Source organism: Streptomyces sp. NBC_00237 (assembly GCF_026342435.1).
In the GTDB taxonomy this organism is placed as follows: Bacteria; Actinomycetota; Actinomycetes; order Streptomycetales; family Streptomycetaceae; genus Streptomyces.
Genome location: NZ_JAPEMT010000001.1, coordinates 1 through 57671, shown reverse-complemented (window position 1 = coordinate 57671; position 57671 = coordinate 1). Strand labels below are relative to the sequence as shown.

The following is a 57671-nucleotide window of genomic DNA, read 5'->3' as shown; positions in this document are numbered from 1 at the left end:
GCCGACGGGCACCGGACCCACGTCCCGTTCACCGTCCGCGACGACCGCCCCGCCGACTTCCTGCTGCTCCTGCCCGACGTCACCTGGCAGGCGTACAACCTCTTCCCGGAGGACGGCCGCACCGGTGCCAGCCTCTATCACGCGTGGGACGAGCGCGGGCGGCTCCTCGGCGAGGAGGACGCCGCCACCACCGTCTCCTTCGACCGCCCGTACGCGGGCCAGGGCCTGCCGCTGCACGTCGGGCACGCGTACGACTTCATCCGCTGGGCCGAGCGGTACGGCTACGACCTCGCGTACGCCGACGCCCGCGACCTCCACGCGGGCCGCGTCGACACCTCCCGCTACCGGGGGCTGGTCTTCCCCGGGCACGACGAGTACTGGTCCGTCCCCATGCGCCGCGCCGCCGAGCACGCCCGCGACCAGGGGACCTCGCTGGTCTTCCTCTCCGCCAACACCATGTACTGGCAGGTCGAGTTGGGCCCCGCGCCCTCCGGCGTCCCCGACCGGCTCCTGTCCTGCCGCAAGCGCCGCGGCCCCGGAAGGGCCGCCCTCTGGCGGGAAGTCGACAAACCGGAGCAGCAGCTGATGGGGATCCAGTACGCGGGAAGAGTCCCCGAGCCGAGCCCCCTGGTCGTGCGCAACGCCGAGCACTGGCTCTGGGAGGGCACCGGCGCGGGGGAGGGCGACGAGATCCCGGGACTGGTCGCGGGCGAGGCCGACCGCTACTTCCCGCGCACCGCCCTGCCCGAGCACCGGGGCCGCATCCTGCTCGCCCACTCCCCCTACCGCGACGGCGAAGGCGCCCTGCGGCATCAGGAGACGTCCCTGTACCGCGCGCCGAGCGGCGCCCTCGTCTTCGCCTCCGGCACCTTCGCCTGGTCCCCGGCCCTGGACCGCCCGGGACACGTCGACCCCCGCATCCAGAAGGCCACCGCCAACCTCCTGGACCGCATCGCCAAGGGCACCTGACCAGCATCCGCGCCCCACCGCCCGCACCCTCCCCCCGCATCCGTAGGGACCCGTTCCGCGCGCTCCGGCCACCCTGACCGGGGGCTTCCCCCGCGCATACGGGAGAATCGAGACCGATTGGCCATAACCACGGGGAGGAACCGTGTCCGGATTCGTAGTAAAGCCCGAGCCCCAGCAGGTGCCGGGCCTGGTACATCTGCACACCGGCAAGGTGCGCGACCTGTACCAGAACGAGGCGGGCGACCTCGTGATGGTCGCCAGCGACCGCACCAGCGCCTTCGACTGGGTGCTGCCCACCGACGTCCCCGACAAGGGCCGCATCCTCACCCAGCTCTCGCTGTGGTGGTTCGACCAGCTCGCGGACCTGATCCCCAACCACGTCCTCTCCACGGACGTGCCCGACGGCGCTCCCGCCGACTGGGCCGGGCGCACGCTCGTCTGCAAGTCCCTGCGCATGGTGCCCGTCGAGTGCGTGGCCCGCGGCTACCTGACCGGCTCCGGACTCGTCGAGTACAAGGAGTCCCGCACGGTCTGCGGCCTCGCCCTCCCCGAGGGCCTGGAGAACGGCTCGGAGCTGCCCGGCCCGATCTTCACACCCGCCACCAAGGCCGCCGTCGGCGACCACGACGAGAACGTGAGCTACGAGGAGGTCGCCCGCCAGGTCGGTGCGGAGACCGCAGCCCAGCTCCGCCAGGCCACCCTCGCGGTGTACGGCCGGGCCCGCGACATCGCCCGCGACCGGGGCATCATCCTCGCGGACACCAAGTTCGAGTTCGGCTACGAGCCCGACGCGTCCGGCGACGGCGAGCAGCTCGTCATCGCCGACGAGGTCCTCACCCCGGACTCCTCGCGCTTCTGGCCCGCCGACGACTGGCAGCCGGGCCGCGCGCAGAAGTCCTTCGACAAGCAGTTCATCCGCGACTGGCTGAGCTCGCAGGCGTCCGGCTGGGACCCGAAGTCCTCGAGCCCGCCGCCCGCCCTCCCGCAGGAGATCATCGACGCGTCCCGCGCCAAGTACGTCGAGGCGTACGAGCGCCTGACCGGCCAGAGCTGGTCGTAGTACGGCCGTCCGGCACCGGAACCCCCGGTGCCGGACAGCACGAAGAAGGCCCCGGTCGCGATGACCGGGGCCTTCTTCCCATCTGGAGCGGACGACCAGGTTCGAACTGGCGACCTCAACCTTGGCAAGGTTGCGCTCTACCAACTGAGCTACGTCCGCGTTGCGCCGTGGCGCGAGGCCAACTATACCCAACCTCGCTCGCGGGCGAGACGCACCGCCGCATGACGGTTCTCCGCCCCCAGTTTCGACGCCGCCGACGACAGGTAGTTCCGTACGGTCCCCTGGCTGAGCGCGGCCCGCTCGGCGATCTCCGCGACCGGGGCCCCGTGCGCCGCCAGCTCCAGCACCTCGGCCTCCCGCGCGGTCAGCGGCGAGTCCCCGGCCGCGATCGCGTCCGCCGCCAACTCCGGGTCCACATAACGGTTTCCGGCCTGTACGGTACGGATGATCTCGGCCAGCCGCTGCGCGCTCACGGTCTTCGGCACGAACCCCCGCACCCCCGCCGCGAGCGCCCGCTTCAGGTGCCCCGGCAGCCCGTGACTGGTCACGATCATGGTCTTGCAGTCGGGCAGCGCGGTCCGCAGCGATGTGGCCACCGCCACACCGTCCATCCCCGGCATCTGAAGGTCCAGCACCGCCACGTCCGGCCGGTGCTGGAGCGCCATGGCCAGCGCCTCGGGCCCGGTCGCCGCCTCCGCGACCACCTCCAGGTCGTCCTCCAGCGCGAGCAGCGCGGCCAGCGCCCCCCGGATGAGGTGCTCGTCGTCGGCGAGCAGTACCCGTACGACAGCACTCATGCGGCACCCGCCTTCGCGCCGGAGCGGCCGAACCGCCCGAAGAGCCTCGCCGTGCCGCCCGGGGCGGGTGCGCTCGATTCCGGTGCCATTCCCTCGACCTTCTCTTCCGTACGCGGACGAACACGTGACGCGGGATCGTCCGGAGCCGTCAGCGGGACCTCCGCCCGGACCCGGAACAGGCCGTCCTCCGCCGCCCCCGCGACGAGCGACCCGCCCACCGCGGCCAGCCGCTCCCGCAGCCCCGCCAGGCCCGAGCCGGACAGCCCGGACGGTCCGACGGGGGTGCCGGAGCCCGCCCCGTCGTTCTCGACGACCAGGACCGCGCGGACCCCGTCGGAGGTGAGGCGCAGGGTGCAGCTCTTGGGGTTGCCGTGCCGCAGCACGTTGGTGGTCGTCTCGCGGACGACCCAGCCGAGCGCCGACTGCACGCCGTCCGGCAGGTCGGCGGCGAGGCCGTCCTCGACGACGCAGGTGATTCCGGCGGCGGCGAGCACCCCGCGCGCCCCCTCGATCTCGTTGCGCAGGTCGGCCTCCCGGTACCCGCGCACGACCGCCCGCACCTCGCGCTGCGACTCCTGCGCGATCCGCTGCACCTCGGCCATCTGCGCGACCGCCTCGGGCCTGCCGCGCTCGGCGAGCTGCACCGCGAGCTCGCTCTTGAGCGCGATGACGGCGAGGTTGCGGCCCATCACGTCGTGCAGGTCCCGCCCGAACCGCAGCCGCTCCTCGGCGACCGCGAGGCGGGCCTCGGTGTCCCGGGCCCGGTCGAGCTCCCAGATCATCGCCATGAACCAGAGCGAAGGGCGGTAGACCCCGAGGACGGTCAGGGCCGCGACCGGGAACATCAGCGCGACAGGCAGGGCGAGGTGCTGGCTTCCCGTCGCGGCGTACACGCCGACGGCCGTCAGGACCGCGGCCACGGCCGTGCCCAGCAGCAACCGGGGCACCGTCGACAGGCCGAAGACGCACAGCCCGGCGGGGAGCAGCCCGTAGAAGATGAACATGACCATGTCCGCGCCGACGGGGTCGATGTCTCCGAGCCCGCCCACGGTCTGGAGGGCCACCGCCAGCACCACGACCAGCGCACCGAGCAGCAGGGCCACCACGGCGGTCCGCCACGGGGGCGGCGCTCCGTGCAGTCGGTGGGCGAACCCGTGCGTCATGGCATACATCGAGAGCGCGCACAGCACCAGCACCACGGCGATCAGGCCCTGGAGCAGCGCGGTGGAATCCGGGTCCCGCATCAACTGCGCGGGCACGGGGGCCAGCAGCCCCAGCGGAATCGCCCACGGGAGCATGTACAGCGTGCCCCGCATGTACAGATCCAGCTTCGCCGCCTTGCTGCGCCCCCGCCAGAAGCCCTTCATCCCCGCCACCACTCCCTCGACGAACCGGCCCCCCGCCCCGGGCCGGGACGGAGGCCGGAGCCCGGCTGCTACCGCCGCGGCTCCCAGTGGAACCGCCTCTTGGCCGTGTACACCGACAGTACGGTCCAGGCCGCCACGATGGCCACGTCCCCGAGCGCTCCGGTCCAGCTCAGCCCGCCCGACCAGCCGCCCCGCATCAGCTCCACCACCGGGGAGAACGGCAGCAGTTCGCAGATCCTCGCGGCGGTGTCCGGGAGCGCCTCCAGCGGGAAGAACAGCCCGGAGCCGAACATCGACAGGAACATCACCGGCGCGATGGTGAGCTGCGCCCCCTCCGCGCTCTTCGTGAACGCCGTGGTCGCCACCGCGAGGAGCACCGCGAGACCGATCCCCAGCACGATGCCCACCACCACGAACAGCACGTTGGACGGCATCTGAGCGTCCAGCAGCACGACCCCGGCCACCAGCAGCAGCACGGCCTGCACCAGGCCCGCCACGAGCGCGGCGATCGAGGTGCCCGCCAGGATCTCGATGTCGCCCTGCTCGCCGGTCCGCAGCCGCTTGAGCACCAGCTCCTCGCGGCGGGTGACGTACGTGCCGACCAGCGTGGTGTAGACGCTGCCGATCATCACGTACGTCATCGCCGTCGGGATCAGCATCGTGCCGAGCGACAGACCGTACTTCTCCAGGTCCATCCCCTTGGTGACCGAGAGGGAGGAGAAGGTCAGGACGACCGGCATCACCAGGATCATCACCAGACTGGCCTTGTTGCGGCCCAGCAGGGTGAGTTCGGCCCGCGCCATCGCCTTCATCCGGCCTGCGGTCGTGGTGCGTGCGCCGTCCGACGCCGCCTGGCGCGTGTCCTGCGTCAGCGTCACGCTCATCGCGCCGCCACCTCTTCCTTGTCCTTGCGAGCCGCGTTCGCGGTCGTGTTCGCCGTCGTGTCCGCCGTCGTCTTCGCGTCCCGCGCGATGTGCAGGAACGCCTCCTCCAGCGAGGCCGACCGCACGTCGAGTCCGCGCAGCTCCACCCCTGCCGACTCCGCCCAGACCAACAGCCCGGTGGCCGCGCGCTGGAGGGCCGGAGTCGTCAACTGGACCGTCCTGCCGTTCAGTCGGTGCTCCGTTACGCCGAGCTGTCCGAGCGGCGGCAGGTCCCCCAGGTGGTATCCCTGCGGCAGCTCGAAGCTGATCCGCGACGGGTGCGCGGCGACCACCTCGTCCACCCGCCCCTCGGCGGCGATCCGGCCCTCGTGCATGATCGCCAGCCGGTCGGCCAGCTCCTCGGCCTCTTCGAGGTAGTGCGTCGTCAGCAGTACGGTCGTGCCCTGATCGCGCAGCTCCCGCACCAACTCCCAGGTCTCGCGCCGCCCTTCGGCGTCCAGGCCGGTCGTCGGCTCGTCCAGGAAGAGCACCTCGGGCCGCCCGAGCACCGCCATCGCCAGGTCGAGCCGCCGCCGTTCACCGCCGGACAGCTGGATGACCCGTACGGATCGACGCTTCGCCAGCCCCACCAGCTCCAGCGCCTCCTCGACGGGACGTGCGCCGCTCGTGCAGCCCGCCCACATCCGGGCGGTCTCCAGCACCGTCAACTGCGAGGGGAATCCGCCCTCCTGGAGCATCACGCCCACATGGGGACGTACCTGCGCCCGCTCGGTGAACGGGTCGTGCCCCAGGATCCGGACCCGGCCGCCGGTCGGTGCGGCGAGACCTTCGAGCAGCTCCAGGGTGGAGGTCTTGCCCGCGCCGTTGGTGCCGAGCAGCGCGAAGAGTTCACCGCGAGCCACGGAGAAGGAGACGGATCGGACGGCCTCGAACCCCCCGGCGTACGTCCGCCGGAGCCCTTCGACGTCGATGACAAGCTCTGCGTTGGTGGTCATGTCCCCAGACTCCCGTCGGCCGGGAGGCGGTGGCAGTGCGCGCTGTCACGATTCCCGATGACAAATGTCATGAGGGGCGTCGGCGTCGGAGTAACGCGAAAGGCCCCGGTCGCAATGACCGGGGCCTTTCACATGGAGCGGACGACCAGGTTCGAACTGGCGACCTCAACCTTGGCAAGGTTGCGCTCTACCAACTGAGCTACGTCCGCAAGGGGTACTGCTTGGTGGTGCTGCTTCACCTTACCCGATGCTCCGGGGCTGCCGGAAACCGGTTGAGGCGATGCAGAGCGGGTGACAGGAATTGCACACTGCGCCTTCCCCCTGGAAGGAGGATGTTCTGCTACTGAACTACACCCGCACGCTGCGTGAGGCGGGGCCTTGCGGCCTTGCCCTTCGGCGTGCTCCAGACTTTAGCCCAGGTACCCGGGTGTGATGCAAATCGGTTCCGGCCGACCTCGCGGGCCGGACCGGACATCTGTCGCTCCGTCAGGAGGCGTCCCGACAGGAGGCTTCCCGTCACAAGGCGTCCCGTCAGAAGGCTTCCGGTCAGGAGGCTTCGGCGAACGCCTCGTAGACCTTCTTCGGGATGCGGCCCCTGGCCGGTACCTCCATCCGGTGCGACCGCGCCCAGGCGCGCACCGCCGCCGGGTCGGGGGCGACCGAGGTGTGCCGGTACACATTGCCCGACTTCGAGTGCTTTCGCGCTGCCGTCACGTACGGCATCAGAGCCGTGCGCAGTTTCTTTGCATTGGCGGGATTGAGGTCGATCTCGTACGACTTCCCGTCGAGGCCGAAGGTCACCGTTTCCGCCGCTTCTCCTCCGTCGATGTCGTCGGAGAGCGTGACCACTACGCGTTGAGCCACGGATATCGGTCCTTCCTAGCGGACGAGTACCGGCGGCAGTCCCGAGGTCACCGCGCTGACGTGCGGCGATGTCGGCCTTCCGACGGTTTTGAAGCAACTCAAGTGCAATGTTGCTTTCCCTTGTATTCCTTTGTACAGGGGGAGGCATTGCATTGTGAAGCCCAGTCAATTCCGTCCGCGTGTCCGAGGCAATGAGGGGCGCCGCATTTTTCCTTGATTTTTCCTCGGGTTGCCGGTGCCGATACCGGAACGTGATCGTTCGAGACGATATCTACCCGCGTAGAATTTTTGGGCGGGTACGCTGGTGAAACCGCCTTAAGCACCACACCACACCGGGAGTGCCAGTGGCACGCGTCGTAGTCGACGTCATGCTCAAGCCCGAGATTCTCGACCCGCAGGGACAGGCGGTGCAGCGTGCACTGCCCCGTCTCGGCTTCAAGGGAATCGCGGACGTCCGCCAGGGGAAGCGTTTCGAGCTGGAGGTGGAGGGGCCGGTCGACGAGGCCGCCCTCGCCCGCATCCACGAGATGGCCGAAACGTTCCTCGCCAACACCGTCATCGAGGACTTCACCGTGAAGGTGGAGGAAGAGAAGTGACTGCTCGCATCGGAGTCGTCACCTTCCCCGGCACGCTCGACGACCAGGACGCGCTGCGCGCCGTCCGCCTCGCCGGTGCCGAGCCGGTGTCCCTCTGGCACCGCGACAAGGACCTCCACCAGGTCGACGCCGTGGTCCTCGCCGGGGGCTTCTCGTACGGCGACTACCTCCGGGCCGGAGCCATCTCGCGCTTCTCCCCGGTGATGGACACGGTCATCGAGCAGGCGAAGGCCGGAATGCCGGTCCTCGGCATCTGCAACGGCTTCCAGATCCTCACCGAGGCACACCTGCTGCCCGGCGCGATGCTCCGGAACAACCACCTCCACTTCATCTGCCGCGACCAGAAGCTGCGGGTGGAGAACACGGAGACCGCCTGGACCCTCGATTACGAGCAGGGCCAGGAGATCTCGGTACCGCTGAAGAACATGGACGGCCGGTACGTCGCCGACGAGCGCACGCTCGACGAGCTGGAGGCGGAGGGCCGGGTGGCGTTCCGCTACCTCGACACCAACCCGAACGGCTCGCTCCGGGACATCGCCGGGATCACGAACGCGGCGGGCAACGTCGTCGGTCTGATGCCGCACCCCGAGCACGCCGTCGAGCCGCTGATCGGTACGGGCCGTACCGACGGGCTCGGGTTCTTCACCTCGATCCTGAAGAAGCTGGTCAACGCCTGATGACGACTGAGCGCAGCGAAGGCGCAATCAAGCACAGCCTGGACACCGTCAAGCACGCTGCGGGAACCCCCGAGGTCGAGCAGCCCTGGAAGGAACTCGGCCTCAAGGAGGACGAGTACGCCAAGATCCGCGAGATCCTCGGCCGCCGTCCCACCGGCGCCGAGCTCGCCATGTACTCCGTGATGTGGTCCGAGCACTGCTCGTACAAGAGCAGCAAGGTCCACCTCAAGCAGTTCGGCGAGAAGGTCCCGGCCAACGACGCCATGCTCGTCGGGATCGGCGAGAACGCCGGTGTCGTCGACGTCGGCCAGGGCTACGCGGTCACCTTCAAGGTCGAGTCGCACAACCACCCCTCGTACATCGAGCCCTACCAGGGCGCGGCCACCGGCGTCGGCGGCATCGTCCGCGACATCCTCGCCATGGGTGCGCGTCCGGTCGCGGTCGTGGACCCGCTGCGCTTCGGCGCCGCCGACCACCCCGACACGAAGCGGGTACTGCCCGGTGTCGTCGCGGGCATCGGCGGTTACGGAAACTGCCTCGGGCTGCCGAACATCGGCGGCGAGGTCGTCTTCGACGCCTGCTACCAGGGCAACCCGCTGGTCAACGCCGGTTGCATCGGCGTCATGAGGCACGAGGACATCCACCTCGCGCAGGCGTCCGGGCCCGGCAACAAGGTCATCCTGTACGGGGCTCGCACCGGCGGCGACGGCATCGGCGGTGTCTCGGTGCTCGCGTCGGAGACCTTCGACGATGCGAAGCCCACCAAGCGTCCCGCCGTCCAGGTCGGCGACCCCTTCCAGGAGAAGCTCCTCATCGAGTGCACCCTGGAGATCTTCCAGGAGAAGCTGGTCGCGGGCATCCAGGACCTCGGCGGTGCCGGGCTGTCCTGTGCCACCTCGGAGCTGGCGTCCGCCGGTTCCGGCGGCATGCGCGTCGAGCTGGACACCGTGCCGCTGCGTGACTCCTCGCTCTCGCCCGAGGAAATCCTCATGAGCGAGTCGCAGGAGCGCATGTGCGCGATCGTCGAGCCGCAGCACGTCGAGCGCTTCCTGGAGATCTGCGAGAAGTGGGACGTCATCGCCACCGTCATCGGTGAGGTGACCGAGGGCTCGCAGCTGGAGATCTTCTGGCACGGCGAGCAGATCGTGGACGTACCGCCGAGGTCCGTGGCCCACGAGGGCCCCACCTACCACCGGCCGTACGCCCGTCCCTCCTGGCAGGACGCCCTCCAGGCCGACGACGCGAACAAGCTGGCCCGCCCGGCGAACGGCGCGGAGCTGCGCGAGCAGGTCCTGAAGCTGGTCGCCTCGCCCAACCAGGCGTCCAAGGCGTGGATCACGGACCAGTACGACCGCTTCGTGCAGGGCAACACGGTGCTGGCCATGCCCGAGGACGCGGGCATGGTGCGCATCGACGCCGAGACCGGTCTCGGCGTCACGATGTCGACGGACGGCAACGGGCGCTACGCCAAGCTCGACCCGTACACGGGTGCGCAGCTGGCGCTCGCCGAGTCGTACCGGAACGTCGCGACGACCGGTGCGAAGCCCCTCGCCATCTCGGACTGCCTCAACTTCGGTTCCCCCGAGGACCCGGACGTGATGTGGCAGTTCGCGGAGGCCACCCGTGGTCTCGCGGACGGATGTCTGGAACTGGGAACTCCGGTGACCGGTGGCAACGTTTCTCTGTACAACCAGACCGGTGAGACCGCGATCCATCCGACGCCCGTCGTCGCGGTCCTCGGTGTGATCGACGACGTCGCGCGCCGCACGCCGATGGCGTTCGCGAAGGAGGGGCAGCTGCTCTACCTCCTCGGCGACACGCACGAGGAGCTCGGCGGCTCCGCGTGGTCGGAGGTCGTGCACGGCCACCTCGGCGGCATGCCGCCGAAGGTCGACTTGGCGCGCGAGAAGCTGCTCGGCGAGATCCTGATCTCGGCGTCGCGGGACGGCATGATCGACGCCGCCCACGACCTGAGCGACGGCGGCCTCGTCCAGGCCGTCACCGAGTCCTGCCTCCGTGGCGGGAAGGGTGCGCGGCTGGTGGTGCCGGACGGTCTCGACCCGTTCGTGTTCCTGTTCTCGGAGTCGGCGGGCCGTGCGGTCGTGTCGATCCCGCGCAGCGAGGAGCTCCGCTTCAACGACATGTGCGGGGCCCGTGGGCTGCCCGTCACGCGCATCGGTGTCGTGGACGGCGACGAGATCGAGATCCAGGGCGAGTTCAGCATCCCGCTGAGCGAGCTGAAGGCGGCGCACGAGGCGACGATTCCCGGCCTGCTGGCCTGAGTCGTCCTGTTCGTCCGTTACGTGGATGAGTGCGGCCCCGCCCCGGGGTGACCGGGGCGGGGCCGCTTCCGGTGGGGTGCGGGGGACCTGGTCGGGGCCGCGCGCAGGGTCCGTACACAGAACACAGAGAACGACGGGGTGGAAAGAGCCATGGAGAACACCGAGCACTCGAAGGCCCCCGCGCCGAGGTCCACCGCCGATCCGCGGCAGTGGTCGACCACCGCGATCGGCCGGGCGGTGGGCGCGTTCTCCCTCTTCCTGGCGGCCACGGTGATCGTCGTGATCCCGGCCGGCGAGATGACCTGGTCGGTGTGGGTGGCGGTGATCTCCCTGCCGTTCTGGGTGTCCGCCGCCGCGACGGGGCTCAACTGGCGGGTGACGGCCGACCGCTCCGGGGTCTGGGTGGCGGGACCCTGGCGGGTGAAGCTGGTGCGCTGGGCGGATATCAAGAAGATCGAGAGCGACAGCGACAGCTTCGTCGTACGCGGGGCCAAGGGCTCGGCGGCGGCCCTGCGGCCGACCGGCTGGACGAAACTGGAGCAGCGGAACGCGGCCGGGCACACGGCGGGGCAGGCCGCCGAAGCGATCCGCGCGATGCTCGCCGACCCGGAGCTGCGTCCCGTGCGCGACAGTGCGCCGGCGGAGCAGGGGATGCCGTTGGGGCCGGTGCTGGTGGTGGTGCTGCTGGTGTGGACGGCGTGCGTGTACTGGCTGTTCTGAGGGGGGACCGGCGACGTCCGGGGGCGGGGCGACGGCCCTGACAGAAGCGGGCGTTCCGCCGATACTGCGCCCATGAGCGATTTCGCCGCGTTGCCTCCGCGCACCCCGCTTCCGGCGGGTGCGCATCCGCCCGAGGCCGAGCCCTGGAGCCCGGAGGCCGCCGAGGCGTGGCGGGCCGCCGCGCTGCCCGGGTGGCTGCGGCCGTGGGCCGTGGGGTGGGGGCTGGCGGTGGTGCTGCTGGCGGGCCTGATGCTGCTGGGGTCCGCCGATACCGGGCCGCCGTGCACGGAGGACGACACGTGCGGCACCCAGTGGGGCGGCTACCTGCTGATGCTCTTCGTGGGGCTGCTGCCGTACTGGTGCGTGCGGATGCCCCGGGTCGCGCTGTTCACGCTGCCGCTGGCGGTACTGGACGGGGTGGTGCTGGCGGTCCAGGGCGGGGCCGGGTACGTCGCGACCGACTGGGCGGGACTGGCCCTGTTCACCGCGGGACCCGCGCTCGCTCTCCTCCTCGTCGTACTGAGACTGCGGGCGCGGCGGCGGCAGAGCGCGGTGGCGCTCGACGCGAGCAAGGGGCGCACGGCGCCGCTGCCCAAGGGGTTCGGGCCCGACGCGAGGGTGCGGCGGAGGCTGGGCGTGGGGGTGCCGCTGGTGCTGGTGGGATGTGCGTTCCTGGTGTGGGGCGTGGTGGCAACGGCGGTGCACGACGCCCGGGACGCGCGAGCCACGCGCGGCACGGGGGCGGTGCTCTCCCGGACGGTGGTCGACGACGGCGCGGCCGAACCGTACGACGCGATCGGCCAGCAGCTGGCCGCCCTTCCCTTCCTGCTGCCGGGGATCGCGCTGGTGGTGCGCGGGTTCCAACTGCGATCCGTACGTCGGGCGTTGAGCACCGGGGAGCAGCCGGTGGTGCGGATGCTCGTTTCGGGCCGGCCGACGCGGCAGCGGCTGACCGCCGTCATGGACCCCCGGTCGGCAGGGGCGGCGATCGGCTGTCGGGCGGTGGCGTACGAGGAGTCGTTGTTGGTGGTCGGAGGGGAGGGGGTGCAGGACGCGGGTCCGGTCCGGGCCGGGGACGCTGTTGTCTACGGAGCTCTCCACGAGGGCGCGGGGGTCGCGGTGCTGTACTCGCCGTGGGCTCCGGGGAAGGACGGCAGGGAACACGTCCGGCTGGCCGGGGTCGACGTGGTCGGGCCGGTGGAGCCGTCGTGACCGGCGTTGTCAGACCCGGCCTCTAGTCTCGGAGACATGGCACAGAACACTCGCTCCGCGAAGGGCTCCGCGACCGGCCGGAAGAAGCCCCGTGCGTACGACCCGGTGAAGACCCGGGCCGCCGTGCTCGCCCAGTTCGGGCTGGTCCGGGAGGTCGTCGAGGGGCTTTCCGAGGAGCAGCTGGCAGGGCCGAGCGGGCTCGGGGAGTGGTCGGTGCGGGAGCTGGCCGCGCACCTGTCGATGGCGGTGAGTTCTGTCGTACGGGGTCTGGGTGAGCCCGCACCGGAGTCCGCCGAAGTGGGCCTGCTGGACTGGCCGTTCACGACGGAGAAGTACGCCGGGCAGGTCGCGGACGACACACGGGCCGTCGCGGCGGGCGCGCCCGTCGCCGAGCTGTACGGGCGGGTCGCGGCCGACATCGCCGAGGTGCTGCCGGGCGCGGCCGACGACCGGGTCGTGCGGACCCGGGTCGGGGCGATGCGCTTCGCGGACTTCCTCGTGACCCGTACGGTCGAGCTGGTCGTGCACAGCGACGACCTGGCCCGGGCCACCGGCGTCGAGGTCCCGTTCGACCGGCAGGCCCTGGCCGCCTGCACGCGGGTACTGGCGGACGCGCTCGCCGTGAAGGCCCCCGGAGCCTCCACGGAGGTACGGATTCCGCCCTTCGCGGTGGTGCAGTGCATCGAGGGCCCCAGGCACACCCGGGGCACCCCGCCGAACGTCGTGGAGACCGACCCGCTGACCTGGATCCGGCTTGCCACAGGACGTACACAATGGGCCGACGCGATTGAGAAAGCGCAGGTCAGGGCCAGTGGGGAGCGTGCGGATCTGGTGGGGGTGCTGCCGATTCTGGGATGAAAGGGAAGCCCTGTGCCGGGGGAAGTGGAACCGGTGCCGCCACCAGTTCCGTCACAGCGGCATGCAGAAGACGCCGAAGCTCAAGACGCCGAAGCTCACGCCGCGAATGAGCACGCCGCGGATGCGCACGCCGCTGAAAGTGCTGGGGGTGCCCGTCACCGTCGTGGCGCTCCTCGCGCTGAGTGCCTGCGGTACGGAGACGACCCCGGGTTCCCAGGCGGGCGGCGACAGAAAGGGCAACGAGCAGGGCACCGTGCAGACGGACCTCGCGCTGACCGGCGTCAAGTGGACGGTGGAGAGCGCCACGGTCGGCGGCCGGAAGGCCACCGCGCCCAAGAACACCTTCGTGCAGATCGACGACAAGGGTGCGGTCAAGGGCAACTACGGCTGCAACTCCTTCACCGGCAGGGCCTCCGTCAAGGGCGACGCCGTCGATCTCGACAAGCTGATGTCCACTCAAATGGCCTGTGACGTACAGGACTTCGAGCTGTCGATGCGCAAGGCGTTCAAGGAGCAGCTGAAGGCGAAGGTGGAGGGCGACCGGCTCACCCTGACCACGGCCAAGGGGGACACCGTCGCGCTGACGTCGAACCCCAAGGCGGAGGCGGCGGCCCCGCTCGCCGGGACCAAGTGGACCGTCACGTCGTTCGCGGACCGCAAGACCGTGGGCGGCGGCGACAGCACCGCCGCCACCCTGCCGCAGGACCTCGCCGGGAAGGCGTACCTGACCTTCGGCAAGGACGGTTCGGTACGCGGTCGCACCGGTTGCAACTCGCTCAACGGGAAGGCCGAGGCCAAGGACGGAACCCTCGCATTCGGCCGCATCGCCACCACGCGGATGATGTGCCAGGGCGCGGCGGGCGAGGTCGAGAAGAAGCTCCTGAAGGTGCTGACCGGCGAGGCGACGTACACCGTGGACGGCCGCAGCCTCTCCCTCACCGGTCCTGCCGGTGTGGGACTGGAGGCCACGGCCACCCCGTAGGCGTCACCGGAAGAGGCCCCTCCGCCCCGTCCCGAAAGGCCCTGACCTGGGCAGCAGCAGGACCGTTTCGTCCCGGGTCAGGGCCGGTTCGTATCCCCAATTCGGACCAGTGGTCGATCTCGCCTACACTCGGTGCCGTGCCTCGTGGTGATGGACGACTCAACCACGACCTGCTCCCCGGTGAGAAAGGCCCCCAGGACGCTTGCGGCGTCTTCGGTGTCTGGGCTCCCGGCGAAGAGGTCGCCAAGCTCACCTATTTCGGACTGTATGCACTGCAACACCGTGGACAAGAGTCCGCCGGTATCGCAGTAAGCAACGGGTCCCAGATCCTCGTCTTCAAGGACATGGGACTGGTCTCGCAAGTCTTCGACGAAACCTCTCTCGGCTCCCTCCAGGGCCATATCGCGGTCGGTCACGCCCGCTACTCCACCACCGGAGCCTCGGTGTGGGAGAACGCGCAGCCGACATTCCGTGCCACCGCGCACGGTTCGATCGCGCTCGGCCACAACGGAAACCTGGTCAATACGGCGCAGCTCGCCGAACTGGTCGCCGAGCTCCCCAAGGAGAACGGCCGTGCCACCCAGGTGGCGGCCACCAACGACACCGACCTGGTCACAGCCCTCCTCGCGGGCCAGACCGACGACGACGGCAAGCCCCTGAAGCTGGAGGAGGCCGCCGCAAAGGTGCTCCCCAAGGTGAAGGGCGCCTTCTCCCTCGTCTTCATGGACGAGGGAACGCTGTACGCGGCCCGCGACCCGCAGGGCATCCGCCCGCTGGTGCTGGGCCGTCTGGAGCGCGGCTGGGTGGTGGCCTCCGAGTCCGCCGCCCTCGACATCTGCGGCGCTTCGTACGTCCGCGAGGTCGAGCCGGGCGAGATGATCGCGATCGACGAGAACGGTCTCCGCACCTCCCGATTCGCAGAAGCGAAGCCCAAGGGCTGTGTCTTCGAGTACGTCTACCTCGCGCGCCCCGACACCGACATCGCGGGCCGCAACGTCTATCTCAGCCGGGTCGAGATGGGACGCAAACTGGCCAAGGAAGCCCCTGCCGAGGCCGATCTCGTCATAGCGACACCCGAATCGGGCACCCCCGCCGCGATCGGTTACGCCGAAGCCAGCGGGATTCCGTACGGCTCAGGTCTCGTCAAGAACGCCTACGTCGGCCGGACCTTCATCCAGCCGTCCCAGACGATCCGCCAGCTCGGCATCCGTCTGAAGCTCAACCCGCTCAAGGAAGTCATCAAGGGCAAGCGCCTGGTCGTGGTCGACGACTCGATCGTCCGAGGCAACACCCAGCGCGCCTTGGTGAAAATGCTCCGCGAGGCGGGCGCGGCGGAGATCCACATCCGCATCTCCTCGCCGCCCGTGAAGTGGCCGTGCTTCTTCGGCATCGACTTCGCGACCCGCGCCGAGCTGATCGCCAACGGCATGACCATCGAGGAGATCGGCACCTCGCTGGGCGCCGACTCCCTCTCGTACATCTCCATCGACGGCATGATCGAGTCCACGACGATCGACAAGCCGAACCTCTGCCGTGCCTGCTTCGACGGCGAGTACCCCATGGAACTCCCCGACCCGGAGCTCCTCGGCAAGCAGCTACTGGAGACCGAACTCGCGGCGGGACCGGCCAACACGGCCGCCGCCGACGCGCTCCGTCGCCCGTAGCTCGCCCGTCTGACCCTGCTGTACGACACGAAAGTTCTCACCCTCATGCCTACTGAGTCTTCTGGGTCTGCTCCGCAGACGGGCACCGGTGCCAGCTACGCGGCCGCGGGCGTCGACATCGAAGCCGGCGACCGTGCCGTAGAGCTGATGAAGGAGTGGGTGAAGAAGACGAAGCGCCCCGAGACCCTCGGTGGCCTCGGCGGTTTCGCCGGTCTCTTCGACGCCTCCGCCCTCAAGCGCTACGAGCGTCCGCTGCTCGCCTCCGCGACCGACGGCGTCGGCACGAAGGTCGACCTCGCCCGGCAGATGGGCGTGTACGACACCATCGGCCACGACCTCGTCGGCATGGTCGTCGACGACCTCGTCGTCTGCGGTGCCGAACCGTTGTTCATGACCGACTACATCTGCGTCGGCAAGGTGCATCCCGAGCGTGTCGCCGCCATCGTGAAGGGCATCGCCGAAGGCTGCGTCCTCGCGGGCTGCGCCCTGGTCGGCGGCGAGACGGCCGAGCACCCGGGCCTGCTCGGCCCGGACGACTTCGACGTGGCGGGCGCGGGCACCGGCGTCGTGGAGTACGACCAGTTGCTCGGTGCGGACCGGATCCGGGAGGGCGACGCGGTGATCGCGATGGCCTCCTCCGGTCTTCACTCCAACGGGTACTCGCTCGTGCGTCACGTCGTCTTCGACCGCGCCGGCTGGTCCCTCGACCGCGAGGTGGCCGAATTCGGCCGCACCCTCGGCGAGGAACTCCTGGAGCCGACCAAGATCTACTCACTGGACTGCCTGGCCCTCACCCGCACCGCCGAGGTCCACGCGTTCAGCCACGTCACGGGCGGCGGCCTGGCCAACAACCTGGCCCGGGTCATCCCGGACCACCTGCACGCCACGGTCGACCGCTCCACCTGGACCCCCGGCGCCGTCTTCGACGTCGTCGGCCAGGCGGGCAAGGTCGAGCGCCTGGAGCTGGAGAAGACCCTCAACATGGGCGTCGGCATGATCGCCGTCGTTCCCCAGGAGTCGGTCGAGGTCGCTCTGGCCACGCTGGGGGACCGGGGCGTCGAGTCGTGGGTCGCGGGCGAGATCCTGGTCCGTGGCGAGCACCGCGACGGCGCCGAGCTCACCGGCGACTACGCGAAGTAGGACACGGAAGCCCGGCCATGTCCCACCTGGCCGGGCACCGCACCCCACCGCGCACGCCCCGGGACGCACAGAACCCGGCCCGGGGCGAAAGCCCAGGACCGGGTCCGGTGGAACTGCTCAGACCTTATGAAAATGTTCGAGGTGTACGAACGCCAGAACTGCCAGAACCCAACTGAACCGAACTGAACGCACCAGAACCGAAGCGTCAAGCGCCCCGGCGCTGCGACGAAGGACCCGACTCATCGTCGTCGTCATCGTCGTTGTACTGCGACGCGTACTGTGCGTACGGGTCGTCTTCCTCGTCATCGTCCTCGAACGGCTCGCCATTCGGCGGCTGTTGCGAAGTCGAAGCGCCCAGCTCATTGGCCAGACGCGAGAGGTCAGTCCCGCCGCTGCTGTACTTCAGCTGGCGGGCGACCTTCGTCTGCTTGGCCTTTGCCCGGCCGCGCCCCATGGCTCGACCCCCTCGGTGACGGGGCTCGACGGCCCCAGAGTCTTGACACGCGTTCATGGTTGGGAACGGGCTCTCCGTGAAGAGACCGGTCCGCAGGACTTCAACGGTACCTGCTTCTTTGGCCATACGGTACGCCGCCCGCAGGAGACACCTCGAAGCACCGCCGGCGAGGAGCCCCGTCCCCGCTGGTCAACCGCGATTTTAGCCCCTTCCTGACGCCCGACCCGCCGAGGGGGGTGAGCGATGTCTCCCCCCGCCCCCTCCCGACGGCGAGCCGGGCCCGCGAGTCAGCGTCGGGCGCGCGCCTCGGCCATCCGTGCCTCGGCGATCCGGTCGGCCGCCGCGGCCGGAGGAACACCCTCTTCCTTTGCTCGTGCGAAGATTTGCAGCGTGGTGTCGAAGATCTTCGCGGCCTTCTTCTTGCACCGGTCGAAGTCGAAGCCGTGCAGCTCGTCGGCGACCTGGATGACCCCGCCCGCGTTCACCACGTAGTCGGGCGCGTACAGGATCCCCCGGTCCTGGAGGTCCTTCTCGACCCCCGGGTGCGCGAGCTGGTTGTTGGCCGCGCCGCACACGACCGACGCGGTCAGCACCGGCACGCTCGCGTCGTTCAGCGCACCGCCCAGCGCGCAGGGCGCGTAGATGTCGAGGCCCTCGACCCGGATCAGCGCCTCGGTGTCGGCGACCACGCTCACCTCGGGGTGCTTGTCGGTCACCCGCCGCAGGGACTCCTCCCGTACGTCGGTGATCACGACCTGGGCGCCGTCCTCCAGCAGGTGCTCCACCAGGTAGTGCCCCACCTTGCCGACCCCGGCGACGCCGACCTTGCGGCCGCGCAGCGTGGGGTCGCCCCACAGGTGCTGGGCCGAGGCGCGCATGCCCTGGAAGACGCCGTACGCGGTGAGCACGGAGGAGTCGCCCGCGCCGCCGTTCTCCGGCGAGCGCCCGGTCGTCCAGCGGCACTCGCGCGCCACGACGTCCATGTCGGCGACGTACGTGCCGACGTCGCACGCCGTCACGTAACGGCCACCCAGCGAAGCCACGAACCGGCCGTACGCGAGGAGCAGCTCCTCCGTCTTGATCTGCTCCGGGTCACCGATGATCACGGCCTTGCCGCCGCCGTGGTCGAGTCCGGCGAGGGCGTTCTTGTACGACATACCGCGCGAGAGGTTGAGTGCGTCCGCGACGGCCGCCTCCTCGCTCTCGTACGGATAGAAGCGCGTGCCGCCGAGGCCAGGACCGAGGTCCGTGTTGTGCAGGGCGATGACGGCCTTGAGGCCGGAGGCGCGGTCCTGGCACAGCACGACGTGCTCGTGGCCTCCCTGCTCCGAACGGAACAGGGTGTGCAGGACGCCGTCGGAAGATGCGGTCACTGTGGTGACTCCCAAGTACGAGGCGGTGAAGCCCTCTTGCGGGTGGAGAGGGCCGATGGGCACGAGAGTAGGGCCTGAAGCCCCTGTCGCAGGGGCCAGTGCCCGAGATCACCCCCTTTCCGACTACCCCCGTGGGACGATTTGCTTCCGGTCCGCAGTCGTGCCGTCACGGCGGCCGTAGGTGAGGAGCAGGCGTGCCCCTGGCGTCTTCGGTGATCGTCCCGTACGTGTCGTCCTTGCGGGTGTACGAACCGCTGGCGGCCTTCCCCGAACCGGAGCGCACCCACTGGGCCCGCTACGCGCGTCGCCCCGCCCTGCCCACCGGGCAGGACGAACTCCGCTCCGCGCTCGCCGACTTGCTGCCCACCCCGCCCGTCGCCGTGCCGGTCCACGAGAGCGGCGACGCGTACGTGGCCGAGACCGACGGGGTCGTGGTGGTCTGCCCGTGGCGGACCCGGCTGCGCGGCTGGCAGGCCCTGGAGGAGCTGCCCGAGCACTACCCGGCCGCGCTCCTGGACGCCGTACTGCCTCCTCTCGTACGACGGCAGGCGAGCGCGGACTACGCGCGCTGGCGGGAGCGGAATCCGGACGCCCGCCCGTGGATCAGGACCTCGGTGTGGCACGTGCCGGTGCGGTGGTTCGTGCTCTTCGGGGACGAGGAGCGGGAGTTCACGAAGGCGGACGGCGGGGAGGCGGCGCTGCTGCGCTACCGGACGCCGATGGTGCAGGCCCGGCGCCGGGTGGCGCGCGGCCTGCGGACGCTGCGGCAGCACGAGGGGGCGGGGCAGGGCGGGCGCGGCGGCGAGGAGGGTCCGCTCGTGACCGGTCTGGTGGACGTGGGGCGGTGGCTGGAGGAGTTCCATCCGCGTTCCCTCGTCGAACTGGACTACGGGGGTCTCACCCACGTCCTCGACGAGGCGCACCTCGCGGAGGACCGGTCGGCGGCGGACGTGGCCGAGGGGATCGGCGCGCTGCGGGCGGGTGACGCGGACGGCGCGGCGGCGGCGTACGAGCGGCTCGCGGAGCGCTGGAGGGCGGTCCGGTACCGGCAGTTCGCCAACTGAATGCTGAATACCGCACACGATTTGAGCAAAACCTGAGCTTTATCTGAACCACACCGTGATGTGGTGCGTGAGACATGTGAGGGCAGAGGGGTGGTTGGGTCGGGACCTACGTCCTGATCCGGGCTTTTGTGTCAAGCGTGACGGACGGCACTTATCTGCCCCTTGCGCCCATCCCCCGCCCTCGTGTCAAAATAGGACAAGGAGTCCGGGGAGGGCTCCTTCCGTCCAACTAAGGGCGGAATGCTCGGTATTGCTCGCTATGGGGGGTCTGACGACTCCCGATTGCTCTGTGACTGATCGTCACTGTGACGTAACTGTCCGCTATGGCATGGTCCATCGGCTTCCGTCGCTGATGAACACCTCAGAGGGCAATTCCGTCGGTTTGGCCCACACGGCTGGACGGATGGTGTAGTTGTAGTGCCGAGGACAAGCCGTTCGTCCTATAACCGACTCGGCCCGCGTCCGCCATTTCGGGCAACGCGGGTCAAGGTGCAGAATTTAGAGGAAAGAACCGTGAAGGTTCGGTTCTCCCGAGGAGGCCGCTCATGACCGCTCGCACCCCTGACGCCGAGCCGCTGCTGACCCCGGCTGAGGTCGCCACGATGTTCCGCGTGGACCCGAAGACGGTGACCCGCTGGGCCAAGGCAGGCAAGCTCACGTCCATCCGCACGCTGGGTGGGCACAGGCGCTACCGCGAGGCCGAGGTCCGCGCACTGCTTGCGGGCATTCCGCAGCAGCGCAGCGAGGCCTGACGCTTCGTATTACCTCGCATTACCGCTTCACCTGCGTTATCGAGTCACAGTGTCGATTCACAGCTTTACCCGCAGTAACGGCAATACAGGGCAACACCCCGCAATATCAGGGTAATTCGGACCCGGGTCCCCCAACTCGGGCCGTCCGCCCGCCCATGTACCGCTCGGCATGCGCCCGCCCCAACGGGTGCCGTGCCATTGATCGCGTCGGACTCCGCCGAGTCCGGCGCGATTTTTTTGTGCCCCGGCCGTCGTGTGCGGCCCGTGTCCCCGGCGTCGTGCGCGGCTGCGGCCCGGGGCCCCTCGCGATCGGTGCTCGCAGGGGCGTCAGGCGGCCCCTCGGGGGCCTGTGTGCCCCCTGTGGCCGACGGGGCGGGTTACCGGCGGTCCGGGGGCTCCGTCCGCGCTGTGGCGGCGTGCCTCGCTCCGGAGGTCCGGCGGCCTCGTCGCGGCCGTGACCTGGGGAGGGCTCGGAGGTGGTCCGCGGAGGAGGCCGGAAGGGCTCCTGAGGGTTGGTGCAATTGCACATATTAAATTGGCACGTTGTAGGGAGGGGATAAGCGCACCCGTTCCACAAACCCTTCGCGTGACACCCGTCACATGTCATCACGCTTCTCACAACTGAGCTTGCCACCGGAACGGATGCCGGATCGCGAGGCGATGGTCACGGGATCGGGGGACTTTCGTCCCGAGCCTTCTCCTTCTTCTTCTCCCCCGCCTCCTCTTCCGCCTCCTCGTCGAACTGCTCGACGATCTGCTCCGCGATGGCCAGTCGCAGCAGCCGCAGGCAGATGGGGCAGTTCCCGGTGCGGTGCCGATATCTCGTGGCGGCGGCCAGGTGGGCGCGCAGCAGCGCCCGCGTCTCGTGCTTCTCCTTGGACGCAGCCACGCGCCACCTCCACCCGCCCGGGGTCCCGGGGCCGATGAACCCTTTGACTCCGGAGTACCGCTGGCAGATGCCGCCGTCAAGACACGCAAAAGGCCCGATCCAGAGGATCGGGCCTTTCACTTACTGCGGTCCTGACGGGATTTGAACCCGCGGCCTCCACCTTGACAGGGTGGCGAGCACTCCAAGCTGCTCCACAGGACCTTGCTTCGCAGCCGCTCCGCAGGTGTCTGCGTGTTGCTGCGAGTCAGACTGTACAGCAGGTCAGAGGGTGCAGTCGAACCCGTTCGGCCTGACCGCTCCCGCTACGGTGCCGCCGCGTCGATCGCCTTCACGATCCGCTTGTCGGAGACCGGGTACGCGGTGCCCAGGGCGTGCGCGAAGTAGCTGACCCGCAGCTCCTCGATCATCCAGCGGATCTCCCGCACCTCCTGCGGCACCGGCCTGCCCTGCGGCAGTTGCTCCAGCAGCCAGGCGTACTCGTCCTGCATCTCGTGGACCTTCTCCATGCGCGCGGTGTCGCGCTGGGCCCCGGTCGGCATCTGCTGGAGACGGCGGTCGGCGGCCACCAGGTACCGCATGAGGTGCGGCAGCCGCTTCAGCCCGGTCCTGGTCACGAACCCGGCGGGCATCAGGGCGTCGACCTGATTGCGTACGTCCGCGAGGTTGGCCAGCAGCACCGGGCTGCTGGTCGACTTCAGCCGCCGCTCGCACGCCTGCCAGGCGGCCAGCACCTGCTGGACCTGGCCCACGGTGCGTACGGTCGCGTCGACGAGGTCGGCGCGCACCTTGTCGTACAGCGTGCGGAAGGACTCCTGGTCCCAGGCCGGGCCGCCGTGGTCGGCGATCAGCTTGTCCGTGGCGGCCATCGCGCAGTCGTCGAACAAAGCCTGGATGGACCCGTGCGGATTGCTCGACAGCGCCAGCTTCTGCTGGTTGGTGAGCTTGTCGGAGGCGAACTTCGCCGGGTTCACCGGGATGTTGAGCAGGATCAGCCGCCGCGTCCCCGCCCACATCGCCTGCCGCTGCTCGGCCTCGCTGTCGAAGAGCCGTACGGAGACGCTCGTGCCCGCGTCGACCAGCGCCGGATACGCCTTGACCGGCTGCCCGGCGCGCTTGGTCTCGAAGACCTTCGTCAGCGTCCCGATCGTCCAGTCGGTGAGGCCGGTGCGCTCGATGGTCTCGCCGCCGGAACGCTCCGCCGTGGCGGCCGCCGCCTGGGAGAGCGCCTGGCGCGCCTTGGGCCGCAGCTTCAGTCGCAGCGCCTCCAGATCCTTGTCCTCGGCGAGCTTCTTGCGCCGCTCGTCGACGATCCGGAACGTGATCCGCAGGTGGTCGGGGATGCGCGAGAGGTCGAAGTCGGCGGCGGAGACCGGCACCCCCACCATCTTCTGGAGCTCCCGGGCGAGCGTGAAGTGGACCGGCTCCTGCAACGGAACCGCCCGGTCCAGGAACTTCTGCGCGTAGTTCGGGGCAGGCACGTAGTGACGGCGGATCGCCTTCGGCAGCGACCGGATCAGTTCCGTCACGACCTCCTCCCGCAGCCCGGGGATCTGCCAGTCGAAGCCCTCGTCGGTGACCTGGTTGAGCACCTGGAGCGGAATGTGGACGGTCACACCGTCCGCGTCCGCGCCCGGCTCGAACTGGTAGGTGACGCGGAACTTCAGCTGCCCCTGCCGCCACGAATCCGGATAGTCGTCCTTCGTGACCCCGGCGGCCTTCTCGTTGATGAGCATCTCGCGCTCGAAGTCGAGGAGTTCGGGCTCCTCGCGCTTCTTGTGCTTCCACCACGAGTCGAAGTGCGCGCCGGACACCACGTGTTCGGGGATCCGCTGGTCGTAGAAGTCGAACAGCGTCTCGTCGTCGACGAGGATGTCGCGACGCCGCGCCCGGTGCTCCAACTCCTCGACCTCGGTGAGGAGCCGGCGGTTGTCGGCGAAGAACTTGTGGTGCGTGCGCCAGTCGCCCTCGACGAGCGCGTTGCGGATGAAGAGGTCCCGGGAGACCTCCGCGTCGATCCGCCCGTAGTTCACCTTCCGCTGCGCGACGATCGGCACGCCGTACAGCGTGACCCTCTCGTACGCCATGACGGCCGCCTGGTCCTTCTCCCAGTGCGGCTCGCTGTACGTGCGCTTGAGCAGGTGCTGGGCGAGCGGCTCGATCCACTCCGGCTCGACCTTGGCGTTGACGCGCGCCCACAGCCGGGACGTCTCCACCAGCTCGGCCGACATCACGAACCGGGGCTGCTTCTTGAAGAGCGCGGAGCCGGGGAAGATCGCGAACTTGGCGCTTCGCGCACCCAGGTACTCGTTCTTCTCCGTGTCCTTGAGCCCGATGTGCGAGAGCAGCCCGGCGAGGAGCGAGGTGTGCACCGAGACCTCCGGCGCGTCCTCCTCGTTCGGATGGATCCCCATCTGCTTCGCCACGGACCGCAACTGGGCGTAGATGTCCTGCCACTCCCTGATCCTCAGGAAGTTCAGGTACTCCTGCTTGCACATGCGCCGGAACGAGGAGGACCCCCGCTCCTTCTGCTGCTCGCGGACGTACCGCCACAGGTTCAGGTACGAGAGGAAGTCGCTCGTCTCGTCCTTGAACCGGGCGTGGTTCTGGTCCGCCTGCTGCTGCTTCTCCACGGGCCGCTCGCGCGGATCCTGGATCGACAGCGCGGAGGCGATGACCATGACCTCCCGCACGCACCCGTTCTTGTCGGCCTCCAGGACCATGCGGGCGAGCCGGGGGTCGACGGGCAGTTGCGAGAGCTTGCGCCCCTGCTGCGTCAGCCGCTTCTTCGGGTCCTTCTCGTCCGGGTCGAGCGCCCCGAGCTCCTGCAACAGCTGCACGCCGTCGCGGATGTTGCGGTGGTCCGGCGGGTCGATGAACGGGAACTTCTCGATCTCGCCGAGCCCGGCGGCGGTCATCTGGAGGATGACGGAGGCGAGGTTGGTGCGCAGGATCTCCGCGTCCGTGAACTCCGGCCGGGTGACGAAGTCGTCCTCGGAGTAGAGCCGGATGCAGATGCCGTCCGACGTACGCCCGCAGCGCCCCTTGCGCTGGTTGGCACTGGCCTGGCTGATCCGCTCGATCGGGAGCCGCTGCACCTTGGTCCGGTGGCTGTAGCGGGAGATGCGGGCGGTGCCGGGGTCGATGACGTACTTGATGCCGGGGACGGTCAGCGACGTCTCCGCGACGTTCGTCGCGAGCACGATCCGCCGTCCGGTGTGCCGCTGGAAGACCCGGTTCTGCTCGGCGTGGCTGAGGCGCGCGTAGAGCGGGAGCACCTCGGTGAGGTGCAGCTTCCGCTTGTTCAGCGCGTCGGCGGTGTCACGGATCTCCCGCTCCCCCGAGAGGAAGACGAGGATGTCGCCGGGCCCCTCGGCCTGGAGTTCGTCGACGGCGTCCGCGATCGCGGTGATCTGGTCCCGGTCGGAGTCGTCCCCCTCCTCTTCGAGGAGGGGACGGTAGCGGACCTCCACCGGGTACGTCCGCCCGCTGACCTCGACGATCGGCGCGTCGCCGAAGTGGCGGGAGAAGCGCTGGGGGTCGATGGTCGCAGAGGTGATGACGACCTTGAGGTCGGGCCGCCTGGGCAGCAGCTGCGCGAGGTACCCGAGCAGGAAGTCGATGTTCAGGCTTCGCTCGTGGGCCTCGTCGATGATGATCGTGTCGTACGCGCGCAGCTCGCGGTCCGTCTGGATCTCGGCGAGCAGGATGCCGTCCGTCATGAGCTTCACGAAGGTGGATTCCTGGTTCACCTGATCGGTGAACCGGACCTTCCAGCCGACGGCCTCGCCCAGCGGGGTCTTCAGCTCGTCCGCGATGCGTTCCGCCACGGTGCGGGCGGCGATGCGGCGGGGCTGGGTGTGCCCGATCATCCCCTTCACCCCGCGCCCCAGCTCCATGCAGATCTTCGGGATCTGGGTCGTCTTGCCGGAGCCGGTCTCGCCCGCGACGATCACGACCTGGTGGTCGCGTATCGCGTCGGCGATCTCGTCCTTCTTCTGGCTGACGGGGAGGGCTTCGGGATACGTGATCGGGGGCACGCGTCCGGCCCGGGCGGCCACCTTGCGGGCGGACTTCTCCGCCTCGACGGCGATCTCGTCCAGGACGGCCTGCCGGGCCTCCGGTTTACGGATACGACGGGCGCCTTCGAGGCGGCGGCCGAGGCGGTGTGCGTCACGGAGCGAGCTCTGGGCGAGGGTGGCCTGGAGGTCGGCGAGGGAAGTAGACATACCGGTGCCAGGATCTCACTTGGCGTCTGTTCATGGCGAACTCATTTCCGGGGCGGTCGGAGGGGCTTTCCCGAGGGGCGGGTGCGGCTCCGCCGCGCGGGGAGTCCGTGGCCACGTACCCTCGGGGGCAGTCCGTACCCGTTTCCGAGAGGCACCCGTGTTCGTCGCGCCCACCCCCTGGAGCCGGTTCGCCGCCGTGCTCGGTGTGCTCGCGACGGCTCTCGGCCTCCTCTGCGGCCCGGCCGCCGCCGCGCCGAAGGCAGCGGAGCCGCAGGTGGCCGTGACGGTCTTCGTCACCCCCGACGACACCCCGGGCTGCGAGCAGGCCCCCTCCGACGGCACCGGGCGCCCCGCCGCCCCACCCCGCTCCCTCACCTCGTACGAGCTGATGCCCGCCCTCTTCGAGGCACGCGGCGCGGTCGGCGGCTGGGGGCTGGACCGGCTCGTGGTGTGCCGGACGGCCGGCCGCGCGCCGCCCCCGACGGGCCCGCCGACCCCGGTCGACCTCTCCGTACTCCTGCGCGTCTAGGGAGCGTGACGGGCACACCCCTGCCCGTTTCCGGCCCCGAGCCCCGCCCTTTTCCCGTCAGGAGACCAGCACCCGCATGCCCAGCAACAACAGCAGCAACAGCAGCAGTAACAACAACAAGAAGCGCAACGTCCTCATCGGCGCAGGCGTCGCCCTCGCAGCCGCCGCCCTCGGCCTCGCCTCGTACTCCGCGACCAAGCCCGCCGACACCACGATCCGGCCGACGGAGGCCAAGGAGACGGCGAAGGGCCCCGCCGCCGAGGTCGAGACCGACCCGCAGTCCGGGGTCTACCCGGAGCTGGAGAAGCTGGCCCGCCGCGAGGCAGGGGACAAGCTGGCCCAGGGCCGCCCCGACGCGCCCGTCGTGATGGTCGAGTACGCCGACTTCAAGTGCGGCTTCTGCGGAAAGTTCGCCCGCGACACCGAGCCCGAACTCGTCAAGAAGTACGTCGACAACGGCACCCTGCGCATCGAGTGGCGCAACTTCCCGATCTTCGGCGAGGAGTCCGCAGCCGTCGCCCGCGCCTCCTGGGCCGCCGGACAGCAGGGCCGCTTCTGGCAGTTCCACAGCGCCGCCTACGCCAAGGGGGCCAAGGAGAAGGGCTTCGCCGCCGACCGGCTGGCGGAACTGGCGAAGGAGGCCGGAGTCCCCGACCTCGCGAAGTTCACCGCCGACGCGAACGGGGAGGCGGCCAAGGCATCCGTCCAGAAGGACCAGACGGAGGGCTACTCGCTGAACATCAACGCCACCCCGGCCTTCCTGATCAACGGCCGCCCGATCGCCGGGGCCATGCCGGACGACGTGTTCGTCGACGCCATCGAGAAGGCCGCGAAGACCGCCAAGTCCCGGCCCGCCGGGGGCACCGGAGCGAAGAACCAGGGCGGGGACAAGTAACCGTGAGCCCCGACATCGGCTACTTCGCCGCCTTCCTCGGCGGCCTCCTCGCCCTCGTCAGCCCGTGCAGCGCCCTGCTCCTGCCCGCCTTCTTCGCGTACTCGATCGACTCCACCTCCCGCCTCGTCGCCCGCACCGCCCTCTTCTACGCGGGCCTGGCCACCACGCTCGTACCGCTGGGGGCGGCAGGCTCGTACGCCGGACGGTTCTTCTACGGAAACCGGGACCTGCTGGTCACCCTCGCGGGCTGGCTGATCATCGCGCTCGGCGTCGCGCAGATCCTCGGCATGGGCTTCGCCTCGAAGAAGATGGCCGAGCTGTCCGGCCGCATCCGCCCCACCACCGGCTTCTCCGTCTACGCGCTCGGCGCGGTCTACGGCCTCGCGGGATTCTGCGCGGGCCCCATCCTCGGCAGCGTCCTCACGGTCGCCGCCGTCAGCGGCAGCCCCGTCTACGGCGGCCTGCTCCTCGCCGTCTACGCCCTCGGCATGGCCGTCCCGCTCTTCGTCCTGGCGCTCCTCTGGGAACGCTTCGACCTGGGCCGCCGCCGCTGGCTCCGCGGCCGGACCTTCTCCCTCGGCCGCTTCTCCCTCCACACCACCTCCCTCCTCTCCGGCCTCTTCTTCATCGCCCTGGGAGTCCTCTTCCTCGTCTTCGACGGAGCGACGGCCCTCCCCGGCCTCCTCGACGTCGACGACTCCTTCGCCGTCGAACAGTGGGCGTCCCGCCTGGGCGACGCGGTCCCGGACTGGGCGCTGCTGGTGGGTGTGGTGGCGCTGGTGGGAGCGGTCCTGGCAGTACGTGCCGCACGCGGCCGGAACAGCGACTGCCGCTGATTCCCGCACGCCCCCTTCCTCCGCGGCTTCGGCCGTCGGGGGAGTCGGGGGAGGGACCGCGGGCAACCGCACGGGCACGGATACGGTCACGGTCACGAATACGGACACGGACACGGGAACGCCGAAGGCCCCGATCCTGGTGGGGATCGGGGCCTTCGGAAGATGGTGGCTGGGGCCGGGATCGAACCGGCGACCTATCGCTTTTCAGGCGATCGCTCGTACCAACTGAGCTACCCAGCCACTGCGACCGGAATCGCAAGCGGTCCTGACGGGATTTGAACCCGCGGCCTCCACCTTGACAGGGTGGCGAGCACTCCAAGCTGCTCCACAGGACCAAGCTTGTGCGAAACGCGCTGACGCACGTCTCACACAGGTTAATGCGTACCCCCAACGGGATTCGAACCCGTGCTACCGCCTTGAAAGGGCGGCGTCCTGGGCCACTAGACGATGAGGGCTAATTGGCCCGCCTTCGTGCTTCGCAGCGCGTCGGGGACGTCAGAAGCATATGGGATGCCGAGGGGTATCGCCAAAACGGTTTACGGCGACGGTCGCGGAGGGGCCGGGGAGGCGGGTGGGGCGGGCTTGGCTCCGGGCCTGTTGGACTCCGGCAGATGGCGGCTGACCTCGGCCGTGGTCAGGCCCAGGCCGCCCAGCGTGATCTCGTCCCAGGCTTGCAGTCGGCGGGTGTCGCGGTCCAGGTAGAGCAGCGAGGCGCGGATCTTCTCCGGCTCCCCCTCGCCCTCGACGGCGCGCAGGCCGCCGCCGCCCGTCGACCCCTCCACCATCAGCCGGGTGCCCCGGGGGAGGACCTCCGTCTTCCGCGAATGGGTGTGGCCCGCCAGGGCGAGCGGGACCTCGCCGTCGGTCTGGGAGGCGGCGACCGGGTTGTGGGCGACGGCGATGTCGACGGGGGTGCGGGCGGCCTTCTGGGCGCGGAGGGAGGCGGCGAGCCGTCCGCCCGCGAGGCGTTCGTCGGCGTCGCCCTGGGGCTTGACGGAGCGGTCCGGGGTGAACTGGGGGTCGCCGGTCCCCGCCACCCGCAGGCCGCCCGCGACGGTGACGGCGCGGCCGTCGTCGAGGACGTGGACGTTCTTGAGGCGGGACATGTACGCCTGGGTGGCGGCGGAGTCGTGGTTGCCGCGCACCCAGAGGTAGGGCGCGCCCAGGTCCGGGATCGGGTCGAGGAAGACGTTCTCGGCGCTGCTCCCGTGGTCCATGGTGTCGCCCGAGTCGACGATCGCGTCGATGTCGTACTGCTCGACGAGCGAGCTGATGATGCGCCAGGACGCCGGGTTGAGGTGGATGTCCGAGACGTGCAGGACGCGGTAGGTGGAGGGGGAGGGCTGGTAGGCGGGGAGGGTGGAGGCGGCGTCGTACAGCTTCGTCACATTGGTGACCAGGCGGGCGAGTTCCTTCTGGTAGACGTCGAACTCGGTGACGATGCTGCGCGCGTCGCCGACGACGGAGGGGGCCGAGGAGAGCAGTCCGGAGAACTTCGGCTCCAGGACGGACTTCGGGTTCCAGGTGGCGTACGAGGTGATGCCGGACGCGGTGAGGAGCGCGAGGGCGAGCCCGCCTGCGGCCAGGGCGCGGCGGGGGCGGCGGTAGACGGCGAGGCCGAGGGCGGTGGCGCCCGCTAGGACGGCGACGGAGGAGCGCAGGGCGAGGTCGAGGGTCCCGGCCTCGACGTCCCTGGTGATCTCCTCCTGGAGGCCGGATATCCGCTCCGGGTGGTTGACGAGGGCGGCGGACCGTTCCGGGTCGAGGCGGTCGATGTCGACGTCGAGGCGGATGGGGGCGGTGTGCGAGTCGAGCTCCAGGGCACCGAGGGGGGCCACGTTGATCTTGGTGCCGCCGGTGAGGGAGGGGCGCAGGGTCATGGTGGTGTCGACGGGGCCGACGGGGGTGCGGACGTCGCCGACGGCGAGCAGCCCGAGCCAGGTACCGAGGAGGACCACGACGAGGAGCCCGAGGGGGCGGGACCAGGGGTGGGGGGCGGGGTGGAGGGAGCCGGTGGGGGTGGTGGGGGCGGGGCGGAGTCGGAGCCGGGCTCGGGGCATTGGGGGCGTATGCCCGTGGGGGTGCGGGGGTATGCGGGGCGCCCCCTTGAGGGGCGCGGGGCTGTGTCACTGTGCGGCTCGGCCGCGCGTGCGCTCCCGGCTCCGCTGAGCCTTAGGGGCGCGGGGAACTGCGCGCCCAGCCACGACGCGCCCGCACGTCTGAACCCCCAAGCCTCGCGAGTTTAGGTGAAGGGGTGGGTCTGGGGCGGCCCGCCGCAGGCGCACCGGGGTGCGGCGCACCTATGGGGCGAGGTAAGGGCGGGCGGCTCCGGGGTGGGCCCGGAGCGAGGGGGGCCGCCCCCTTGCCCGCCCGTTCCGCCCCCGGGGGGCGGCCCCGCCGCCCAAGGAGGCGAGGCGGAAGCGGAGGGGGCTGGCCCCGGCGCCCAAGGGGGGGCGAGGCGGAATCGGAGGCCGAGGGGGTTGGGTGGAGGCTGAGGGGGTGAGGCGGGGTGGAGTTCAAGGGGGTGGGTGGTCCCGCAGTCGAGGGGGTTGGGCGGAAGTGGAGCCCGAGGGGCGGGGTGGGTGAGGTGGAGCAGTGGGCAGGTCGTCGCGGGCGCGGGGGACGCAGAATGGGGGAGTGCTGGAGATGACGCGTGAGGAGTTCGAAGAGCTGGTCGCCGAGGCGCTGGACCGGATACCGCCGGAATTGACGCGGTTGATGGACAACGTCGCGGTGTTCGTCGAGGACGAGCCCGCCCCGGACGATCCGGACCTGCTGGGGCTGTACGAGGGGACGCCCCTGACCGACCGCGGGGAGTGGTACGCGGGCGTGCTGCCCGACCGGATCACCATCTACCGGGGCCCCACCCTGCGGATGTGCGAGGACCGCGACGACGTCGTCGCCGAGACCGAAATCACCGTGGTGCATGAGATCGCCCACCACTTCGGCATCGACGACGAGCGGCTGCACGCCCTGGGGTACGGGTGACGGACAGGGGCGACAAGGGCGACAAGGGCGACAGGGGTGCCTGGCCCGTGCTCGCAGCGATCTCCGCCGGAGGTGCCCTCGGCGCGACCGCGCGCTACGCGGCCCTGCTGGCCTGGCCCGCGTCCGCCGGGGGCTTCCCCTGGGCGGTGTTCGGCATCAACGTCGTCGGGTCCGGGCTCATCGGCGTCCTGATGGTGCTGGTCGCCGAGGACGGGCGGAGCGCGCATCGGCTGGTGCGCCCGTTCCTCGGGGTGGGCGTGCTGGGGGGCTTCACGTCGTTCTCCACGTACGCGATGGACGTGAGCGGTCTGCTGGAGCGGGGCGAGCCGCTCACCACGCTCGGCTACCTGTTCGGGACGCTCGCCGGGGCGCTGGGCGCGGTGTGGGCGGCGGCCGTCGTGACGCGCAGGGCCGTGCGCGGGGCGGAGCAGCGGGCCGTGCGGGAGCGTGCCGCGTGAACTGGTTGCTCGTGGCCGTCGGCGGCGCTTTCGGCGCGCCCCTGCGCTACCTGACGGACCGTGCGGTGCAGGCACGGCACACCTCCGGCTTCCCCTGGGGGACGCTCGCCGTGAACGCCGTCGGGAGCGTGCTGCTGGGCGCGGTGACCGGGGCGGTGGCGGTCGGCGCGGCGTCCGGTTCCGTACAGCTGCTGGTCGGTACGGGGCTGTGCGGGGCCCTCACGACGTATTCGACGTTCAGCTACGAGACGTTGCGGCTGGCCGAGACCGGGCAGCGCCTCGTCGCCGGGGCGAACGCGGCGGTCTCCGTGCTGGTCGCGCTGGGCGGGGTCACCCTGGGGGCGGCACTCGGCCGGGCGTTGGGCGGCTGAGGCGGGGCGCGCGGGGGCCCGTACGAGCTGTGGTGGTGGGACGGCACGCGTGGGGCGGCACCGTGGCGGTCGCGTGCCCGAGCGGGTCAGAGCGGGGCAAAGCGTGCCCGAGCGGGTCAGAGCGTGCCCGAGCGGGCCCGCGCGTGTCCCCGGCGGGGCAATGGGAGTTGAGAGGGCAGACCCCAACTCGCCCGACCCCAACGGCTGTGGGAGTGCCGCCGACCCGTGCGGGCGCATCCCGGGGCCGTCTCCCCGGAGGTGCGCCCGTGCGCCAGTCGCCCGTCCCTGTCCGACTCGTTCGCCACGTCCGGCTCGCTGCCGCGATGCTCGCGGTGGCGGCCTCCGCGGGCTGCATGAGCGTGGGTGACGACGAGGGGGAAAAGCTGCCCGCGCGCCCCGCCGCCAAGCAGGAGCAGGCCGGGCCCGACGGGGGCGCCGCAGTCGGCGGCGAGGGGCAGGGGCGCAGCGACGGCAAGCCCGTCGTACGGGGCGAGGGGGCGGCGGGCGAGGCGGCGGACGACGGCGCGCCGGGCGGTCCCAGCGCGTCGCCGGGGCCGGCGGCCACGCCGTCCGCGCAGGCCGGACCCCCGCCCGGCGTCACACCCTCCCCGGGGGCCCCTGGCGGCCGTGCCACGCCGTCCCCGGGGGCGCCGACGCCGTCCGCGACCCGGCCCGCCGAGGAGCCGACGCCGACCCGGCCCGAGCCGACCCGGCCTCCGGAGCCCACGCCGACGCCCACCGAGCCCCCGCCGCAGCCGACGCCTTCGGAGACCCCCGCGGCGGAGAACCGGGCGGTCGACTCGCCGTCGCCGGTGGAGTACCGCAGGACGAGTTCGCCGACTGGCGTGAAGCCGGGTGCCGTGAAGCCGAGCGCCGTGAGGTCGGGTGCCGTGAGGTCGAGCGCCGAAAAACCGCAGGTCGCAGCCGTGTAGCGGAGTCGATTTGCCAGGTGTGGGGGAGGGTGCGTATGGTTATAGATCGTTTGATCCCATTGCCCGGCGCCGACACAGAAGAGCGCCGTGTGGCGCGTACTCTCCCTTGCCGTGGCTGACCGCATAGAGGCGGTTTCACTTGCGATTCACGGAGTTTGGGCGCGTGCCGAGACTCCGAGAGGTTTCGCATCCGCATGTCTGTTTCCAGTTCTGACCGCACCGCCATGCCCGCTGACGACGCGATCGTCGTCACCGAGGCTGTCGAGACGGTCGACACCCCCACCACCGAGACGGTCGAGACGGCGGTCCAGTCCGTCGAGGACGCCGTGACCGACGCGGTCGTGGAGACCGTCGAGGTCCCCTCGGTGGACACCATCGAGGCCGCCGAGGTCGTCGAGGCCGCCACCGAGATCGTCGAGGCCGCTGAGGCCGAGGCCGTCATCGAGGCCGACGAGGCCCCCGCCGCCGAGGCCGACCAGGTCGAGGACGACGCGTCCGCCGACGAGGACGACGCCGAGCCCGGCATCTCCTTCGCCGACCTGGGCCTGCCCGAGGGCATCGTCCGCAAGCTCGCCCAGAACGGCGTCACCGCGCCCTTCCCGATCCAGGCCGCGACCATCCCGGACGCCCTGGCCGGCAAGGACATCCTCGGCCGTGGCCGTACCGGCTCCGGCAAGACCCTCTCCTTCGGTCTGCCGACCCTGGCCCAGCTGGCCGGCGGCAGCACCGAGAAGAAGAAGCCCCGCGCGATCATCCTGACTCCGACGCGTGAGCTCGCGATGCAGGTCGCGGACGCCCTCCAGCCGTACGGCGACGTGCTCGGCCTGAAGATGAAGGTCGTCTGCGGCGGTACGTCGATGGGCAACCAGATCTACGCCCTGGAGCGCGGCGTCGACGTCCTCGTCGCCACCCCGGGCCGTCTGCGCGACATCATCAACCGAGGCGCCTGCTCGCTGGAGAACGTGCAGATCGCCGTTCTCGACGAGGCCGACCAGATGTCGGACCTGGGCTTCCTGCCCGAGGTCACCGAGCTGCTCGACCAGATCCCCGGCGGCGGCCAGCGCATGCTCTTCTCCGCCACCATGGAGAACGAGATCGGCACGCTGGTCAAGCGCTACCTGTCCAACCCCGTCACGCACGAGGTCGACAGCGCGCAGGGCAACGTCTCGACCATGACGCACCACGTCCTCGTCGTGAAGCCGAAGGACAAGGCGCCGGTCACGGCCGCCATCGCCGCCCGCAAGGGCCGCACGATCATCTTCGTCCGTACGCAGCTGGGCGCCGACCGTATCGCCGAGCAGCTCCAGGACTCGGGCGTCAAGGCCGACGCCCTGCACGGCGGCATGACCCAGGGCGCCCGTACGCGCGTCCTGGAGGACTTCAAGAAGGGCTACGTCAACGCCCTGGTCGCCACCGACGTCGCCGCGCGCGGCATCCACGTCGACGGCATCGACCTGGTCCTGAACGTGGACCCGGCCGGTGACCACAAGGACTACCTGCACCGTTCCGGCCGTACGGCCCGCGCGGGCAAGTCCGGCGTCGTCGTCTCGCTCTCGCTGCCGCACCAGCGCCGCCAGATCTTCCGGCTGATGGAGGACGCGGGCGTCGACGCCTCGCGCCACATCGTCGGCGGTTCGGGCGCGTTCGACCCGGAGGTCGCCGAGATCACCGGCGCCCGTTCGCTGACCGAGGTCCAGGCGGACTCCGCCACGAACTCCGCCAAGCAGGCGGAGCGCGAGGCCAAGGAGCTCACCAAGGAGCTGGAGCGCGTGCAGCGCCGGGCGACCGAGCTGCGCGAGGAGGCCGACCGTCTGGTCGCCCGTGCCGCCCGTGAGCGTGGCGAGGACCCGGAGACCGCTGTCGCCGAGGCCGCCGCCGCCGCTGAGGCCGAGGCCCAGGAAGAGGCTCAGGCCGAGGCCGCCGCTGCCGCGAAGGCGGCGGAGGAGGCGCGTCAGCGCCGCGACGACCGTGGCAACTTCGAGCGTCGTGACAACGACCGTGGTGGCTACCGGGGCAACAACGACCGTGGCGGCGACCGCGGCGGGTTCCGTGGCAACGACCGTGGCGGCGACCGTCGTGACGACCGGGGTGGCGACCGTGGCGGCTTCCGTCGCGACGACCGTCCGTCCGGTGGCTTCCGTGGCAACGACCGTGGTGACCGCCCCGCGTCCGGCGGCTTCCGTCGCGACGACCGTGGCGACCGTCCCACCGGTGGTGGCTTCCGTGGCGGCGACCGTCGTGACGACCGGGGTGGCGACCGTGGCGGCTTCCGTCGCGACGACCGTCCGTCCGGTGGTTTCCGCGGCGGCGAGCGCAGCGGCAGCGACCGCCCGGCGGCCACCGGCTACCGGGGAAACGACCGTCGTGACGACCGGGGTGGCGACCGTGGCGGCTTCCGTCGCGACGACCGTCCCACCGGTGGCGGCTTCCGCCGCGACGACCGTGGTGACCGCCCGTCGACCGGTGGCGGCTTCCGCTCCGGCGGCAGCGACCGTCCGTTCAACCGCGACCGTCGTGACGAGCGCCCCTCGGGCGGCTTCCGTGGCGGCGACCGTCCGTCCTCCGGCGGCGGCTTCCGTGGCGGCGACCACCGTGGCAGCAGCTCCACCGGCACCGGCACCGGCTCCTTCGGCCGCCGCGACGAGAAGCCGCGCTGGAAGCGCAACGGCTGAGTCGGCCTGAACGCGCAGTAACCCCCTGAAAAGGGCCCGCTCTTCCCGAGCGGGCCCTTTTCTTCTGCACCGGCGACTTGGGTGGGGAACATCAGTGCGTGGTGACCGGTGGCACCGGCACCGCCGGTGCCCGCGAGGCTTTCGAGACGGGCCGGCAGGGCCGTACGCCGGTCTTTCTGGCCCGGTCGCTCCCGGCCATCAGGGACAAGGCCGTGAGGACGGCGGCACCGTGCGGTTATGCTGGGGCGCGCGGGCCGCTAGCTCAATTGGTCAGAGCAGCAGACTTTTAATCTGTTGGTTGTGGGTTCGAGTCCCACGCGGCCTACCGGAAGCCCCCTTTCCCGTCCCGGGAGAGGGGGCATCGCTGTGTCCCGGGCGGCAAGGTGGTCGCGAGGGGTCCTTCGGATGGCGTAGGGTTGTGTTTACCGACGCGGGGTGGAGCAGCTCGGTAGCTCGCTGGGCTCATAACCCAGAGGTCGCAGGTTCAAATCCTGTCCCCGCTACTGGATAGCACCGAAGGCCCGGAACTCCTTGAGTTCCGGGCCTTCGGCGTTCCCGTGCGTACGTGCTCCGTCCCCCACATGGCGGACGTCGATTCGCCGTACGGCGCGGCTCCGGCCAGCCTGGGTGGGGAGCGGTACCGTCCGCACCCGGTGCGGACCTGGGCAGGAGAGCTGACGGTGGCGGGGTACGGGCGCGACGGACATGGGGGCGACGCGAGCGGCGGGCCCGGGGACGGCAGGAGCGGGGTTCCGCAGGAGAGCGGGCGCAAGACGCGGCGGTTCGTACGGGCGCTGCCCGCGCTGATGATCGTCGGCGGCATCTTCTTCGACGCGCTGACGCCGGACGACTTCACCTCCTCCCCGCTCTTCGCGGCGGCCCCGTTGGTCGCTGCCCCGTTCTTCTCGCTGGCCAACACCGGGCTGACCGCCGTCGCCTCGATCCTGGCGGTCCTCGGGCTGCGGGTCGCCGACGACGAGATGACGACCGTGGTGGCCGTGACCGAGCTGGTCACCGTGCTGACCGTGTCCGTGCTCGCGATCCTGATCAACCGGGTCGTCCGGCGCAGTGGCCGCCAGCTCGCCTCGGTGCGGGTCATCGCGGAGGCGGCGCAGCGGGCCGTGGTGCCGACGCCGTCGGACCGGATCGGCGGCCTGGAGATCGCCGCGCGGTACGAGGCCGCCGAGGCCGACGCGTTCATCGGGGGCGACCTCTTCGCGGTGCAGGACACGCCGTACGGGGTCCGGCTGGTGGTCGGGGACGTACGGGGCAAGGGGCTTGAGGCCGTCGAGGCGGTGGCGGTGGTGGTCGGTGCGTTCCGGGAGGCGGCCGAGACGGAGGGCAGCCTGGAGGGCGTCGCGCAGCGGCTGGAGCGGGCGCTGGAGCGGGAGGGCACCCGGCGGGACGGGCTGGACGCGCTGGAGGGGTTCACGACGGCGGTGCTCGCGGAGATCCCGCGCGGCGAGGGCGTCGTACGGCTGGTGAACCGGGGGCATCCGGAGCCGCTGCTGTTGTACGCGGACGGCGAGCTGGACGTACTGGAGCCGGAGGAGTTCGCGCTGCCGCTGGGGATGGGGGACCTGGGGGACTGGCCGGACCGGGCGCGGGAGTTCACGTATCCGCCGGGGTCGACGCTGGTGTTCTACACCGACGGCCTCTCCGAGGCGCGGGACCAGGCGGGCGTCTTCTACGACCCGGCGGTGCGGCTGCGGCGCTCGCTCTTTCCCGGGCCCGAGGCCGTACTGGACGCGCTGACCAGTGATGTGCGCGTGCACACGGGCGGCAAGCAGACCGACGACATGGCGCTGCTCGCGGTGGGGCGGCCGGGGGTGGGGCAGCCGGGGCGGCGGCGGACGGTGGAGATCGTCAAGCGGCCGTAGGAGGAGGGCGGCGCGGCGGGGGATCACACCGGTGTGCACGGTCCGTCACGGGGTGTGCGCGACAGGGATCTCTTCACATAACAATTGACGATCTATCAGTTGTGGAGGGTTTGCGAGGGTGGGAAGGGTGGGGCGGAAGGGGTGGTTGGAGAGCCGTGCTTCCGCCCTGATTCGTTGTCATATCGCCCTGAATGTCATGGCCATGGGTGCGTGCGCAGCGTTAACGATCAAGAGGGACAGCTTGGAATTCCACTTGTGTGTCTATTAACGTTCGATAACGCAGTGCGGTCGTCCCAGCCGTCGTCAGAGGCGGCGCCGCGCGCGTGCGCCGAATTCCGTGAGGAAACCGGGGAACCACCATTTGGGGTGAATCGGGCTGAATTTGGCCCGTAGGAGACCTTCCTGCTCCGAACCCGTCAGCTAACCCGGTAGGCGAGAAGGAAGGAAAGGAGCGCGCCCCCGTGGCGTCCAACAGGTCTGCCTCCGCAGCCCCCGCTTTCTCGGCCCCTGGGTTCTCCTACCAGGCGTACGGCGTTCCGAACGACGACCACGAGGCGGGACCCGGCATCGGGGACACCGCCGTCCTGGCGCCGCAGGTCACGCATGCACCGCAGGATCCGCACTCACCCCAGGCGTCCCAGATCCCGCAGCAGCCTCGCGGAGGCTTCGAGGGCTTCGTGGAATTCGACGCTCCGGACGGCTCCGCGGCTCCCGCGGCCTCCGCCGAGGAGTGGAACCCCACCGCCGACACCCTCGCCCCCGTACGCGGCAAGCACCGGGTCGCCAAGCAGCGCGGCTCCCTCGCCCGCAGCTCCACGGTCCTGGGCGTCGGCGTCATCGCCGCCGTCGGTGCGGGCGGCATCGCCACGGCGCAGGACAAGCCCGCCGTGTCGATATCGCTGCCGGACCAGATCACCGAGTCCCTCGACTCGCTCGCCGACTCGCTGCCGGACGCCACGTCCCTGCCGGGCGTGGGCGCGCTGGTCGGGGATGCGGACACGGACGCCGATGACGATGACACAGCGGACGCGGGCGTCGCCGTCGCCGCGGCTCCGGCCGCCGCCACTCACGCCTCTGCCGGGGGCCAGTCCACCGGCGCCGGTGAGAGCCTGCGCGCCCGCATCCTCCAGCAGGCCGACCAGCAGCGCGCCGCCGCCGACGAGGCCGTCCGGCAGGAGGCCCGCGAGCAGGCCGTGAAGGACGCCGCCGCCGAGGCGAAGAAGGCCCAGAAGGCGGCCGACGCCAAGGCGGAGCAGGCCGAGAAGGAGCAGGCGGCGAAGGAGGCCAGGGAGAAGGCCGCAGCCGAGGCCAAGGCGGAGGCCGAGCGTCTCGCCAAGCTCGCCGCCAGCTTCTCGCTGCCCGTCTCCTCGTACACCCTCACCGCCACCTACGGGCAGGCCGGTTCGATGTGGTCCTCCGGGCAGCACACCGGCCTCGACTTCGCGGGCCAGGCGGGCACCCCGCTCAAGGCCGTGCACGGCGCGACCGTCAAGTCGGCGGGCTGGTCGGGGCCGTACGGCTACCGGATCGTGCTGGAACTCCAGGATGGCACCGAGGTCTGGTACGCCCACCTCTCGCAGATGAACGTCTCGGCGGGCCAGCAGGTCACCACGGGCCAGGTCATCGGCAACATGGGCGCCACCGGCAACGTCTCCGGCGTGCACCTGCACCTTGAGGTGCACACGCCCGGCGGCGACGGCATCGACCCGGCGGCCTGGCTGCGCGGCAAGGGCCTGACCGTCTGAGCCGTCCCACCCGTCGGGCCACCCATCCGTGGCTCGTGCACGGAATAGGCCCGGCGGGCGCGGGGGTTGTCGTACGACATGACTTCCTCCCCTCTTCGCCCGCTGGGCAACTCCGGTCTCGACGTGTTCCCGCTCGCCCTCGGCGGCAACGTCTTCGGCTGGACCGCCGACCGTGACCAGTCCTTCGCCGTCCTCGACGCGTACACCGCCGGCGGCGGCAACTTCATCGACACCGCCGACGTCTACTCGGCCTGGGCGCCGGGCAACGAGGGTGGCGAGTCCGAGCGCCTCCTCGGCGAGTGGCTGGCCGCCCGGGGCAACCGGGACGACGTCGTCGTCGCCACGAAGGGCGGCGCGCACCCCTCGTACAAGGGCCTGAGCGCGGTCACCGTCAAGGCCGCCGCCGAGGAATCGTTGCGCCGCCTGGGCACCGACCACATCGACCTCTACTACACGCACTACGACGACCCGACCGTGCCCGTCGAGGAGATCGTCGCCGCTCTCGACCAGCTCGTACGGGACGGCAAGGTGCGCGCGGTGGCCGCCTCCAACATCGCGCCCGACCGGCTGCGGGAGTCGCTGGACTTCGCCGAGCGCGAGGGCCTCGCGAAGTACACGGCGCTCCAGCCGCACTACAACCTCGTCTCCCGCGACACGTACGAGGGCGAGCTCCAGGAGGTCGCCTCGCAGGCGGGCCTGGCGGCCGTCCCGTACTACGCGCTCGCGTCCGGCTTCCTGACCGGCAAGTACCGCGTCGACGGCGAGGCGGTGAACAGCGCCCGCGCCGAGAGCGCGGCCAAGCACCTGACCACCGAGCGCGGCCGTGCGGTCCTCGCCGCCCTGGACGAGGTGGCCGCCGCGCACGAGACCGAGGTCGCGTCCGTGGCCCTGGCCTGGCTGGCCTCCCGCCCGACCGTGGTCGCCCCGATCGCCAGCGCCCGCACGGTCGAGCAGCTCCCGGCGCTGCTCGCGGTGGCGGACCTCCAGCTGACGGACGCCGAGCTGAGCAGGCTGACGGTCGCCGCCGCCTGACCGGACGGCCTCAGTAGGTCTTGTACGGGTTGTAAGTGGCGGCGTAGGCCGGGTGGTACGGCGGCGGGAGCAGCCGTATTCGCCCGGTGACCTGCGCCGCGTACACCAGGGCGGGGCCCGCGATCCGCTTGCGCTCCCACAGGCGGTGGAGCAGTTCCCGTTCGCGGGCCTGGAAGGCGGCGGCCCGGTCGGGGGTCGCCGCTCCGCGCCTCGCCCGGTACCGCAGGAAGGCGAGCGAGGTCGCCGCCGCCTCGTACTCGGCGACGGCCTTCGCCGCGCCGGGGCCGTGCACCCGGGCCGCCTGCCCCTGGGCGATCGAGCGGGCCCGCATCGAGGACAGGGCGAGAGGTTCGGCCGGGTCCAGCCAGCCCGCGACGGCGTACGCGGGCAGCTCCGCGCCCAGCAGCCGCAGCTCGCGCTGCCGCGTCCAGATCGCCAGCCAGGTCAGGAACGCGAAGACCGGCACCATGAAGAGCCCGTACACGGCGTAGAAGGCGAGCGGGCCGAACGACGCCGAGCCGTTCCACAGCGCGTGCATGCCCATGGCGAGCAGCAGGCCCGTCAGCGGGAGCAGGAAGCGCCGGACCCGCACCCAGGTCCTGCCGCGCATCCGGCGGGCCGGGGCGAGCGCCACCAGACCGAAGCCGATGCCGGTGAGCACGGTGAAGAGGGGATGCGCGAACGGCGACATGATCACGCGGACGAAGAAGGTCCCGGCCGTCACCGACCCGAGCCCCGAGAAGCCGAACTCCTGGTCCTCGCCGAAGGCGTTGCCCAGATAGAGGATGTTCTCGGTGAAGGCGAAACCGGTCGCGGTGAAGCCCGCGAAGACCACGCCGTCGACGATTCCGGTGAAGTGCCGTCTGCGGAAGAGGAAGACCAGCAGGATCGCCGCCGCCTTCGCGCTCTCCTCGACGACCGGGGCCACCACCGTCGCGCCCAGCGTGTCCGCACTGGCGGGATCGGCCGTGGCCACGGCTATCCAGCGCACGGCGAAGCTGTTCGCGGTGATGGCGACGAGGGCCGCCGCGCAGGAGCCCCAGGTGAAGGCGAAGACCAGGTTCCGCCAGGGGCCCGGCTCGACCCGGTCCAGCCAGCGGAACGCCAGCAGGAGCAGCGGCACCGGGAAGACGGCCAGGCCGAGCCCGACGAGGAAGCCCCGGGTGCCGGTCTGTTCCCGTACGAGAGCGAGCAGGATCAGGCCCGACAGGGCGAGCAGCAGGATCAGCGCGGTGGCACGGACCGCCCGGTTGCGCCAGAAGGCGCGGTGTCGCAGACCGCGGAGGAAGCCCGGCCCGGTGGCAGGCGCTGCGGCAGGCCCGGCTGCCGCGGGCTCCGGCGCGGGGGCCGGGGCCGCGGGCGGCGGGGGCGATGCGTACGTCTCGTACATCCAACGACCGTACCGACTGCCACTGACACTCGCGATCGTGTTCGGACAGTCGCCGAGGGGAAGCGGCGTGTCAGTGGCGCGTCGAGCGGGGCGTCCAGCGGGGCGTCGAGCTGTGCGTCAGCGGTGCGTCAACTCGTGTGCGGGACGCGCCGGAAGAGCAGGTCGTGGACGACGTGGCCCTTGTCCAGGCCCTGGCCCTCGAAGCGGGTGAGCGGGCGGAAGGCGGGCCGGGGCGCGTAGCCGCCGTCCTCCTGGGTGTTCTCGAAGTCCGGGTGCGCGGAGAGGACTTCGAGCATCTGCTCGGCGTAGTCCTCCCAGTCGGTCGCGCAGTGCAGTACGGCACCGGGGGCGAGGCGGGTCGCGGCGAGGGAGAGGAACTCCGGCTGGATCAGGCGGCGCTTGTGGTGGCGGGCCTTGGGCCAGGGGTCGGGGAAGTAGACCCGGAGGCCCGTCAGGGAGTCGGGGGAGAGCATCTCGCGGAGGAGGATGACCGCGTCGCCGTTGGCCACCCGGACGTTGGAGAGGTCGTTGCGCTCGGCGAGGCCGAGGAGGTTTCCCTGGCCGGGGGTGTGCACGTCGACGGCGAGGATGCCGGTCTTCGGGTCGTCGGCGGCCATCTGCGCGGTCGCCTCGCCCATCCCGAAGCCGATCTCCAGGACGACCGGGAGCCCGTCGAACATCTCGCCCAGGTCGATGACGCTCTGCCCGTCGATGTCGATGCCCCGGGTCGGCCACCACTTCTTGAGGGCCTCGCCCTGGCCGGTGGTGACCCGGCTGCGGCGCGGCTGGAAGCTGCGGATGCGGCGCTCGAAGTGCGATCCGGCGGGGTCGGGGGACGGGCCCGTCCCCTCGGGGAACATGCGCAGCGCCCTTGGACGCATCCGCTCGGCCCGCTCGTACGCGGCGGCGCGCTGGGCGGCGGCGGCCTGGGAGGGGCCGGGCGCTGCGGCGGCCTCGGCGTCGGCGGTCGGGTCGGGACCGGCTTCGGGGGCCTGCGGCTCGGGGCTCTGGGGCATCGTGGGCTTCTCGCTCTTCTGGGACACGGGCTCCTCAATCCTACGGAGCGGATGGCGAGGGGGCGTCCCGTGCTCGTCCGCGCCGTTGCGCGGTACGGGGGGCGCGTGCGGCGGGCCGCCCCTCACCGCTCCTGCGCCTCGACGCTGACGGGGCTGGAGTCACGGATGGGGGCTGCGCCCCTCGCCCCCTGCACGGCTTCGCCGCGCGTCCTCAAACGCCGGACGGGCTGAGAACCCCCAGTACCCCGAGAACGCGCCGTGCGACCTCCCGCCCGATCGGCAGCGAAGCGGTCGCCGCAGGCGAAGGCGCGTTCAGCACGTGCACCGTGCGCGGTGCCTCCCGTATCAGGAAGTCGTCCGCCAGCGTCCCGTCCCGCAGGACGGCCTGCGCCCGCACCCCTGCGGGCGACGGCGTCAGATCGGCCTCCGTGACAGCGGGGAGGAGCCGGCGCACCGCCTCCGTGAACGCCCGCTTCGACAGTGACCTGTGCAGCTCCCCGGCCCCGTACCGCCAGTGCCTGCGCGCTATCCGCCAGGACCCCGGCCAGGCCAGCGTCCCCGCCAGGTCCGCGGGGCGCACGGCTCCCCAGTCGTAGCCCTCGCGGGCCAGCGCGGGCACCGCGTTCGGTCCGACGTGCACTCCGCCCCCGACGCCCCGCGTCAGGTGCACCCCGAGGAAGGGGAAGGCGGGGTCCGGCACCGGATAGACCAGGCCCCGCACCAGCTCCGGCCGCGCCAGGTCGAAGTACTCGCCCCGGAACGGGACGATCCGCATGCCGGGGGAGTCGCCCGCCATCCGCGCCACCCGGTCGCAGTGCAGCCCCGCGCAGTTGACCAGGGCCTTCGCCCGGACCACCGTGCCGTCGGCGCACCGCACCGCGATCCCGGACGCGCGGCGCGCGATGACGCGGACCTCCGCCCCGTACCGCACCTCGGCCCCGGACGAGCGGGCCAGCTCCTCCGTCACCCGCCCGTAGTCGCACACGCCCGTCGAGCCGACGTGGATGGCCGCGAGACCGCGCACCTCGGGCTCGTACTCCTCGATCTGCGAGGGACCCAGTTCGCGCACCGGGATGCCGTTGAGCCGTCCCCGCTGCACGAGGGAGTGCAGCCGGGGGAGCTCCTCCCGCTCCGTGGCGACGATCAGCTTCCCCGTCACCTCGTGCGGAATCCCGTGCTCCGAACAGAACTTGATCATCTCGGCGGCCCCGCGCACCGCGTACCGCGCCTTGAGCGAGCCGGGGCGGTAGTAGATCCCGCTGTGGATCACCCCGCTGTTGCGCCCCGTCTGGTGCCGGGCGGGGCCCGACTCCTTCTCCAGCACCACGACCCGGGTGCCGGGCGCCGCCCGCGTGATGGCATGCGCGGACGCCATCCCGACGATCCCCCCGCCGATCACCAGCACGTCGCAGTCATGACTCATCGCTGCCACCTCCCACCCCGAATAGTGCACTGGCCCACTGACAACGCAGTCAAACCCCATGGACAGGAGTTATGGCCAACGCCACGCGCTCCGGTGTGCTTCCACGTGTCACGCGCCGCGCGTGCCTCCCTCGCCCACCGGGCGGCCCCGTACTACGCCGGAGCCACCAGCAGTGGCCTCGCCCGCTCCCGCAGCTCTGCCACCCGTGGCTCGTCGCCGTACGGCTCCAGCCGGTGCAGCAGGTCCCGTACGTACTCGGTGGTGCGCGCCGAGGAGATCCGCCCCGCCACCTCCACCGCACGCGTGCCCGCCGCGCACGCCGCGTCGAGGTTGCCCGACTCCAGTTCGGCCACCGCGCTCACCACCAGGCGCAGCCCGTGCGACCGTACGAACTCCTCGGTCGGCCGGGAGAGCGCCTGCTCGGTGAACCGGCGCACCTGGCGCGGCAGCTTCAGGTCGCGGTAGCACTCCGCCGCGTCGGCGGCCAGCCTGTCGTACGAGTAGAAGCCCAGCCAGGACGGGTCGGGGTCGCCCTCCCGGGCCCGCTCCAGCCAGCCCTCCGCCGCCTTCAGCGCGGCCCCCGCCGCCACCGGATCGCCCGCCTTCGCATGCGCACGCGCCTCGACGAGGCGGAAGAAGCTCATGGTGCGGGCGGTGGCCAGGCCCCGGTTGCGCTCCAGGGCGGCCTGCGCGAGGTCGACGCCCTCGTCGGCGAAGCCCCGGTAGGTGGCCTGGAGGGACATCGACGCCAGTACGTAGCCGCCCAGAGGCACGTCGGCGGCGGCGCGGGCGAGGCGCAGCGCCTGGATGTAGTACCGCTGGGCGGCCTCCTGCTGACCGGTGTCGAAGGCCATCCACCCGGCGAGGCGGGTCAGTTCGGCGGTCGCGCCGAAGAGGGAGCGGCCGACGTCGTCGCTGTACGAACCGAGGAGGAGAGGTGCGGCGTCGACCCGCAGGCACTCCGGGACCATCGACGAACGCCAGTCGCCGCCCCCGTACTTGGAGTCCCAGCGCCGCGCGTCCTCGGCCGCCTCGCGCAGCTTGGCCACGTCGCTGTGGCCGACCCGTAACGGCGTCGCGTCGGGCGAGCCCTCGGCGACGGTGGAGTCCCGGGCCACGGACGAGTCCGCCGGGGTTATCAGCCAGCGCGAGGCGGGCGTGGCGTACGCGCTCACCGCGAAGGAACCGGCGAGGGACTGCCAGATGCCGCCGCTGCCCGCCCTGCGCCCGGCCAGATCCAGCCGGTACAGCTCGGTGGCGTGCCGCACCGCCACGGACACGTCGCGCGGGAAGGCGAGCCCGACCTCGGGGGCCGGGTCGGCGTCCGCGAGACCGATCTCGTGCAGCGGTACGGGACGGCCCAGCTTGGCGCCTATCGCGGCGGCGATCAGGTGCGGGGCGGCTCCCTGCGGAACCATGCCCTTCGACACCCACCGCGCCACCGACGTCTTGTCGTACCGAAGCGTCATACCGCGCTGCGCACCGAGGTCGTTGACCCGGCGCGCCAGCCCGGCGTTGCTGATTCCCGCGAGGGCGAGAACCGTGCCGAGCTTGTCGTTCGGCCCGCGTTGCTCCCTGGACATTGCGCCACCCCTCACGCAGACGGCCGCCGCGGGCCCGGCATAGGCTCGCGGCATTCGTAAACCCAGCGTAGTTCGCCGCATCCCAAGCGTTAAGGGCATGTGTCCCGTATGGCGAGATTGTTGTTCGGTCAGGGGGTCGGAGACGGGCGGAGAGGAACGTTCCGCCCGTTTCGTGCTCCCTTTGTGTGGCTGTGCGCCCGCCCGTGCGCTCTTACCGGGTGTCGGGGGCGGCGCTTCCATGGGACGTGCGTGGGTCGGCCCGCTGCACTGGACCCAGTGGGCTGGGGGACGCCGCCACCTTCATCCCCGCGGGTGGCGGACCGGTCCGGGAGGCGAACAGCGCCTCCCGGACTGCGCGCGCCCCGGTGAACTTGGCCGGATGTGGTCGGTGCGGCGGCGGTTGGGCCGCAGCGCCGCCCCCGCCTTGCTCCCCGTCTCGCCCCCCGCCCAGCCCTCGGTGCCGCCTGGTTGGCTTCCGCCGGTGGGTGCCGCCGTGCCCGGGTGCGCCTGCGGCGGGCTGCCCCTCCCCGCCCCTTCACCTCAAGCGCTCGCCGCGCGGCTGTCTCGGACACGTGCGGGTGCGTTGGGGCTGGGCGCGCAGTTCCCCGCGCCCCTGGCGGGGCGCGTCCACCCAGGGCCAGCCGAGCCGCAGTTCCAGCACGGCCCGCGCCCCTGAACGGGCGCCCCCTGCAAGGGCCCCACCCCAATTGCCCCCCAACTCCCCCTTTGCCCGCGCGCATTGGCCATCGCCACCGCCCCCCGCACCCCCACCCCCACGCCCCAGTCGTGGCAGCATGGTCCCCACGCGCGCGAGCGCACGGCACGGTGCACGCACCGGGGCGACGAGGCGGCCGGACGGCACGAGCACCACCACACCGCGACCGGCCAGGTCACCCGCGCACCGCGAGCAAAGTTGTCCACAGCCTGTGGAGGCGGCGATGCGTTGGTTGGTGGGATGGAGCAGTGTCGCCGCGAGCTTCGGCACGGTCGGAGCCGTCGGCGCGCCCGGCACCGAGCACGAGGGCGACACCGTGCAGCCCGTCGGGGCCCAGCTCCTGTGGGGCGACCCCGACCCCCTGTGGGCCGTCGGCGACTGGCGTCCCGACGAGGTCCGCACGATCACCATCGACGCCTTCACCCGCCTCGCCGTCCTCGGCTGCTGCGGCGCCACCGACGAAGAACTCCGCGTCGGACTCTTCGCGGCGCGCGGCGGCGCACTGAGGCACCTGACCGCCTGGCCCGGCTCCTACACCGCCGTCGTCCAGACCGGCAGACGCGTCACCATCGCCGGTGACCTGGCCGGAGCCCGCCCCGTCTTCTACACGCCCTGGGCGAATGGCACCGCGTACGCCACCGCCGCGCTCCCCCTCGCCGACCTCATCGAGGCACAGCTCGACATCGGCCACCTCGCCGCCCTCCTCGCCTGCCCCGACGTACCCGAAGCCCTCCGCGACGGCACTCCGTACACCGGCGTGAAGCGCATCCCGCCGGGGCACGCGCTCGTCCTGCGCGAGGGTTCGCGCGAGATCACCGGGTACGAGCCGGTCGCGTCCCTCGCCGTCGCCGCGCCCCAACTCGACCCGGAGAGCGCCGTGGACGGCGTACGGGACGCGCTCGTCGAAGCGGTACGGGCCCGCCTCACGGCCCCCCGCCACGCGCCCGACGCCCCCCTCCCCGACCCCGGCCCGGTCCCCGGCATGGGCCCCGCCGAACGACGCGCCCGCCGCCGGGGCGCCCCCGTCCCCGGCATCGGCTCCGACCTCTCCGGAGGCAGCGCCTCCGCCACCCTCGCCCTCCTCGCCGCGGGCCTCCCCGGCCTTCCCGGTACGGTCCTCGGCCACGGCACCGGCGCGGGCGAACGCCTCCTCGCCGTCACCTTCAACGACCTGGCCGCGACCCCCCGCGCCCGCGAGACCGACCTCGCCCCCGAACTCGAACGCGCGGGAGCCATCGCCGCCAACCCCCGCCTCCACCACATAGTCGTCCCGGGCGCCGAAGAGGCCCTCCCGTACGCCGACTTGGAGTCGGGCCCCCTCACCGACGAGCCGGGCCCCTCCCTCGTCACCGCCGAACGCGCCCGCCTGCGCCTCCAGTCCGGCAGCGCCGACCACCTCGTCGGCAACGGCGCCCGCCAGGTCCTGGACGCGCACCCGGCCCGCCTCGCCGACCTCCTGATCGACCGCAGGCGGCGCCACATCCTCCGCCCGGCGACAGCCCTCGCCAAGGCCGAAGGCACGTCCCCCACCTCCCTCCTGGTCCCCCTCACCGTCTACCGCGCCGCCCGCCGCCTCGCCCGTACGCCCTACCGCTCGGGCATCGAGGAGGCCGCAGTCCGCCTCACCCACCGGGACACCGCGGCCCCGGCCACCCCCACCGGCGCCCTGGACGCGTCCCTCGAAGCCCTGACCTGGTCCCGCCCCGGCCCGGCGGCCCGCTGGCTCACGGGCGAAGCCCTCGCCGAAGTATCGATCCGCCTCCAGGAGTCGGCCCTGCGCCCGGCCTCCTCACAGCGCCCCGGCGAAGCCCGCGCCCGCGCGGCCCTGGCGCGCCACGCCTACGACCACCGTGTCTTCGAGCAGGCCGCCGAGGTCCGCAGCCAGCGCCTCCACGCCCCCTTCCTCGACAATCAGGTCGTACGGGCCTGCCGCGCGCTCCCCGAAACCCTCCGCGTCCAGCCGGGAGCCCGCGCCGCGATCCTCCGCGCGGTCCTCGCGGGCACCGGAATCCACGACCTCCCCGCAGGCTGGGGCGCCGCCACCGCGCACACCACGTCAACCGCCACCGCCCAGGCGGGCATCCGCGCGGCCCTCACGACTCTCCTCGCCCTCTTCGACGCCCCCCTCCTCGCGGACGCGGGCCTGATCGAAGCCCGGGTGGTCCGCAAGGCCCTGCGCGCGGCGGCCGAGGGCGAACCGGTCCCCCTGGACGGCCTCGCCGACCTGACCTCCACAGAACTCTGGCTCCGCCGCCTGATCTCCCGCCGAGGCACGTGCTGGACGGGCTCCGCCGCCCCGAGACAACGCGCGGTCGCGGGCGGCGTCCCGCTCCGCCGAAGCCTGTAGCGCCCAAGCCTGAGGCGGAGGGAGCCTGTAGTGGAGGAGTCTGAGGCGGAGCCGTCCCGGCGTTACCGCTCAGCCCAAGCCCCTACCCACACCCGATCCGCGACCCCGCCCAATCCGCGAACGCCGCATCCGACACCCCCTCACCCACCGACTCCGTCACCAGCCGCAACACCTTCCGCCCCGCGATCCCCACATGCACACCCACCGCCCCGTCCCCACCCCGCAGCACCGGCGACCGCCACAACAACGCCCCGTCCCCGTACACGGAGAACCGCACAGCCCCACTCCCCATGGTCATGTCGTCGACCCCGACCCTCGCGTCGTACGTCGAACACCTCCGGTTCAGGTCAATCACCACCGACGACGTCGCGGGCACCGAAATGCCGCTCCCCTGCGTCACCCCGCCGATCGACATGTCCGCCCGCTGCCACACCGCACTGCTCTCCCCGATCCGTACCTCCGGCTCGGTGTGATCGCCCATCGGCGAGTACGCCAACTCCGCGACGGGGTACCCCTCGGGCTTCGGCGCGGGAGCGGGCGGAGGCGGCGGAGTCGGCCGGGGCTTCGGCGGCCTGGGCGCGGGCTTCACCGGCGGCGCGGGCGGCTTCGGCTTCGCCCGGCTCGGCGTCGGCGACGGCTTCGGCACCTCGGAAGGCGTCGGCCTCGGCGCGGGCGGCGGCACCACGGGCGGCACCGACGGCTTGGGCTTCGGCACCAGAGGCTTCGGCACCGACGGCTTCACCACGCGCGGCTTCGCATCCACCTTCGGCGGGATCGGCGCCTCGTCCCCCGCGAACGCGAACACCAGCCCCGCCGTCACCGCGACGGCGACCGCCGCCCCGATCCCGACCTTCGCCGGAGCCCCGAGCCCCTCCGCCACGGCCCCGCCCCCGGCCGCACCCCCAGACCCACCCGCACCACCCGAAGCCGCTCCCCCAGCCCCCGCCGCAGCCCCCGCTCCGACCCCGGCACCCACCCCGACCCCACCGGCCACGACCCCCGCGGCCTTCACCGCATACCCCGCAGCCACCCAGCCGATGACCGCCACCGGCAGCAGCGCCGGAATCCCCGCGTTCACATCGCGCAACTCACCGGCGGCGAGACGGCACTTGGCACACTCCTCCAGGTGCTTCCGCAGCCCCCGCTCGGCCCGCATCCGCAACCCGCCCCGCGCATAGGCGCCCAGCCGGTCCGCATACTGCGCACAGTCGCCCCCCGCCGTCAGCGCCGTACTGACGTGCGCCTGCAAGTACGCCTGCTTCAGGCCCTCCCGCGCCCGCGACGCCAGCACCGCCGTCGCGTTCGCCGTGAGCCCGAACAACGGAGCCACCTCACTCGGCGACTCCTCCTCGACGGTCGTGTGCCACAACACGGCCTGCCACCGCTCGGGCAGCGACCGGAACGCCTGCATGGCGAGCGTCTGCTCCGCCTCGTGCATCGCGCGCACGTCCGCACCCAGGTCCAGCGTGTCGTCGTCGCGCGCCTCCGACGCCCGCGCCGCCTGGTCGACGAACACCGCGAAGTCCTCGACCAGTTGCTCGCGCCGCGCCGTCTTGGTCCACGCCGCGGCGACCCGCCGCACCGTCGTCATCAGATACGCGCGTACGGCGTGCTGCGGCCCGGCCCCGCCCCGCACCGCCTGCAACGTCCGCGCGAAGACCTCGGCGGTCAGGTCGTCAGCGGTGTGCGCATCCCGGCAGCACGTCCTGGCATAGCGCCGTACGGCATCCGAGTGCCGCCGGAAGAGCTCCTCGTACGCACCGTCGTCCCCGGCCCGCATCCGCTCGACCAAGTCGGCGTCGGAGGGGCCCGGTTCGCCGCGCGAGGTGCCGCCACCGCGCTGCTGCGGCACGCTCGTCGGATCGGGTCCCCGCTCGACGTCCGGCGCGGGAGTGGCCCCCAGCGGACCGCCCTGACTCGGCACCTGCCGAGGCGGCAGCCCGGCACCGGCATCGGAGCTCTCGGCCACGTTGTTGTCGTCGCCGTCCCCGAGAGACTCGTCCCGCTCGTCAACACCCATGGCGGAAGCCCCCGTACGCGCCCATCGACCGCAATATCCGGCCAAGACTCCCACAGGGCGACGCGCCGAAAGCCGATCAAGCCCGCCAACCACTCGTCCGGGGAGTTTTCCCGAAACGGAGCGCTAATCCTCACCCTTTAGGGGAGGCGTTGGCGGGCTATCGGTACGACAAACCCCCCACCACGGAGGGCCTCTTCCCACGGCGGACGTCACGCGGGCCGCGAGCGCAGTCCTTCCAGCAGGATGTCCAGGAGACGCGACGAGGCCGCCGCCTGCTGCGCCGCGTCCGGCAGCGAAGGAGCCGCTGTGGCGATCACCAGCAGCACGTCCGCCACGGTCACGTCGCCCCGCAGCTCACCCGCCGCCCGCGCCCGGTCCACCAGCTGGCCCACGACCTCAAGGAGCGTCGCCGCCCCCGCGTCGTCCAGGTCGCCCCCGGCGGAGCCGCCCACCGAGCCGTCCTGCTCGACCAGCCGCAGATCAGGAGCGGAGTCGGCCTGCCGCTGCTGCGGCACCCGGGTGGCATCGCGACCGGCGGTGTCGAACACACCGTCGCCCTCGGAGTCGTGCACGCCCACCCGCAGCACCTGCGGAGGCAGCAGCCTGCCCGCACCCGACGCCACCGACGTGCGCAGGAACCGGGACAGGGCCGACCACGGCTCGTCCTCCTGCCCGAGCGCCGTGCGCGCCTGCTCGGTCAGCCGGGAGGTCTCCTCCTCGGCTATCCGCCGCACCAGTACGTCCTTGCTCGGGAAGCGCCGGTAGACCGTGCCGACCCCGACCCGGGCCCGGCGCGCGACGTCCTCCATCGGAGCCCCGTAACCGAGCTCCCCGAACACCTCGCGGGCGGCCCGCAGTACGTGTTCGAGATTGCGCTGTGCGTCCACGCGGAGCGGTGCGGACCGGGGCACCGCGGACGAACCGCCCGCACCCACCCGCCCGTTGCCGTCCGCCACGGTGGCCGTCGTCGTCACAGCCGCCGAAGCGGCCGAACCTGCCGACGACACGGCAGCCTGCCAATGTGAATCCTGAATGTGCATCAGCGTTCCCCCGGTAATGATGTCTCCCCCCGGAGACACTCCCCGCCCTGACTGCCGGAGTCCACGAGTCGCACGAGCACTCACCCCGCCACCCCGACGAGATACGAACATAGTTGAGCGCGGGGCGATTCAGAAGGGGGTTGTTCCGCACGGTGTGCCCCCCGAACGGAGCAGTTGCCCGGCTCTTCCCGTCGTCAGGCCGCCCCAAAACCCCCATCTCACCCCCTGACCAGCGCATTGATCACACGTATCAACGACCGGCAGCAACGTCTGCGCGCCAAAAGAAGACTGGCGTCCAGTCACACAATCCGTCGGCCCTGTGGACAAAGCCCAGCGCCCGTTGCCTCATGGGACGGTGACAAATCCAGTGCGCATTCTCGTGGTAGGCGGCGGATACGTCGGCATGTACACCGCGCTGCACCTCCAGCGGAAGCTGAAACGGCAGCTCGCCCAGGGGAGTGGACAGGGGAGTGGACGGGGCAGCGGGCAGGGCGGTGGGCAGGGCGGCGCGGAGATCACCGTGGTCACCCCCGACCCCTACATGACGTACCAGCCCTTCCTCCCCGAAGCGGCCGCCGGGTCGATCTCCCCGCGCCACGTCGTCGTGCCCCTGCGCCGCGTCCTGCCGCACTGCCGCATCCTCGTCGGTGAGGTCAACGCGATCGACCACGCCAAGCGCACCGCCACCGTCACCACCCTCGCCACCGCCGAAGAGGGCACCGGGCCACGCCGGATGACGTACGACGAACTGGTCCTGGCCCCCGGATCCGTCTCCCGCACCCTCCCGGTCCCCGGCCTCGCCGACCACGGCATCGGCTTCAAGACCGTCGAGGAGGCCATCGGGCTGCGCAACCACGTCATCGAGCAGATGGACATCGCCTCCTCCACCCGCGACCCCGCCGTCCGCGACGCCGCCCTCACCTTCGTCTTCGTCGGCGGCGGCTACGCGGGCGTCGAAGCCCTCGGCGAGCTCGCGGACATGGCCCGCTACGCCTCCCGCTACTACCACAACATCAAGCCCGCCGACCTGAAGTGGATCCTGGTCGAGGCCAGCGACAAGATCCTCCCCGAGGTCGGCGAGAAGATGGGCAAGTACGCCGTGCGGGAGCTGCGCGGCCGGGGCATCGACGTCCGTCTGAACACCCGCCTCAACTCCGTGGAGAACCGCGTCGCCGTCCTCGACGACGGCGCCCGCTTCCCCACCCGCACCCTCGTGTGGACCGCCGGCGTCAAACCGCACCCGATCCTCGCCGCCAGCAGCCTCCCCCTCGACGAGCGCGGCCGCCTCCGGTGCACCACCCGCCTCACCGTCGACGGCGCACCGCACGCGTGGGCCGCCGGGGACGCGGCGGCCGTCCCCGACCTCACCTCGCCCGAGAAGGGCAAGGAGTGCGCCCCCAACGCCCAGCACGCCGTCCGCCAGGCCAAGGTCCTCGCCGAGAACATCGTGGCCTCCCTGGAGGGACGACCCCTCACCGACTACCGCCACAAGCACGTCGGTTCGGTCGCCTCGCTGGGCCTCCACAAGGGAGTGGCGTTCGTCTACGGCCGCCGCCTCAAGGGCTACCCCGCCTGGGCCATGCACCGCGCCTACCACCTCAGCCGCGTCCCCACCTTCAACCGCAAGGCCCGCGTCCTCGCCGAATGGACCCTCTCCGGCCTCTTCAAACGTGAGATCGTCTCGCTCGGCTCACTGGAACACCCGCGCGCGGAATTCGAACTCGCGGCGGGCGGCGAACCTCCCAGGCCCCGCTGACGTCCTCTCAATTACCGGCTGTCAGTGCGGTCCGTCACACTGGACGTGTGACGATAGGTTGACCCGCGCCTGCACACCGTGATCACGCACGCCGCCCCGTGCGCGCTCACCGCCCGCACGGCCGTCGCACCAGGCGGTCGTACGGGAAGGACCACGCGGACCGGCCTACTGCGCACTTCAGCACCCGCCCCACCGAAGTACCGCAGCACCCCGGGCGATCCCCGGGACCAAGCCGACCTGCACCACCTCTCCGATCACGAGGCAAGTAGTTCAGTGAACTTCACCCGCTGGAGCGCCCGGCTCCCCGGAACGCAGCGCCGCGCAGCAGCCCGGTCCGACCGCGGGTCCGTGCCCGCCGCCCGAGGTGAGAGCGGGCCGCAGCCCGACGAGGCACCCGCCGACGGGACCTCACCGGCCGCCGAAGAGCCGCGCCCGCCCACCCTCGACGACCTGTCCCTGCGCGAGATCGTCGGCCAGCTCCCCGCCCTGGTCGCCCTGGTCTACGGTCCTGAACACCGCATCGCGTACGTCAACGACGCCTACGCCACCGTGTTCGGCGACCGCACCCCGGGCGCACCCGCCGCCACCGAGCTGCCCGAACTGGAGGAGCTGGGTCTGTTCCCGCTCCTGGACCAAGTCCTGCGCAGCGGCACCCCGCGCACGGTCAAGTCCCGCCGCACGGCCAAGGGCGGCTCGTACACGATCACCTGCACGCCCCTCGACATCCCCGACGGCGGCGGCGTCCTGATCTTCGCCGCCGACGTCACCGATCACGCCGACGCCGCCGAACGCCTGCGCGCCGCCGAACGCCGCCAGCGCGAAACGGCCGTGACCCTCCAGCGCTCCCTGCTCCCCCAGGAACTGGAACAGCCCGACGACCTGCGCCTGGCCGCCACCTACCAGCCCGGCGGCAAGGACGCGGCGGTCGGCGGCGACTGGTACGACGTGATCACCCTCGGCGCGGGCCGCACCGCCCTGGTCATCGGCGACGTGATGGGCCGAGGCGTGCGCGCGGCGGCCGTGATGGGCCAGCTCCGCACGGCGGTCCGTGCGTACGCCCGCCTCGACCTGCCCCCGCACGAAGTCCTGCAACTCCTCGACGGCCTCGCCGCCGAGATCGACGCCAGCCAGATCGCCACCTGCGTCTACGCCGTCCACGACCCCAACGAGGGCCGTCTCGTCTACGCCTCCGCGGGCCACCTCCCGATCCTCGTCCGCGAGGAGGACGGCACGGTCAACCGAGCCGAGGACAACCCGGGCCCCCCGCTCGGCACGGGCGGCTGGATGCACACCTCCGGCACGATCGCCCTGCCGCCCGGATCCACCGCCGTCCTCTACACGGACGGCCTGGTGGAACGCCGTCGCGAGGACATCGACGAGGGAGTGGCCGCCCTCGAACGCGCCCTCTCCGGCGCGACCGGCACCCCGCAGGTCGTCTGCGACCGCCTCATGAGGGCCCTCGGCATCACCACCGACCACGACGACGACGTCGCCGTCCTCGTCGTCCAGCACCCCGCCCGCCAGGGCCACGACGCGGAGCTGTTCCACAACGCGGCCCTCGAACTCCTCGGCGGCATCGAAGCGGCCCCCCGCGCCCGCGCCTTCGCCACCGGAGTCCTCTCCTCCTGGCGCTTCCCCGTCGAACTGTCCGACCTGGGCGTCCTCGCCGCCAGCGAACTCGTCGCCAACTCCCTCCAGCACGGCACACCCCCCATGCGCCTGCGCCTGCGCCGCACGGACCGCCGCCTGATCATCGAAGTGACGGACGGCGACGACCACCTCCCCCGCCGCCGCCGGGCCGACCCCGGAGACGAAGCAGGACGAGGCATCTCGATCGTCGCGACGATCGCCTCGTCCTGGGGTTCGCGCCGCACACCGGGCGGCGGTAAAGCGGTGTGGTGCGAGTTCGCACTGCCCGACCACGCGTCAGGGGTTACGCAGCAGCTTTGACGCCGCCCGTCTCGCTCTCGGGCACGTGCTTGGCGACCACGATGGACTTCACCGGAATCGGCAGGTCCTGCGCGGGGGTGAGCTGCTTGCCCATCCGCAGCGCGAGCACGCTGATGCCGAGCGAGAACAGAATGAACGTCACGATGTACGGCATGTGCAGCGAGGCCCCCATGGGTCCGCCCACCGCGGGCCCGACCGCCAGTGCGAGCTGCTTCACGAGCGCGAAGGCGGAGTTGTACGTCCCCACCATCGACTCCGGCGCGAGGTCGGCCACCAGCGGAGCGACGGTCGGCGACAGCATCGCCTCACCGAGCCCGAAGAGCGCGTACGTCGAGATGAAGGCGGCGGTCGCCATCGTCTGGCTGCCGTGCCCGAGGCCCGCGTATCCGGCCGCGATCCACGCCACGGTCCAGATCAGCCCGACCAGGGCGATCATCCGCGACCGCCGACGGCGCTCGACGAACTTCAGCACCAGGAACTGCGCGACCACGATCATCGCCGTGTTGGCCGCCAGCGCGATGCCGAGCGTCGACGGGTCGATCCCGGCCGCCTCGGTCCCGTACGCGGCGAGCCCCGACTCGAACTGTCCGTAGCAGGCGAAGAAGATCACGAACCCGAGCCCGCACAGCTGAAGCATCGCCTTGTGCTGGGCCATCGTCTTGATCCCCGCGAAGAACCCCCGGTCGGCGCCGGCGCCCTCGACCACGGGAATGTGCGGCATGCGCACGGTCATCGCGATCCCGGCGAGCACCAGGAACATCACGGCTTCGATGCCGAAGAGCAGGGTGAAGGTGGTGGGGTCGTCCTTGTCGACGATCTGGCCGCCGATCAGGCCACCGATGCCGAGACCGAGGTTCGCCAGGAAGAACTGCATGGCGAAGGAGCGCGTCCGGGTCTCCGGCGTGGAGCACCGCACGATCATCGTCGCCAGCGCGGGCTGCATGACCGCCGTACCGACACCCAGGACGGCAGCCGACGCCACGGTCGTCGCCAGGCTCGCCGCACTGCCGAGCGCGACGGCGCCCACAGAGGCGGAGAGCGCCGCGCCGATCAGCACGGGCACGGGCCCGCGCCGGTCGATCAACGCCCCTACGAAGGGGAGCGCCACCAGCGCGGCCATGGCGAAGGCGCCAAGGACGATGCCCGCCGAGGTCGGTCCCAGTTCCCGCACCTGAGCCACGTACACGTACAGATACGGAACCGTGAATCCCAGCCCGAACGCACTCAGCGCGTTGCCTGCCTGAATCCGCCGCATCGCTGAGCCCATCGCCTTGGTCATACTCACCTCAACCCTGAAGACCTGAAGTCCGAAGACTTCAACAGTAAAGTTAGAACCTCAACAATACACAGAGAAGGACTTCAATGCCAACGCGCCCCATGCCATACTTCGCGGATGCCAGACACGCCAGAGTCGCCCGGCCCTCATGAGCCGAGCCTCGACGAGCAGATCGCCGCATACCAACGCGAGTTCCGTGACCTCGACCCCCAGGTCGAGAAGGTCGTCTCGGCCCTCGGCCGCCTGAACCGCCGGATGAACGTCGCGTACGGCCGCCAAGTCGCCGCCCTCGGCATCAGCAACGCGGAATGGGAAGTCCTCAAGACCCTCGTGGTCTCGGGTGCCCCCTACCGCCTGGGCCCCGGCGAACTCGCCAAGCGCCTCGGCCTCACCCCGGCCGCGATGACCCACCGCATCGACCGCATGGCGGGCGAGGGTCTGGTCACCCGCGACCGCGACGAGAACAACCGGGTCCGCGTCATCGTCGAGCTGACGGACGAGGGCCGCACGAAGTGGCTCGAAGCGATGCAGATGGCGGCCTCCTTCGAGGAGGACCTCCTCCAGGACCTCGCCCAGGACGAGCGCGCGGGACTCGGCGAGATGCTGACCCGCCTCCTGCGCCGCGTCGAGGACGCCCAGCCGGACGCCGGCGGCCGCCTCACCGACCTGGACTGACACCTCTTCTCCGGACGTTTTCTTACGTACGTTCGACGGGCCGGGCAGGGGTTGACACCCCTCCCGGTGATCCGTAAGGTTCTCCGAGTTGCCACACAGCCGTAACGGTTCTGCGGCATCACCTCCCGCCGCGAAAGCGGCAATCAAACTCCGTACGATCTCCCGCCAGGGTCGATTTCGGCATGCCGAATTCCGACACTGGGAGCCGATTTCGGTTCACCGGGAAAATCCACTAGAGTTTGAGACGTCGGAACGGCCCAACAGCCGCAAAGACAACCCAAGTTCGACTGGGAATCAGGCCCGAAAGGATCTGATAG

The 57671-nt window shown here is 71.3% G+C and carries 45 protein-coding genes, 9 tRNA genes and 1 riboswitch (1 of these 55 running past the window's edge); of the genes, 30 read left to right on the top strand and 24 right to left on the bottom strand.

The features are described from left to right. Positions 1–969: the 3' portion of a N,N-dimethylformamidase beta subunit family domain-containing protein gene (locus OG897_RS00270; protein ID WP_266651658.1), read on the top strand. It extends 510 nt beyond the left edge of the window; only the last 969 of its 1479 coding nucleotides appear in the window; the start codon falls outside the window, past its left edge; its stop codon occupies positions 967–969. Between the two features lie 142 nt (positions 970–1111). After that, the gene (locus tag OG897_RS00265) at positions 1112–2029 is read left to right on the top strand and encodes a phosphoribosylaminoimidazolesuccinocarboxamide synthase (protein WP_266651656.1); all 918 of its coding nucleotides are present in this window, start codon (positions 1112–1114) and stop codon (positions 2027–2029) included. An 83-nt stretch (positions 2030–2112) separates the two neighbouring features. Here the strand turns inward: OG897_RS00265 and OG897_RS00260 are convergent. The 8 genes from OG897_RS00260 to OG897_RS00225 form a co-directional block, all read right to left on the bottom strand. Further along, positions 2113–2188, bottom strand: a tRNA-Gly gene (locus OG897_RS00260). A gap of 23 nt (positions 2189–2211) precedes the next feature. Then, entirely contained in the window at positions 2212–2826 is a 615-nt protein-coding gene (locus OG897_RS00255) for a response regulator transcription factor (protein ID WP_266651654.1), read from the bottom strand. Next, a complete protein-coding gene (locus tag OG897_RS00250; RefSeq protein ID WP_266651652.1) occupies positions 2823–4193 on the bottom strand; it encodes a sensor histidine kinase in 1371 nt (456 codons plus the stop codon). Before OG897_RS00250 ends, OG897_RS00255 begins: the two co-directional genes overlap by 4 nt. Positions 4194–4261: 68 nt before the next feature. Continuing rightward, entirely contained in the window at positions 4262–5077 is an 816-nt protein-coding gene (locus OG897_RS00245) for an ABC transporter permease (protein ID WP_266651650.1), read from the bottom strand. Then, positions 5074–6072 carry an ABC transporter ATP-binding protein gene (locus OG897_RS00240; protein ID WP_266651648.1) on the bottom strand — a complete coding sequence of 333 codons (999 nt, stop codon included), beginning with the start codon at positions 6070–6072 and terminating at the stop codon, positions 5074–5076. Before OG897_RS00240 ends, OG897_RS00245 begins: the two co-directional genes overlap by 4 nt. A gap of 133 nt (positions 6073–6205) precedes the next feature. Next, a tRNA-Gly gene (locus OG897_RS00235) sits at positions 6206–6281 on the bottom strand. A gap of 77 nt (positions 6282–6358) precedes the next feature. Next, positions 6359–6430, bottom strand: a tRNA-Gly gene (locus OG897_RS00230). 188 nt (positions 6431–6618) lie between these two features. Beyond that, positions 6619–6936 (bottom strand): Lsr2 family protein, encoded by a 318-nt coding sequence (locus tag OG897_RS00225; protein WP_266651646.1) that lies wholly within the window; start codon positions 6934–6936, stop codon positions 6619–6621. A 344-nt stretch (positions 6937–7280) separates the two neighbouring features. On the opposite strand from OG897_RS00225, the gene purS reads away from it, so the two are divergent. The 9 genes from purS to purM all read left to right on the top strand — a co-directional run bounded on the left by purS (position 7281) and on the right by purM (position 17067). After that, positions 7281–7532, top strand: coding sequence for a phosphoribosylformylglycinamidine synthase subunit PurS (gene purS / locus OG897_RS00220; protein ID WP_266651644.1), 252 nt, complete (start codon positions 7281–7283; stop codon positions 7530–7532). Next, positions 7529–8209 carry a phosphoribosylformylglycinamidine synthase subunit PurQ gene (gene purQ / locus OG897_RS00215; RefSeq protein ID WP_266651642.1) on the top strand — a complete coding sequence of 227 codons (681 nt, stop codon included), beginning with the start codon at positions 7529–7531 and terminating at the stop codon, positions 8207–8209. The genes purS and purQ overlap by 4 nt, the downstream gene beginning before the upstream one ends. Then, a complete protein-coding gene (gene purL, locus OG897_RS00210) occupies positions 8209–10491 on the top strand; it encodes a phosphoribosylformylglycinamidine synthase subunit PurL (protein ID WP_266651640.1) in 2283 nt (760 codons plus the stop codon). The genes purQ and purL overlap by 1 nt, the downstream gene beginning before the upstream one ends. A gap of 150 nt (positions 10492–10641) precedes the next feature. Beyond that, positions 10642–11211: a hypothetical protein gene (locus tag OG897_RS00205; RefSeq protein WP_266651639.1), complete on the top strand. Its 570-nt coding sequence runs from the start codon at positions 10642–10644 to the stop codon at positions 11209–11211. A 72-nt stretch (positions 11212–11283) separates the two neighbouring features. Further along, positions 11284–12423: a hypothetical protein gene (locus OG897_RS00200; RefSeq protein ID WP_266651638.1), complete on the top strand. Its 1140-nt coding sequence runs from the start codon at positions 11284–11286 to the stop codon at positions 12421–12423. A 36-nt stretch (positions 12424–12459) separates the two neighbouring features. Next, entirely contained in the window at positions 12460–13281 is an 822-nt protein-coding gene (locus tag OG897_RS00195) for a maleylpyruvate isomerase family mycothiol-dependent enzyme (protein WP_266651637.1), read from the top strand. A 121-nt stretch (positions 13282–13402) separates the two neighbouring features. Next, a complete protein-coding gene (locus OG897_RS00190; protein WP_266651636.1) occupies positions 13403–14263 on the top strand; it encodes an META domain-containing protein in 861 nt (286 codons plus the stop codon). A 137-nt stretch (positions 14264–14400) separates the two neighbouring features. Further along, positions 14401–15927 carry an amidophosphoribosyltransferase gene (purF, locus tag OG897_RS00185; RefSeq protein ID WP_266651634.1) on the top strand — a complete coding sequence of 509 codons (1527 nt, stop codon included), beginning with the start codon at positions 14401–14403 and terminating at the stop codon, positions 15925–15927. A 45-nt stretch (positions 15928–15972) separates the two neighbouring features. Beyond that, entirely contained in the window at positions 15973–17067 is a 1095-nt protein-coding gene (purM, locus tag OG897_RS00180; RefSeq protein WP_266651632.1) for a phosphoribosylformylglycinamidine cyclo-ligase, read from the top strand. Positions 17068–17272: 205 nt separating this feature from the next. Here purM and OG897_RS00175 read toward each other — a convergent pair whose 3' ends face one another. Both OG897_RS00175 and OG897_RS00170 read right to left on the bottom strand, forming a co-directional pair. Further along, the gene (locus tag OG897_RS00175; protein WP_189822705.1) at positions 17273–17521 is read right to left on the bottom strand and encodes a DUF3073 domain-containing protein; all 249 of its coding nucleotides are present in this window, start codon (positions 17519–17521) and stop codon (positions 17273–17275) included. A gap of 287 nt (positions 17522–17808) precedes the next feature. Next, positions 17809–18894, bottom strand: coding sequence for a Glu/Leu/Phe/Val dehydrogenase dimerization domain-containing protein (locus OG897_RS00170; protein ID WP_266651629.1), 1086 nt, complete (start codon positions 18892–18894; stop codon positions 17809–17811). A 194-nt stretch (positions 18895–19088) separates the two neighbouring features. Here OG897_RS00170 and OG897_RS00165 point away from each other — a divergent pair, with 194 nt between their 5' ends. Together OG897_RS00165 and bldC are read left to right on the top strand one after the other, a co-directional pair. After that, the gene (locus OG897_RS00165) at positions 19089–19958 is read left to right on the top strand and encodes a hypothetical protein (RefSeq protein ID WP_266651627.1); all 870 of its coding nucleotides are present in this window, start codon (positions 19089–19091) and stop codon (positions 19956–19958) included. Positions 19959–20503: 545 nt separating this feature from the next. Next, positions 20504–20710: a developmental transcriptional regulator BldC gene (gene bldC / locus OG897_RS00160; protein WP_003949541.1), complete on the top strand. Its 207-nt coding sequence runs from the start codon at positions 20504–20506 to the stop codon at positions 20708–20710. 664 nt (positions 20711–21374) lie between these two features. On the opposite strand, the gene OG897_RS00155 is transcribed toward bldC, so the two are convergent. The 3 genes from OG897_RS00155 to hrpA all read right to left on the bottom strand — a co-directional run bounded on the left by OG897_RS00155 (position 21375) and on the right by hrpA (position 25825). Then, on the bottom strand, positions 21375–21599 hold the full coding sequence (locus OG897_RS00155; protein WP_266651625.1) for a DUF6274 family protein: 225 nt from the start codon (positions 21597–21599) through the stop codon (positions 21375–21377). A 126-nt stretch (positions 21600–21725) separates the two neighbouring features. Then, positions 21726–21800, bottom strand: a tRNA-Asp gene (locus OG897_RS00150). Positions 21801–21901: 101 nt separating this feature from the next. Next, positions 21902–25825, bottom strand: coding sequence for an ATP-dependent RNA helicase HrpA (hrpA, locus tag OG897_RS00145; RefSeq protein ID WP_266651623.1), 3924 nt, complete (start codon positions 25823–25825; stop codon positions 21902–21904). Positions 25826–25982: 157 nt separating this feature from the next. On the opposite strand from hrpA, the gene OG897_RS00140 reads away from it, so the two are divergent. From OG897_RS00140 to OG897_RS00130, 3 genes are all read left to right on the top strand, one after another. Beyond that, complete coding sequence (locus OG897_RS00140) at positions 25983–26354, top strand: hypothetical protein (RefSeq protein WP_266651621.1); 372 nt, start codon at positions 25983–25985, stop codon at positions 26352–26354. A gap of 76 nt (positions 26355–26430) precedes the next feature. Further along, entirely contained in the window at positions 26431–27249 is an 819-nt protein-coding gene (locus OG897_RS00135; RefSeq protein WP_266651619.1) for a DsbA family protein, read from the top strand. 2 nt (positions 27250–27251) lie between these two features. Beyond that, a complete protein-coding gene (locus OG897_RS00130; protein WP_266651617.1) occupies positions 27252–28085 on the top strand; it encodes a cytochrome c biogenesis CcdA family protein in 834 nt (277 codons plus the stop codon). A gap of 163 nt (positions 28086–28248) precedes the next feature. On the opposite strand, the gene OG897_RS00125 is transcribed toward OG897_RS00130, so the two are convergent. The 4 genes from OG897_RS00125 to OG897_RS00110 all read right to left on the bottom strand — a co-directional run bounded on the left by OG897_RS00125 (position 28249) and on the right by OG897_RS00110 (position 30145). Then, positions 28249–28325, bottom strand: a tRNA-Phe gene (locus tag OG897_RS00125). Between the two features lie 20 nt (positions 28326–28345). Further along, positions 28346–28420: transfer RNA gene (locus OG897_RS00120), tRNA-Asp, on the bottom strand. A gap of 47 nt (positions 28421–28467) precedes the next feature. Next, a tRNA-Glu gene (locus tag OG897_RS00115) sits at positions 28468–28540 on the bottom strand. A gap of 81 nt (positions 28541–28621) precedes the next feature. After that, complete coding sequence (locus OG897_RS00110) at positions 28622–30145, bottom strand: metallophosphoesterase (RefSeq protein WP_266651615.1); 1524 nt, start codon at positions 30143–30145, stop codon at positions 28622–28624. Positions 30146–30722: 577 nt separating this feature from the next. On the opposite strand from OG897_RS00110, the gene OG897_RS00105 reads away from it, so the two are divergent. The 10 genes from OG897_RS00105 to OG897_RS00060 all read left to right on the top strand — a co-directional run bounded on the left by OG897_RS00105 (position 30723) and on the right by OG897_RS00060 (position 40163). Continuing rightward, positions 30723–31073, top strand: a complete 351-nt coding sequence (locus tag OG897_RS00105; RefSeq protein ID WP_266651613.1) for a metallopeptidase family protein — start codon at positions 30723–30725, stop codon at positions 31071–31073. Further along, complete coding sequence (locus OG897_RS00100) at positions 31070–31531, top strand: CrcB family protein (RefSeq protein ID WP_266651611.1); 462 nt, start codon at positions 31070–31072, stop codon at positions 31529–31531. The genes OG897_RS00105 and OG897_RS00100 overlap by 4 nt, the downstream gene beginning before the upstream one ends. Continuing rightward, entirely contained in the window at positions 31528–31902 is a 375-nt protein-coding gene (gene crcB / locus OG897_RS00095; protein WP_266651609.1) for a fluoride efflux transporter CrcB, read from the top strand. The genes OG897_RS00100 and crcB overlap by 4 nt, the downstream gene beginning before the upstream one ends. 266 nt (positions 31903–32168) lie before the next feature. Beyond that, complete coding sequence (locus OG897_RS00090) at positions 32169–32834, top strand: hypothetical protein (RefSeq protein ID WP_266651607.1); 666 nt, start codon at positions 32169–32171, stop codon at positions 32832–32834. A gap of 194 nt (positions 32835–33028) precedes the next feature. Further along, positions 33029–35506: a DEAD/DEAH box helicase gene (locus tag OG897_RS00085; RefSeq protein ID WP_266651605.1), complete on the top strand. Its 2478-nt coding sequence runs from the start codon at positions 33029–33031 to the stop codon at positions 35504–35506. A gap of 251 nt (positions 35507–35757) precedes the next feature. Beyond that, positions 35758–35831 (top strand) — tRNA-Lys (locus OG897_RS00080). A gap of 104 nt (positions 35832–35935) precedes the next feature. Next, positions 35936–36009 (top strand) — tRNA-Met (locus tag OG897_RS00075). A gap of 78 nt (positions 36010–36087) precedes the next feature. After that, positions 36088–37386 (top strand): PP2C family protein-serine/threonine phosphatase, encoded by a 1299-nt coding sequence (locus OG897_RS00070; protein WP_266651603.1) that lies wholly within the window; start codon positions 36088–36090, stop codon positions 37384–37386. Between the two features lie 316 nt (positions 37387–37702). Further along, positions 37703–37836, top strand: a riboswitch (cyclic di-AMP (ydaO/yuaA leader). Between the two features lie 227 nt (positions 37837–38063). Beyond that, positions 38064–39131, top strand: a complete 1068-nt coding sequence (locus OG897_RS00065) for a M23 family metallopeptidase (protein WP_266656441.1) — start codon at positions 38064–38066, stop codon at positions 39129–39131. Positions 39132–39209: 78 nt separating this feature from the next. Then, positions 39210–40163, top strand: coding sequence for an aldo/keto reductase (locus tag OG897_RS00060; protein WP_266651601.1), 954 nt, complete (start codon positions 39210–39212; stop codon positions 40161–40163). Between the two features lie 10 nt (positions 40164–40173). Here the strand turns inward: OG897_RS00060 and OG897_RS00055 are convergent, their stop codons facing one another. The 4 genes from OG897_RS00055 to OG897_RS00040 all read right to left on the bottom strand — a co-directional run bounded on the left by OG897_RS00055 (position 40174) and on the right by OG897_RS00040 (position 45575). Continuing rightward, entirely contained in the window at positions 40174–41553 is a 1380-nt protein-coding gene (locus OG897_RS00055) for a PrsW family intramembrane metalloprotease (protein WP_266651599.1), read from the bottom strand. Positions 41554–41681: 128 nt separating this feature from the next. Next, entirely contained in the window at positions 41682–42434 is a 753-nt protein-coding gene (trmB, locus tag OG897_RS00050) for a tRNA (guanosine(46)-N7)-methyltransferase TrmB (protein ID WP_266656439.1), read from the bottom strand. Between the two features lie 346 nt (positions 42435–42780). After that, positions 42781–43992, bottom strand: a complete 1212-nt coding sequence (gene lhgO, locus OG897_RS00045; protein WP_266651597.1) for an L-2-hydroxyglutarate oxidase — start codon at positions 43990–43992, stop codon at positions 42781–42783. 152 nt (positions 43993–44144) lie between these two features. Then, positions 44145–45575, bottom strand: a complete 1431-nt coding sequence (locus OG897_RS00040; protein ID WP_266651595.1) for an MFS transporter — start codon at positions 45573–45575, stop codon at positions 44145–44147. Positions 45576–46513: 938 nt separating this feature from the next. Here OG897_RS00040 and OG897_RS00035 point away from each other — a divergent pair. Further along, positions 46514–48637, top strand: coding sequence for an asparagine synthase-related protein (locus OG897_RS00035; RefSeq protein WP_266651593.1), 2124 nt, complete (start codon positions 46514–46516; stop codon positions 48635–48637). A gap of 82 nt (positions 48638–48719) precedes the next feature. Here OG897_RS00035 and OG897_RS00030 read toward each other — a convergent pair whose 3' ends face one another. Both OG897_RS00030 and OG897_RS00025 read right to left on the bottom strand, forming a co-directional pair. Then, on the bottom strand, positions 48720–50657 hold the full coding sequence (locus OG897_RS00030; RefSeq protein WP_266651591.1) for a sigma-70 family RNA polymerase sigma factor: 1938 nt from the start codon (positions 50655–50657) through the stop codon (positions 48720–48722). Positions 50658–50866: 209 nt separating this feature from the next. Next, complete coding sequence (locus OG897_RS00025; protein WP_266651589.1) at positions 50867–51697, bottom strand: TetR/AcrR family transcriptional regulator; 831 nt, start codon at positions 51695–51697, stop codon at positions 50867–50869. Between the two features lie 403 nt (positions 51698–52100). Here OG897_RS00025 and OG897_RS00020 point away from each other — a divergent pair, with 403 nt between their 5' ends. Then, positions 52101–53453 (top strand): NAD(P)/FAD-dependent oxidoreductase, encoded by a 1353-nt coding sequence (locus tag OG897_RS00020; protein WP_266656437.1) that lies wholly within the window; start codon positions 52101–52103, stop codon positions 53451–53453. A gap of 273 nt (positions 53454–53726) precedes the next feature. Beyond that, positions 53727–55403, top strand: coding sequence for an ATP-binding SpoIIE family protein phosphatase (locus tag OG897_RS00015; protein ID WP_266651587.1), 1677 nt, complete (start codon positions 53727–53729; stop codon positions 55401–55403). On the opposite strand, the gene OG897_RS00010 is transcribed toward OG897_RS00015, so the two are convergent. After that, complete coding sequence (locus OG897_RS00010) at positions 55387–56682, bottom strand: MFS transporter (protein WP_266651584.1); 1296 nt, start codon at positions 56680–56682, stop codon at positions 55387–55389. The two genes, OG897_RS00015 and OG897_RS00010, sit on opposite strands and share 17 nt — an antisense overlap. A 114-nt stretch (positions 56683–56796) precedes the next feature. On the opposite strand from OG897_RS00010, the gene OG897_RS00005 reads away from it, so the two are divergent. Beyond that, positions 56797–57354 carry a MarR family winged helix-turn-helix transcriptional regulator gene (locus OG897_RS00005; protein ID WP_266651582.1) on the top strand — a complete coding sequence of 186 codons (558 nt, stop codon included), beginning with the start codon at positions 56797–56799 and terminating at the stop codon, positions 57352–57354. The last annotated feature ends 317 nt before the right edge of the window (positions 57355–57671 follow it).

Bases quoted from the DNA above. Each gene is read 5' to 3' on its own strand.
- OG897_RS00200 (WP_266651638.1), top strand. From the start codon at position 11,284: ATGAGCGATTTCGCCGCGTTGCCTCCGCGCACCCCGCTTCCGGCGGGT.
- OG897_RS00110 (WP_266651615.1), bottom strand. From the start codon at position 30,145: ATGCCCCGAGCCCGGCTCCGACTCCGCCCCGCCCCCACCACCCCCACC.
- OG897_RS00175 (WP_189822705.1), bottom strand. From the start codon at position 17,521: ATGGGGCGCGGCCGGGCAAAGGCCAAGCAGACGAAGGTCGCCCGCCAG.
- OG897_RS00085 (WP_266651605.1), top strand. From the start codon at position 33,029: ATGTCTGTTTCCAGTTCTGACCGCACCGCCATGCCCGCTGACGACGCG.
- OG897_RS00055 (WP_266651599.1), bottom strand. From the start codon at position 41,553: ATGTACGAGACGTACGCATCGCCCCCGCCGCCCGCGGCCCCGGCCCCC.
- purM (WP_266651632.1), top strand. From the start codon at position 15,973: ATGCCTACTGAGTCTTCTGGGTCTGCTCCGCAGACGGGCACCGGTGCC.
- purL (WP_266651640.1), top strand. From the start codon at position 8,209: ATGACGACTGAGCGCAGCGAAGGCGCAATCAAGCACAGCCTGGACACC.
- OG897_RS00250 (WP_266651652.1), bottom strand. From the start codon at position 4,193: ATGAAGGGCTTCTGGCGGGGGCGCAGCAAGGCGGCGAAGCTGGATCTG.
- OG897_RS00035 (WP_266651593.1), top strand. From the start codon at position 46,514: ATGCGTTGGTTGGTGGGATGGAGCAGTGTCGCCGCGAGCTTCGGCACG.
- OG897_RS00070 (WP_266651603.1), top strand. From the start codon at position 36,088: ATGGCGGACGTCGATTCGCCGTACGGCGCGGCTCCGGCCAGCCTGGGT.
- OG897_RS00135 (WP_266651619.1), top strand. From the start codon at position 26,431: ATGCCCAGCAACAACAGCAGCAACAGCAGCAGTAACAACAACAAGAAG.
- OG897_RS00240 (WP_266651648.1), bottom strand. From the start codon at position 6,072: ATGACCACCAACGCAGAGCTTGTCATCGACGTCGAAGGGCTCCGGCGG.
- bldC (WP_003949541.1), top strand. From the start codon at position 20,504: ATGACCGCTCGCACCCCTGACGCCGAGCCGCTGCTGACCCCGGCTGAG.
- OG897_RS00195 (WP_266651637.1), top strand. From the start codon at position 12,460: ATGGCACAGAACACTCGCTCCGCGAAGGGCTCCGCGACCGGCCGGAAG.
- OG897_RS00005 (WP_266651582.1), top strand. From the start codon at position 56,797: ATGCCAGACACGCCAGAGTCGCCCGGCCCTCATGAGCCGAGCCTCGAC.
- lhgO (WP_266651597.1), bottom strand. From the start codon at position 43,992: ATGAGTCATGACTGCGACGTGCTGGTGATCGGCGGGGGGATCGTCGGG.
- OG897_RS00020 (WP_266656437.1), top strand. From the start codon at position 52,101: ATGTACACCGCGCTGCACCTCCAGCGGAAGCTGAAACGGCAGCTCGCC.
- OG897_RS00205 (WP_266651639.1), top strand. From the start codon at position 10,642: ATGGAGAACACCGAGCACTCGAAGGCCCCCGCGCCGAGGTCCACCGCC.
- OG897_RS00040 (WP_266651595.1), bottom strand. From the start codon at position 45,575: ATGTCCAGGGAGCAACGCGGGCCGAACGACAAGCTCGGCACGGTTCTC.
- hrpA (WP_266651623.1), bottom strand. From the start codon at position 25,825: ATGTCTACTTCCCTCGCCGACCTCCAGGCCACCCTCGCCCAGAGCTCG.
- OG897_RS00190 (WP_266651636.1), top strand. From the start codon at position 13,403: ATGCGCACGCCGCTGAAAGTGCTGGGGGTGCCCGTCACCGTCGTGGCG.
- OG897_RS00245 (WP_266651650.1), bottom strand. From the start codon at position 5,077: ATGAGCGTGACGCTGACGCAGGACACGCGCCAGGCGGCGTCGGACGGC.
- OG897_RS00255 (WP_266651654.1), bottom strand. From the start codon at position 2,826: ATGAGTGCTGTCGTACGGGTACTGCTCGCCGACGACGAGCACCTCATC.
- OG897_RS00025 (WP_266651589.1), bottom strand. From the start codon at position 51,697: ATGCACATTCAGGATTCACATTGGCAGGCTGCCGTGTCGTCGGCAGGT.
- OG897_RS00030 (WP_266651591.1), bottom strand. From the start codon at position 50,657: ATGGGTGTTGACGAGCGGGACGAGTCTCTCGGGGACGGCGACGACAAC.
- trmB (WP_266656439.1), bottom strand. From the start codon at position 42,434: ATGCGTCCAAGGGCGCTGCGCATGTTCCCCGAGGGGACGGGCCCGTCC.
- OG897_RS00060 (WP_266651601.1), top strand. From the start codon at position 39,210: ATGACTTCCTCCCCTCTTCGCCCGCTGGGCAACTCCGGTCTCGACGTG.
- OG897_RS00010 (WP_266651584.1), bottom strand. From the start codon at position 56,682: ATGACCAAGGCGATGGGCTCAGCGATGCGGCGGATTCAGGCAGGCAAC.